At 66.5% G+C, this 56,834-nt stretch carries 50 protein-coding genes (2 of these 50 running past the window's edge); 17 read left to right on the top strand and 33 right to left on the bottom strand.

Features of this window, described 5'->3' with window-relative positions; translation table 11 throughout:
* From recC to HGB41_RS02605, 4 genes are all read right to left on the bottom strand, one after another.
* Window positions 1–1,823: the 5' portion of an exodeoxyribonuclease V subunit gamma gene (recC, locus tag HGB41_RS02590; protein WP_171080788.1), read on the bottom strand. Its footprint begins 1,564 nt before the window's first position; only the first 1,823 of its 3,387 coding nucleotides appear in the window; its start codon is at window positions 1,821–1,823; the stop codon falls past the left edge of the window.
* A gap of 93 nt (window positions 1,824–1,916) precedes the next feature.
* Window positions 1,917–2,111, bottom strand: coding sequence for an Hpt domain-containing protein (locus tag HGB41_RS02595; RefSeq protein ID WP_171080790.1), 195 nt, complete (start codon window positions 2,109–2,111; stop codon window positions 1,917–1,919).
* Entirely contained in the window at window positions 2,078–2,902 is an 825-nt protein-coding gene (locus tag HGB41_RS02600; RefSeq protein ID WP_171080792.1) for a PAS domain-containing protein, read from the bottom strand. The genes HGB41_RS02595 and HGB41_RS02600 overlap by 34 nt, the downstream gene beginning before the upstream one ends.
* 47 nt (window positions 2,903–2,949) lie before the next feature.
* Complete coding sequence (locus HGB41_RS02605) at window positions 2,950–3,693, bottom strand: CHASE domain-containing protein (protein ID WP_171080795.1); 744 nt, start codon at window positions 3,691–3,693, stop codon at window positions 2,950–2,952.
* A gap of 137 nt (window positions 3,694–3,830) precedes the next feature.
* Here HGB41_RS02605 and HGB41_RS02610 point away from each other — a divergent pair, with 137 nt between their 5' ends.
* Window positions 3,831–5,876, top strand: a complete 2,046-nt coding sequence (locus HGB41_RS02610) for a prolyl oligopeptidase family serine peptidase (protein WP_171080797.1) — start codon at window positions 3,831–3,833, stop codon at window positions 5,874–5,876.
* Here HGB41_RS02610 and HGB41_RS02615 read toward each other — a convergent pair.
* Window positions 5,873–6,457 (bottom strand): acyl-homoserine-lactone synthase, encoded by a 585-nt coding sequence (locus HGB41_RS02615; protein WP_171080800.1) that lies wholly within the window; start codon window positions 6,455–6,457, stop codon window positions 5,873–5,875. The genes HGB41_RS02610 and HGB41_RS02615 overlap by 4 nt on opposite strands.
* 157 nt (window positions 6,458–6,614) lie before the next feature.
* Here HGB41_RS02615 and HGB41_RS02620 point away from each other — a divergent pair, with 157 nt between their 5' ends.
* The gene (locus tag HGB41_RS02620) at window positions 6,615–6,887 is read left to right on the top strand and encodes a helix-turn-helix domain-containing protein (RefSeq protein WP_171080802.1); all 273 of its coding nucleotides are present in this window, start codon (window positions 6,615–6,617) and stop codon (window positions 6,885–6,887) included.
* On the opposite strand, the gene HGB41_RS02625 is transcribed toward HGB41_RS02620, so the two are convergent.
* On the bottom strand, window positions 6,862–7,596 hold the full coding sequence (locus HGB41_RS02625; RefSeq protein ID WP_171080804.1) for a helix-turn-helix transcriptional regulator: 735 nt from the start codon (window positions 7,594–7,596) through the stop codon (window positions 6,862–6,864). The two genes, HGB41_RS02620 and HGB41_RS02625, sit on opposite strands and share 26 nt — an antisense overlap.
* Window positions 7,597–7,927: 331 nt before the next feature.
* Between HGB41_RS02625 and HGB41_RS02630 the strand changes: the two genes are divergently transcribed.
* Together HGB41_RS02630 and HGB41_RS02635 are read left to right on the top strand one after the other, a co-directional pair.
* Window positions 7,928–12,829, top strand: a complete 4,902-nt coding sequence (locus HGB41_RS02630; protein ID WP_171080806.1) for a HAMP domain-containing protein — start codon at window positions 7,928–7,930, stop codon at window positions 12,827–12,829.
* Complete coding sequence (locus tag HGB41_RS02635) at window positions 12,829–13,689, top strand: CheR family methyltransferase (protein ID WP_171080808.1); 861 nt, start codon at window positions 12,829–12,831, stop codon at window positions 13,687–13,689. The genes HGB41_RS02630 and HGB41_RS02635 overlap by 1 nt, the downstream gene beginning before the upstream one ends.
* A 144-nt stretch (window positions 13,690–13,833) precedes the next feature.
* Here the strand turns inward: HGB41_RS02635 and HGB41_RS02640 are convergent, their stop codons facing one another.
* Window positions 13,834–14,448 (bottom strand): glutathione S-transferase family protein, encoded by a 615-nt coding sequence (locus tag HGB41_RS02640; protein ID WP_171080810.1) that lies wholly within the window; start codon window positions 14,446–14,448, stop codon window positions 13,834–13,836.
* A 72-nt stretch (window positions 14,449–14,520) separates the two neighbouring features.
* Window positions 14,521–16,071 carry a glycerol-3-phosphate dehydrogenase gene (glpD, locus tag HGB41_RS02645; protein WP_171081905.1) on the bottom strand — a complete coding sequence of 517 codons (1,551 nt, stop codon included), beginning with the start codon at window positions 16,069–16,071 and terminating at the stop codon, window positions 14,521–14,523.
* A gap of 540 nt (window positions 16,072–16,611) precedes the next feature.
* Between glpD and HGB41_RS02650 the strand changes: the two genes are divergently transcribed.
* The gene (locus tag HGB41_RS02650; RefSeq protein ID WP_229422678.1) at window positions 16,612–17,241 is read left to right on the top strand and encodes a phosphohydrolase; all 630 of its coding nucleotides are present in this window, start codon (window positions 16,612–16,614) and stop codon (window positions 17,239–17,241) included.
* A gap of 407 nt (window positions 17,242–17,648) precedes the next feature.
* Here HGB41_RS02650 and HGB41_RS02655 read toward each other — a convergent pair whose 3' ends face one another.
* Both HGB41_RS02655 and HGB41_RS02660 read right to left on the bottom strand, forming a co-directional pair.
* Window positions 17,649–19,748 carry an ATP-dependent helicase gene (locus HGB41_RS02655; RefSeq protein WP_171080812.1) on the bottom strand — a complete coding sequence of 700 codons (2,100 nt, stop codon included), beginning with the start codon at window positions 19,746–19,748 and terminating at the stop codon, window positions 17,649–17,651.
* A 421-nt stretch (window positions 19,749–20,169) separates the two neighbouring features.
* Window positions 20,170–20,406, bottom strand: coding sequence for a hypothetical protein (locus tag HGB41_RS02660; RefSeq protein ID WP_171080814.1), 237 nt, complete (start codon window positions 20,404–20,406; stop codon window positions 20,170–20,172).
* 196 nt (window positions 20,407–20,602) lie between these two features.
* Here HGB41_RS02660 and HGB41_RS02665 point away from each other — a divergent pair, with 196 nt between their 5' ends.
* The 8 genes from HGB41_RS02665 to HGB41_RS02700 all read left to right on the top strand — a co-directional run bounded on the left by HGB41_RS02665 (window position 20,603) and on the right by HGB41_RS02700 (window position 26,705).
* Window positions 20,603–20,779, top strand: coding sequence for a hypothetical protein (locus HGB41_RS02665; RefSeq protein WP_171080816.1), 177 nt, complete (start codon window positions 20,603–20,605; stop codon window positions 20,777–20,779).
* Between the two features lie 123 nt (window positions 20,780–20,902).
* Window positions 20,903–21,514 carry a chromate transporter gene (locus HGB41_RS02670; protein ID WP_171080817.1) on the top strand — a complete coding sequence of 204 codons (612 nt, stop codon included), beginning with the start codon at window positions 20,903–20,905 and terminating at the stop codon, window positions 21,512–21,514.
* Window positions 21,511–22,110 carry a chromate transporter gene (locus tag HGB41_RS02675; RefSeq protein WP_171080819.1) on the top strand — a complete coding sequence of 200 codons (600 nt, stop codon included), beginning with the start codon at window positions 21,511–21,513 and terminating at the stop codon, window positions 22,108–22,110. Before HGB41_RS02670 ends, HGB41_RS02675 begins: the two co-directional genes overlap by 4 nt.
* A gap of 58 nt (window positions 22,111–22,168) precedes the next feature.
* Window positions 22,169–23,011, top strand: a complete 843-nt coding sequence (fghA, locus tag HGB41_RS02680; protein WP_171080821.1) for an S-formylglutathione hydrolase — start codon at window positions 22,169–22,171, stop codon at window positions 23,009–23,011.
* A 208-nt stretch (window positions 23,012–23,219) separates the two neighbouring features.
* Complete coding sequence (locus HGB41_RS02685) at window positions 23,220–23,690, top strand: Hsp20/alpha crystallin family protein (RefSeq protein WP_171080823.1); 471 nt, start codon at window positions 23,220–23,222, stop codon at window positions 23,688–23,690.
* A 129-nt stretch (window positions 23,691–23,819) separates the two neighbouring features.
* Window positions 23,820–24,542 (top strand): phosphoribosyltransferase, encoded by a 723-nt coding sequence (locus HGB41_RS02690; RefSeq protein WP_171080825.1) that lies wholly within the window; start codon window positions 23,820–23,822, stop codon window positions 24,540–24,542.
* Complete coding sequence (locus HGB41_RS02695; RefSeq protein WP_171080827.1) at window positions 24,539–25,351, top strand: hypothetical protein; 813 nt, start codon at window positions 24,539–24,541, stop codon at window positions 25,349–25,351. Before HGB41_RS02690 ends, HGB41_RS02695 begins: the two co-directional genes overlap by 4 nt.
* A gap of 1 nt (window position 25,352) precedes the next feature.
* Window positions 25,353–26,705 (top strand): erythromycin esterase family protein, encoded by a 1,353-nt coding sequence (locus tag HGB41_RS02700; protein WP_171080828.1) that lies wholly within the window; start codon window positions 25,353–25,355, stop codon window positions 26,703–26,705.
* A 201-nt stretch (window positions 26,706–26,906) separates the two neighbouring features.
* Here the strand turns inward: HGB41_RS02700 and HGB41_RS02705 are convergent, their stop codons facing one another.
* Window positions 26,907–28,889: a diguanylate cyclase domain-containing protein gene (locus tag HGB41_RS02705; protein WP_371868427.1), complete on the bottom strand. Its 1,983-nt coding sequence runs from the start codon at window positions 28,887–28,889 to the stop codon at window positions 26,907–26,909.
* A 212-nt stretch (window positions 28,890–29,101) separates the two neighbouring features.
* On the opposite strand from HGB41_RS02705, the gene HGB41_RS02710 reads away from it, so the two are divergent.
* Together HGB41_RS02710 and HGB41_RS02715 are read left to right on the top strand one after the other, a co-directional pair.
* The gene (locus HGB41_RS02710; protein ID WP_171080830.1) at window positions 29,102–29,593 is read left to right on the top strand and encodes a (2Fe-2S)-binding protein; all 492 of its coding nucleotides are present in this window, start codon (window positions 29,102–29,104) and stop codon (window positions 29,591–29,593) included.
* Entirely contained in the window at window positions 29,590–31,836 is a 2,247-nt protein-coding gene (locus HGB41_RS02715) for a xanthine dehydrogenase family protein molybdopterin-binding subunit (protein ID WP_171080832.1), read from the top strand. The genes HGB41_RS02710 and HGB41_RS02715 overlap by 4 nt, the downstream gene beginning before the upstream one ends.
* Before the next feature lie 148 nt (window positions 31,837–31,984).
* Here the strand turns inward: HGB41_RS02715 and HGB41_RS02720 are convergent, their stop codons facing one another.
* The 5 genes from HGB41_RS02720 to HGB41_RS02740 are packed head-to-tail and all read right to left on the bottom strand — an operon-like array spanning window position 31,985 to window position 37,202.
* Window positions 31,985–32,308: a hypothetical protein gene (locus HGB41_RS02720; protein ID WP_171080834.1), complete on the bottom strand. Its 324-nt coding sequence runs from the start codon at window positions 32,306–32,308 to the stop codon at window positions 31,985–31,987.
* A gap of 46 nt (window positions 32,309–32,354) precedes the next feature.
* Window positions 32,355–32,753, bottom strand: coding sequence for a RidA family protein (locus HGB41_RS02725; RefSeq protein WP_171081915.1), 399 nt, complete (start codon window positions 32,751–32,753; stop codon window positions 32,355–32,357).
* On the bottom strand, window positions 32,753–33,934 hold the full coding sequence (locus tag HGB41_RS02730; protein ID WP_171080836.1) for an acyl-CoA dehydrogenase family protein: 1,182 nt from the start codon (window positions 33,932–33,934) through the stop codon (window positions 32,753–32,755). Before HGB41_RS02730 ends, HGB41_RS02725 begins: the two co-directional genes overlap by 1 nt.
* A 3-nt stretch (window positions 33,935–33,937) precedes the next feature.
* Entirely contained in the window at window positions 33,938–34,792 is an 855-nt protein-coding gene (locus tag HGB41_RS02735; protein WP_171080838.1) for an enoyl-CoA hydratase family protein, read from the bottom strand.
* A gap of 25 nt (window positions 34,793–34,817) precedes the next feature.
* Window positions 34,818–37,202: a bifunctional salicylyl-CoA 5-hydroxylase/oxidoreductase gene (locus tag HGB41_RS02740; protein ID WP_171080840.1), complete on the bottom strand. Its 2,385-nt coding sequence runs from the start codon at window positions 37,200–37,202 to the stop codon at window positions 34,818–34,820.
* A 199-nt stretch (window positions 37,203–37,401) separates the two neighbouring features.
* Between HGB41_RS02740 and HGB41_RS02745 the strand changes: the two genes are divergently transcribed.
* Window positions 37,402–39,666: a hybrid sensor histidine kinase/response regulator gene (locus tag HGB41_RS02745; RefSeq protein WP_171080843.1), complete on the top strand. Its 2,265-nt coding sequence runs from the start codon at window positions 37,402–37,404 to the stop codon at window positions 39,664–39,666.
* A 76-nt stretch (window positions 39,667–39,742) separates the two neighbouring features.
* Entirely contained in the window at window positions 39,743–40,984 is a 1,242-nt protein-coding gene (locus tag HGB41_RS02750; RefSeq protein ID WP_171080845.1) for a DNA topoisomerase IB, read from the top strand.
* A 2-nt stretch (window positions 40,985–40,986) separates the two neighbouring features.
* Here the strand turns inward: HGB41_RS02750 and HGB41_RS02755 are convergent, their stop codons facing one another.
* From HGB41_RS02755 to HGB41_RS02835, 17 genes are all read right to left on the bottom strand, one after another.
* Complete coding sequence (locus HGB41_RS02755) at window positions 40,987–41,439, bottom strand: DUF4019 domain-containing protein (RefSeq protein ID WP_171080847.1); 453 nt, start codon at window positions 41,437–41,439, stop codon at window positions 40,987–40,989.
* Window positions 41,440–41,572: 133 nt separating this feature from the next.
* A complete protein-coding gene (locus HGB41_RS02760) occupies window positions 41,573–42,322 on the bottom strand; it encodes a GAF domain-containing protein (protein ID WP_171080848.1) in 750 nt (249 codons plus the stop codon).
* Window positions 42,323–42,900: 578 nt separating this feature from the next.
* Window positions 42,901–44,103: a nicotinate phosphoribosyltransferase gene (pncB, locus tag HGB41_RS02765; RefSeq protein ID WP_171080850.1), complete on the bottom strand. Its 1,203-nt coding sequence runs from the start codon at window positions 44,101–44,103 to the stop codon at window positions 42,901–42,903.
* 8 nt (window positions 44,104–44,111) lie between these two features.
* Entirely contained in the window at window positions 44,112–44,612 is a 501-nt protein-coding gene (locus HGB41_RS02770) for an SET domain-containing protein (RefSeq protein WP_171080852.1), read from the bottom strand.
* A gap of 223 nt (window positions 44,613–44,835) precedes the next feature.
* A complete protein-coding gene (locus HGB41_RS02775) occupies window positions 44,836–46,521 on the bottom strand; it encodes an AMP-binding protein (protein WP_171080854.1) in 1,686 nt (561 codons plus the stop codon).
* Window positions 46,522–46,882: 361 nt separating this feature from the next.
* Window positions 46,883–48,550, bottom strand: coding sequence for a 4Fe-4S binding protein (locus HGB41_RS02780; RefSeq protein ID WP_171080856.1), 1,668 nt, complete (start codon window positions 48,548–48,550; stop codon window positions 46,883–46,885).
* Window positions 48,547–49,074: a DUF3306 domain-containing protein gene (locus tag HGB41_RS02785; protein ID WP_171080858.1), complete on the bottom strand. Its 528-nt coding sequence runs from the start codon at window positions 49,072–49,074 to the stop codon at window positions 48,547–48,549. The genes HGB41_RS02780 and HGB41_RS02785 overlap by 4 nt, the downstream gene beginning before the upstream one ends.
* A 12-nt stretch (window positions 49,075–49,086) precedes the next feature.
* The gene (locus HGB41_RS02790) at window positions 49,087–49,521 is read right to left on the bottom strand and encodes a DUF3305 domain-containing protein (RefSeq protein WP_229422681.1); all 435 of its coding nucleotides are present in this window, start codon (window positions 49,519–49,521) and stop codon (window positions 49,087–49,089) included.
* A 2-nt stretch (window positions 49,522–49,523) separates the two neighbouring features.
* A complete protein-coding gene (locus HGB41_RS02795; protein WP_229422683.1) occupies window positions 49,524–50,195 on the bottom strand; it encodes a hypothetical protein in 672 nt (223 codons plus the stop codon).
* Window positions 50,192–50,644 carry a hypothetical protein gene (locus tag HGB41_RS02800; RefSeq protein WP_171080862.1) on the bottom strand — a complete coding sequence of 151 codons (453 nt, stop codon included), beginning with the start codon at window positions 50,642–50,644 and terminating at the stop codon, window positions 50,192–50,194. Before HGB41_RS02800 ends, HGB41_RS02795 begins: the two co-directional genes overlap by 4 nt.
* An 8-nt stretch (window positions 50,645–50,652) precedes the next feature.
* Entirely contained in the window at window positions 50,653–51,780 is a 1,128-nt protein-coding gene (locus tag HGB41_RS02805; protein ID WP_229422685.1) for a formate dehydrogenase subunit gamma, read from the bottom strand.
* 9 nt (window positions 51,781–51,789) lie between these two features.
* Window positions 51,790–52,035, bottom strand: coding sequence for a hypothetical protein (locus tag HGB41_RS02810; protein ID WP_229422687.1), 246 nt, complete (start codon window positions 52,033–52,035; stop codon window positions 51,790–51,792).
* Complete coding sequence (gene fdh3B, locus HGB41_RS02815) at window positions 52,032–52,715, bottom strand: formate dehydrogenase FDH3 subunit beta (protein ID WP_212760798.1); 684 nt, start codon at window positions 52,713–52,715, stop codon at window positions 52,032–52,034. The genes HGB41_RS02810 and fdh3B overlap by 4 nt, the downstream gene beginning before the upstream one ends.
* A 50-nt stretch (window positions 52,716–52,765) precedes the next feature.
* Window positions 52,766–55,588: a formate dehydrogenase subunit alpha gene (locus HGB41_RS02820; RefSeq protein ID WP_171080864.1), complete on the bottom strand. Its 2,823-nt coding sequence runs from the start codon at window positions 55,586–55,588 to the stop codon at window positions 52,766–52,768.
* A gap of 19 nt (window positions 55,589–55,607) precedes the next feature.
* Window positions 55,608–55,883 carry a formate dehydrogenase gene (locus HGB41_RS02825; RefSeq protein ID WP_171080866.1) on the bottom strand — a complete coding sequence of 92 codons (276 nt, stop codon included), beginning with the start codon at window positions 55,881–55,883 and terminating at the stop codon, window positions 55,608–55,610.
* A gap of 18 nt (window positions 55,884–55,901) precedes the next feature.
* Window positions 55,902–56,594: a TorD/DmsD family molecular chaperone gene (locus tag HGB41_RS02830; RefSeq protein ID WP_371868429.1), complete on the bottom strand. Its 693-nt coding sequence runs from the start codon at window positions 56,592–56,594 to the stop codon at window positions 55,902–55,904.
* Between the two features lie 98 nt (window positions 56,595–56,692).
* Window positions 56,693–56,834 carry the 3' portion of a DUF2474 domain-containing protein gene (locus HGB41_RS02835; RefSeq protein ID WP_171080868.1) on the bottom strand. The gene runs 38 nt beyond the window's last position, so the window shows 142 of its 180 coding nt (coding positions 39–180); its start codon lies off the right edge, out of view; its stop codon occupies window positions 56,693–56,695.

The following is a 56,834-nucleotide window of genomic DNA, read 5'->3' on the forward strand; positions in this document are numbered from 1 at the left end:
AGGCGGTCGGCTTCGATCCCGGCGTGGAAGAAGGCAGCCAGCAGTGCCCGCGCGGCTTCTCCCCATTCATTCGGCGTGCGCGCCTGCACCAGCGCCGCGCGCCAGTCGAGCAGGGTCTCGATGAACTGGGCCAGCGAACCGGCCAGCGCGGCGTCCAGCCCGCCCACTTCCGCATACGGTTCGATGTCGCCGAAGCTGGCGCCGGCCCCGCTGGCGTAACCCAGCAGCATGCGGCGCACGCCAAAGATCCAGGCATTCTGCTCGCCCGCCGAGCCCAGGCCAAGGCCGGCGCGGTGCTCGCGGTCCAGGCCCCAGCGCACGCCCGAGCCTTCGATCCAGCGGCCCAGGATCGGCAGGTCGCCGGACTCCAGGCCGAAGCGCGCGGCCACTGCCGGCACGTCCAGCAGGTCGCGCACTTCGCTCTGGCGGCAGCGCTGCTGCGGAAGGCGCAACAGCCATTCCAGGGCCACCAGCAGCGGATTCACGCTGCGGTCGCGCACGTCGCCGATCTCGAACGGGATATGGCGCGGATCGAGGCGGCGGTGCTGGTCGAACACGGCGTGGATGGCGGCCGAGAAGGTGTCGATGTCCGGCACCATCACCACGATGTCGCGCGGGCGCAGCGTGGGATCTTTCGCGAACCAGGACAGCAGCTGGTCGTGCAGCACCTCGACTTCGCGCTGGACGCTGTGGGTGAGGTGGAATTCGATCGACATATCGTCGAAGGGCGGCACATGCGGATGCTCGGACAGCGGCAGCAGGTCGCGCACCGCCGCCTGCACCTGGGCCAGCAAGGTATGGCCTTCGCCATCGTCGAACAGGTCCACCCGCATATTCTCGTAGCGCGTGCCTTCGCCATTGTCGAATTCGTCGAGCATGCGCACGAAATCGCGCCCCTGGCGACCCCAGCTCGCCAGCAGCGGATGGGTGTGGGCGTGCAGTTCTTCGAGCGGCACTTCGGCCAGGTCGATGCCGGAGCGTGGCTGCTGGCGCCGGCGTGCGGCCTTGAGCAGTTCACGCCCTTCGATGATGTCGCCCCAGTAGAAGCGGCAGGGGTTCGGCACCGCGAACAGCACTTGCGTGTGGCGCGACAGCGCGGCAATCGCCTGCAGGGTCTGGTAAGGCAGGGTCGACATGCCGAACAGGATCACGCGCCGCGGCAGGCGCGAAGCAGGCGCGCGGCCCGCCTCGCTGGCGGCCAGGAATTGCGCATGGATGGCGGCGCGGCCCGTGACGCGCTGTTCGGGCGGCAGGCTGGCATGGATCTCGCGCCACAGGCAGGCCTGCCATTTCTGGTCGGGGGCCAGGGCAAGCGGCTCGCCCACCGCGCGGCGCAGCACGTCGCGCCCGGCTTCCCAGTCTTCGAGCCAGTCGGCGCGGTACACCTGGTAGCCGTCGTAGAGGTCGGCCAGGCGCTCGGCAAGCTGAAGGCGCCGCTCGGGGCAGCCGTCGCCCAGGAATTGCGCCAGCGGGGTGTAGCTGGCGTCCTGCATCAGGCCGGGGAGCAGGCGCATCAGGCGCCAGGTGAGCGGGTCCTTGTCGAAGGGCGCCCGGGTGGGCACACGTTCGCGCCCCAGCATGCAGCGGTAGGCTTCCCACAGGAAGCGCGCCGGCAGTGCCACGCGGGTGGCGGCGCACACGCCCATGTCTTCGGCCATGGCGATTTTCAGCCATTCGGCCACGCCGTTCGACTGCACCAGGATGGTCTCCTGTTCGAGCGGTCCCAGCGGGTGGCGCCGCAGCCAGTCGAACATGGCGCTGCGCAGCAACTCCATCTGGTTGCCGTGCAAAATTAACAAGCCGGGGGTGATCGCGGAGGACATCTGTATGGTTGGGCTGCTCAGGTGGCAAGGATACCCCGTTTGGGGCCTGGGCGGAAGGGCCGCAGGCTGCTGCGGCGCCGCGTCAATACAGGCTCAGCGCCTGTCCTCCGCCCTCAAACCGAGCTGTGCCGTGATGTTGCGCTCGATGCGCACCAGCTTGGCCCGCAGGCGTGCAGAAAGGGCGCGCGCCTGGGCCGGGCGGCCCGACTGGCTTTCCAGTTCCTCGCACACGTCGGCAAAGGCGCCGACCCCGATCACCCGGGCCGAGGACTTGACCTGGTGCGCCACGGCCGCGGCCGCCGGTCGCTCATCCCGATGATGCTGTTCATCGGGGTGCGGATCTCGTGGCTCATGTTCGACAGGAAGTCGCTCTTGGCCTGGTTGGCCGCATCGGCGCGCGCCTTGAGCTCATGCAGCGCGGTGACGTCGGTCGAAATGCACAGCACCGCCGGCGCCGCACCTTCGGAATGCAGGGGCACCCGCACGCTCCACAGCTGGCGGTTGCTGCCGTCGGGCAGCGCCTGTTCGACCTGGCTTGCGCTGCACTGGCCGCTCTCGAGCACCGCGCGGTCGCGCTCCCAGATCTCGTTGGCGCGCACCGCAGGCATGAGCTCGAGGTCGCGCCGGCCGATGACTTCTGGCGCCGGCAGCCCCACCACCGCCGCGCTCTTCGCGTTCACGTAGTGGAAGCGCCGCTCGGCGTCCTTCAGGTAGACGTAGGCGTCCAGGTTGTCCAGCACCGAATCGAGCAGCAGGCGCTGGTCGAGCGCCGCGCGGCGCGAACGGTACAAGTTCAGGAACAGGGCGAAGGCCAGCAGCGTGCCGACGAAACCGGAGGCCAGCGCCAGCAGCGGCAGGTAGCGCTGGTGGCCATCGACCATGGCGTCGCGGGGCGCAGAAAAATGCGCCTTCCAGCGCGTGCCGACGTAGTCGATCTCGAGCAGGGTCGTGAAATGCCCGGCGGGCGTGGGCTTGCCGCGCACGTCCGGTCCCGCCAGCATCCGGTCTTGCAGATGCAGCGCCAGCGGGGCATCCGCCTGTCGCTGCCCGGCCTGGCGCGGCCCGGGTTCGCTATACACGCTGAGCTGCACCTGCTGCCCCTCGGCCTGGCCGAGCGCGCGCCGTATCAGCTTCTCGACCGAAACGCGATGCCGATGCTGCCGAAATAGCGCGTGCGCCGCTCCTCGACCGTGGCCGGCAGCGCGCCGCCCAGGTAGAGCGGCTCGCGCATGCCGAGCACGATGCGCGGCTTCGGGTAATCGATCCGGACCGGATGGCCGGAGGCCGCGATCAGGCCGCTGTCACGTGCCTGTGCGACTGTCGCCGCCACCTTCGGGTTTATCGCGATGTCGACCCCAAGCCTGGTGACGGGCAGGTTCGGCGGTTCGACCCAGGTGATCACTTCATAGGAGGGACGGCGGCCGGGCGGGCTGATGTCGAAGCCGGGATTGCCCGCCGGGTCCACGCTGCGGTCGGTGCGTACGCTGGCGACGAAAGCATCGCGCGCCGCATCCGGCACGTGTGCAATGAAGGAGACTGCTTCGAGCGCCGGGAATTCGCGCGGCAAATCCAGCGTGGCGACATAACGGTGGAAGCGCAAGCGGGTGAGCGGCCCGTCGCCCGCCGTGTGCAGGGCCGCGAGCCCGCGTACCACCCGCGCATACGAAGCGATGGCCGCGGAGACGCGCTCGCGCGCCAGCTGGGCGACACTGTCGAAGCGGCGCCGCGCGTCATCCTCGACCGCCTGGTGCGCGAACTGGTAGAGCAGCAGGCCAACCACGAAGGACAGCACCACCCCGGCCGACCAGGTGGCGGCAAGCGTTGCCCGGCGCGGGCTGGCCGTGAAACTGCGGGTCGACGATGGATGCATGTTCTCCAGGGCCGGCGGATCGGGACGCCCGATATGGCGGGTAGTATAGAGTGGGCATGCCCGCTACATCATCACGCTTATCCACCGCAACGGGCGTATTTACCCTACTCATCCATATTAACAAGACCTTGAAGACCATGCTGCATGATCCCGACGACCCGTTCCGCTGGCTCGAAGACCTCGAGGGCGAGCCTGCCCGCGCCTGGGTCGGCGAACGCAATGCCGCCACCCAAGCCACGCTGGAAGCGCAGCCGGGCTTCGCCGGCCTGCGCACCCGCTTGACGTCCATCCTCGACTCGGTCGGAAAAATCCCCTACGCGGGCTGCCACGGCAAGCTGCTGTACAACTTCTGGCGCGATGCCAGCCACGTGCGCGGCATCTGGCGCCGCGCCACGCTGGAGGAATATCGCAAGCCGGAGCCCGCCTGGGAAACCGTGATCGACCTCGACGCTCTCGCGTTGGCGGAAAGCGAGAACTGGGTCTGGGGTGGCGCCACCTGGATCGAGCCTGGCGCGGCGCGCTGCCTGGTCTCGCTGTCGCGCGGCGGCGGCGATGCGCGCGTGGTGCGCGAGTTCGACCCGATCGCGAAACGCTTCGTCGACGACGGCTTCGTGCTGGCCGAAGCGAAAAGCGACGTCGCCTGGATCGACCACGACACGCTGTTCGTGGGGACCGACTTCGGCCCGGGCTCAATGACCGATTCCGGCTATCCGCGCATCGTCAAGCAGTGGCGGCGCGGCCAGCCCCTGGACGCGGCGCTGACCGTGTTCGAGGCGCAGGCCAGCGACATGTCGGTTTCTAGCTGGCGCGACCAGACGCCCGGCTTCGAGCGCGAATTCGTCCTGCGCCAGGTCGGCTTCTACAGCAGCGAACTGTTCGTGCGCGACGGCGACCGCCTGCGCAAGCTGCCCAAGCCCGACGACGCCAAGGCCTTCGCGGTGCGCAGCCAGGTGGTGGTCGAGCTGCGCTCCGACTGGGAAGTCGATGGCCGCCATTACCCGCAGGGCGCGCTGCTGGCGGCCGATTTCGATACCTTCCTCGACGGGGTGCCGGCCTTCGAAGTGCTGTTCGCGCCGACGCCTTCGACTTCGCTCGACGGCGTCACAGTCACGCGCGATGCCCTGCTCCTGACCCTGCTCGACAAGGTGAAGAACCGGATCGTCGAACTGCACCTTGAAGATGGCGTGTGGCGCCGGCGCGAGCTCGCCCTGCCCTCGATCGGTGCGCTCGAAGCCTGGGCCTATGACGAGGTCGGGTCGAACCTATACTTCCTGGCCGTGACCGGCTTCACCGAACCGACCACGCTCTACCTGATGGAAGCCGGCAAGGAGGAAAGCCATGCGCTGCGCGCGCCCCTGAAAGCCATGCCGGCCTTCTTCGACGCCGCTGGTTTGGCCACCACCCAGTTCGAGGCGCATTCGCCGGACGGAACCCGGGTGCCCTATTTCGTCGTCATGCGGCAGGGCGCGCCGCTGGACGGCGCCAACCCGACGGTCTTGTACGGCTATGGCGGCTTCGAGGTCTCGCTCAAGCCTGCGTATGGCGCCATCAGCGGCGCCGCCTGGCTCGAGGCGGGCGGCGTCTACGTGCTGGCGAATATCCGCGGCGGCGGCGAGTTCGGGCCGCGCTGGCACCAGGCGGCGCTGAAAGAGCACCGCCAGCGCCCTTTCGACGACTTTATCGCCGTCGCCGACGACCTGGTGCGCCGCAAGCTCACCAGCCCGCCGCACCTGGGCATCATGGGCGGCAGCAATGGCGGCCTGCTGGTCGGCGCCGTCCTCACCCAGCGCCCCGAGCTGTTCGGCGCCGTGGTCTGCCAGGTGCCGCTGCTCGACATGCGGCGCTACCACCAGCTGCTGGCCGGGGCCTCCTGGATGGGCGAATACGGCAATCCCGATATTCCTGCAGAATGGGAATGGATCGGCCGCTACTCGCCCTATCACAACCTGCATCCCGGCACCGCCTATCCACCCGTGCTGTTCACCAGCTCGACCCGCGACGACCGGGTCCACCCCGGCCATGCGCGCAAGATGGCGGCGCGCATGCTGGAGCTGGGCCAGGAAGTGCTGTACTGGGAAAACACCGAGGGCGGCCACGCCGGCGCGGCCGACAATGCGCAAACCGCGCGCATGTGGGCGCTGACCTGGACTTATCTCGCGCTCAAGCTGCGACTCGGCCTTTAAGCGACGAGCCGTTTGGCGAACAGTGCATCCCAGGTCGCCTGCACGTCGATGGTCAGCGCCACCGCGGTTTCGACGCCGATGACCTGGGGCGCCCCGATGCGGCTGAGGACCACACCGGCGCGGCGCGTCAGGCGCTCCATCGCCGTTGTCGTTACGGTCACGTAATGGGTCAGGCCGGTCTCGATGCCATAGCGAACAATGGCCTCGAACGACTCCAAGGTCATTTCAGAGAAACCGTAGCGGCTATCCGCGTCGGTCTCGATCGCAAAGCGCGACAGCTCCCAGATGTGCGGGTCGCTGGGCGCTTCGCGGCCCTCGAGCAGCTGCGGGAAGGAATCCTTGAGCATATAAGGGCCTTCGGTCGGCAGCAGGCGCCAGCAGCCGCGCAGCACGCCGCCCGGTTCGCGCATCAGCATATAGCCAGGTTCGAGTGCGTCGTAGCCGTCGATCTCCATGCCCGACAGCACCGGCACTTCCCATCCCAGCCTTCCGCTGAACACCTTGGCGCGCAGCGTGTGCATTTCCCACAGGTCCTTCGATTTGAATTCGCGGCGTGTAGCAATCTTGATCTGCATTGTCATGATGAGCCCCTGTTTGTGGTTGATTAACCCTATGCATTGCGCATACAAGGTTCATGCAAAGCGGGCACGACCGGAACTAGCAACACTGCTAGGTGGCTCTTTCCATCGCCAGTGAAATACTTGCATTTTGCATAGACACCGACGGAAAGGAGACACCATGGGAAGCGAGTTGATGTGCGAAGCACTGGCGGCGGAACTGGAAGCGCAACAGGCCGCGCAGTTGTCAGGAACAAGGCAGTCGGCGCCGCATGAACTGCGGCGACTGCGGATCGCCAAGCGCGAAAGCCAGGAGCGTTTTTGGAGCCGTTTCGGGGTAACACAGTCCAGCGGCAGCCGCTTCGAGACCGGCCTGGCAGTGCCGGCCCCGGTCGCGATCCTGTTGCGCCTTTATGTCAACGGCCGGCTCAGCGACGGTGATCTTCAGGTGTGAGCAGGCCGCAGGAGATCGCCTTGACCACCGCTTGCTGGCGGGTGTTGACGCCGAATTTCTGGCGCACGTTCGCCAGGTGAAAATTCACGGTCGCCTCGGAACAGCTGGTGATCCGGGCGACTTCCCACGACGATTTGCCGGCCATGACCCATTGCAGCACCTCGAGCTCGCGCCGGGTCAGGCGCGGCAGCTCGGGTTCAAGCTTGGCTTCGCGCCAGCGCGCGGACGAGGCGAAGGCATAGTCGCGGATCAGGGACAATGCCGGCAAGGCCTCGGCCACCGAGCGCACGAAAGGCGCGTCGGGACGCGCGTCCGACGCGAAACTGATGATCCCGACTTCGCCCTGGGGGCCGTGGACCGGCAGCGTGACGCCGCTGCGGATGCCGTGGGCGCTGGCTTCCTCGTAGAGCGCACCGGGCGCCCCGCTGCCGAAGGTGGCCGGGGCCCAGATCAGGGGCAGCGTACTCGACAGGCAATGGCCCACCGTCGGATCGACATACGCAAATCCATTGCTGTCGTAGCGGTCCCGCCATTCTGAAGAATAGTTACTTCGAAGAAAGGCATTTTCGAAACGCACGTGTCGCGACGGAACCACACCATACAAGACCTGCTCGAAGCCCTGGTCGCGCGACAAGGCAAACAGGCGTTCCGTCCAATCCTGGTCGGAGGGGGCTTCGAGCAGCTCGATAAGTAGCGCGGTGTCAATCATGGGTCAATGTCGGGACATCGTGTCTTCGATGCTAGATGAGTTAGGCATAGGAAACACTCACCAAATCTAACAAGACCGTAAATAAACCCTTACTTCTGTCGTGTCAATACAACCATTTCATCTCAATCGTGCGCTTCCTTGCTCTTATCTGCGCTACCCTCCGCCGGATTGCCATCCGAAATTTTCTCAGTTGCAAGATTAACCAGCTGGACCACGGGTGAAGCCACTTGACTTGGCATAACACGAGAGTATCTTCTCAGCATTTCATATGTAACAGTCGCAGGCCGAGCCGGCGGCGCCCCACACTTTTACCGAAACAAGGATTTAGTCGATGAACATCATGACCGACATGGGCGAACAGTTGGACGTCAAGCTGTTGCTGGCGACACTGATGGCGCTGAAAAAAGGCGATTTCTCGGTGCGCATGCCCTCGGACTGGACCGGTGTCTCCGGCAAGATCGCCGATACGCTCAACGACATCATCGAGACCAAGCAGAAAATGGTCGAGACGGTCACCGACGTGTCGCGTGTGGTGGGCCGCGAAGGCCACCTGACCCAGCGCGCCGACCTGCCGGGCGTGGTGGGCGGCTGGAGCACGATCATCAGCTCGGTCAACACCCTCATCGACGATCTTGTGCGCCCGACCACCGAAATGGCGCGCGTCATCGGCGCGGTGGCGAAAGGCGACCTGTCCCAGACCATGGCGCTGGAGGTCGACGGCCACCCGCTGAAGGGCCAGTACCTGCGCGCGGCAATGACCGCGAACACCATGGTGGAACAGCTGTCCTCGTTCTCCTCCGAAGTGACGCGCGTGGCGCGCGAGGTGGGTACCGAGGGCAAGCTGGGCGGCCAGGCGCAGGTGAAAGGCGTCGCGGGTACCTGGAAAGACTTGACCGACTCGGTCAACTCGATGGCGGGTAACCTGACCTCGCAGGTGCGTAACATCGCGGAAGTGACTACCGCGGTGGCGAACGGCGACTTGTCCAAGAAAATTACCGTCGACGTGCGCGGCGAGATCCTGCAGCTGAAGGACACCATCAACGTCATGGTGGACCAGCTGCGCTCCTTCGCATCCGAGGTGACCCGAGTCGCCCGTGAGGTGGGTACCGAGGGCAAGCTGGGCGGCCAGGCTTACGTGCCGGGCGTCGGCGGCACCTGGAAAGACTTGACCGACAACGTGAACTTCATGGCGTCGAACCTGACGGGCCAGGTGCGTAACATCGCGGCGGTGACGACCGCGGTGGCGAACGGCGACTTGTCCAAGAAGATTACGGTGGACGTGAAGGGCGAGATTCTCGAGCTGAAGAACACCATTAACGTCATGGTCGACCAGTTGTCATCGTTCGCATCCGAAGTCACGCGCGTGGCGCGTGAAGTCGGTACCGAGGGCAAGCTGGGCGGCCAGGCGCAGGTGAAGGGCGTCGGCGGTACCTGGAAGGACTTGACCGACTCGGTGAACTCGATGGCGGGTAACCTGACCGGCCAGGTGCGTAACATTGCGGACGTGACCACCGCGGTGGCGAACGGCGACTTGTCCAAGAAAATTACCGTGGACGTGAAGGGCGAGATTCTCGAACTGAAGAACACCATCAACGTGATGGTCGACCAGTTGAACTCCTTCGCATCCGAGGTGACGCGCGTGGCGCGTGAAGTGGGTACCGAGGGCCGCCTGGGCGGCCAGGCGAACGTGCCGGGTGTCGCGGGTACCTGGAAAGACTTGACCGACAACGTGAACTTCATGGCGGGTAACCTGACCGGCCAGGTGCGTAACATCGCGGAAGTGACCACCGCGGTGGCAAACGGCGATTTGTCCAAGAAGATTACCGTGGACGTGAAGGGCGAGATTCTCGAGCTGAAGAACACCATTAACGTCATGGTCGACCAGTTGTCCTCGTTCGCATCGGAGGTGACGCGAGTCGCGCGTGAGGTGGGTACCGAAGGTAAGCTGGGCGGCCAGGCCTACGTGCCGGGCGTCGGCGGTACCTGGAAAGACTTGACCGACAACGTGAACTTCATGGCCTCGAACCTGACGGGCCAGGTGCGTAACATCGCGGCGGTGACGACCGCGGTGGCGCGCGGTGACTTGTCCAAGAAAATTACCGTGGACGTGAAGGGCGAGATTCTCGAACTGAAAGACACCATCAACGTCATGGTCGACCAGTTGTCCTCGTTCGCATCCGAGGTGACCCGAGTCGCCCGTGAGGTGGGTACCGAGGGTAAGCTGGGCGGCCAGGCAAACGTGTCCGGTGTTGCGGGTACCTGGAAAGACTTGACCGAGAACGTCAACCAGCTGGCGGCAAACCTGACCAACCAGATGCGCGCGATTGGTGAAGTCGCGACCGCGGTGACCCGTGGTGACTTGTCGCGTTCCATCCAGGTGGAAGCGCGCGGCGAGGTGTCCTACCTGAAGGACAACATCAACGAGATGATCCGTAACCTGAAAGAGACCACGCAGAAGAACGCGCAGCAGGATTGGCTCAAGACCAACCTGGCGCGCTTCACGCGCCTCCTGCAGGGCCAGCGCGACTTGCAGGCGGTGACCAAGCTGATCCTGTCCGAGCTGGCGCCGCTGGTGTCGGCGCACCACGGCGTGTTCTACATGATGGACTCGCAGGAGACCGATGCACGCCTGCGCATGATCGCCTCCTACGGCTACCGTTCCAGCCGCAAGCTGCCGACCTCCTTCCTGCCGGGCGAAGGCCTGGTGGGCCAGTGCGCGCTGGAGAAGACCCGCATCTGGCTGACCGACGTGCCGCGCGATTACATCGTGGTCTCGTCGGGCCTGGGCGCGGCGCCGCCGAACAACATCGTGGTGCTGCCGATCCTGTTCGAACAGCAGGTCAAGGCCGTCATCGAGATCGCTTCGCTCGACCGCTTCACCGAAACCCACCTGTCCTTCCTCGACCAGCTGATGGAATCGATCGGCGTGGTCCTGAACACCATCGAGGCGAACAGCCGTACCGAGTCGCTGCTGACCCAATCGCAGTCGCTGGCGCAAGAGCTGCAACAGACCAACCAGGAACTGGCCGAAAAGGCACGCCTGCTGTCCGAGCAGAACATCGAGGTGGAACGCAAGAACCGCGAGGTGGAGCAGGCCAAGCTGGCGCTGGAAGAAAAAGCGACCCAGCTGGCGCTGTCGTCCAAATATAAATCCGAGTTCCTGGCCAACATGTCTCACGAGCTCCGCACGCCACTGAATTCGCTCCTGATCCTGGCGCAGCAATTGTCGGATAACCCGGACGGCAACCTGTCCGGCCGCCAGGTGGAATTCGCGAAGACCATCCACGGCTCCGGTTCCGACCTGCTGACCCTGATTAACGACATTCTCGACCTGTCGAAGATCGAGTCCGGTACCGTCACGCTGGACGTGTCGGAATACCGCTTCCTCAACCTGCGCAACTACGTGGACCGCACCTTCCGCCACATGGCCGAAGCCAAGCACCTCGGCTTCCAGGTCGACCTGGCGGACAACCTGCCGACCGCCGTGATGACCGACACCACGCGCCTGCAGCAGGTCTTGAAGAACCTGCTGTCGAACGCGTTCAAGTTCACCAGCCACGGCCACGTCGAGCTGACCATCAGCCTGGTCAACAGCGGCTGGACCGCCGACCACCCGAACCTGGTGCATGCCGACGCCGTGCTCGCATTCTCGGTACGCGATACCGGCGTGGGCATCCCGTCCGACAAGCTGCAGCTGATCTTCGAAGCCTTCCAGCAGGCCGACGGCTCCACCGCCCGCAAGTACGGCGGCACCGGCCTTGGCCTGTCGATTTCGCGCGAACTGGCGCGCCTGCTGGGCGGCGAAATCCGGGTCGAATCGATCGTCAACGTCGGCTCCACCTTCACCCTCTACCTGCCGTACAACCGCGCCGGCTTCATCAACTACGAACAGACACGCCAGCCGCAACCGGCACGCCTGGCCCCACCGCCGGCCCCTACCCCGCTGAGCTTGCAGATGTCGGCCCAGCAACGTGCCGAAGTGGCGACCATCGACGCCACCGAGACCGCCTCCCTGGTCGAGTACTCGTCGGTACTGGATGACCGCGGCCTGGTGACCCCGGGCGACCCGTCGGTGCTGATCGTCGAGGACGACGAGCGCTTCGCCAAGGTGCTGCTCGACTTCGCCCGCGAAAAGAACTTCAAGGGCATCGTCACCCAGCGCGGCGACTCGGCACTGTCGCTGGCGCGCGACTACCTGCCGTCGGCCATCCTGCTCGACATCGACCTGCCGGACATCGACGGCTTCACGGTGCTCGACCGCCTCAAGCGCGACCCGAGCACCCGCCACATACCGGTGCACGTGATGTCCTCGCTGCGCGAGCGCGAGCGCGCATTGCGCCAGGGCGCCATCTCTTACCTGAACAAACCTGTCAGCCGTGAGCTGCTGCAGGAAGAATTCAAGCGCATCCAGAAGTTCCTGATGGGCGGCAAGCGTTCGCTGCTGGTGGTGGAAGACGACATGGCCCAGCGCGAGTCGATCGTGGCCCTAATCGGCAACACCGACATCCACATGGTCACCGTGGACACCGGCGCCTCGGCGCTGGAAGCGCTGGAAAGCTCGCACTTCGACTGCATGGTGCTGGACCTGACCCTGCCGGACATCTCGGGCTTCGACCTGTTGGACCGCATCGGCGCCAACGAGCGCCTGCGCGACCTGCCGGTCGTGATCTACACGGCCAAGGAGCTGTCGCGCAAGGAAGTCACGAAGCTCAAGCGCTATGCCAAGACCATCGTCATGAAGGACGCCCGCTCGCCGGAACGCCTGCTCGACGAGACCGCGCTGTTCCTGCACCGTTCGCAGGCCAGCCTGCCGGAAAACCAGCGCCGCATGCTCGAAGAGATCCATGCGCTCGACGGCGGCCTGGCCGGACGCAAAGTGCTGATCGTCGATGACGACCTGCGTAACATTTTTGCGCTGTCCACGCTGCTGGAGCGCCAGCAGATGCAGGTGCTGTTCGCAGAAAACGGCCGCGACGGCATCGAGGTACTGGAAAAGGACCCGACCATCGAGATCGTCCTGATGGACATCATGATGCCGGAGATGGACGGCTACGACACGATGCGGGCAATCCGCCGCATCCCGAAATTCCGTTCGCTGCCGATCATCACCCTGACCGCCAAGGCCATGAAAGGTGACCGCGACAAGTGCATCGCCGCCGGCGCTTCCGACTACATCACCAAGCCGGTCGATGTGGCGCAGCTGCTGTCGATGATGCGGGTCTGGCTGCACTGATGAGCGAGCTGAGCCCCTGGAGTGGGTTTGCGGGTTTTGCCCACCTCCAGGCGACCGAGGAACTCGAGATCGAGCTGCTGCTGGAGGCGCTGTACCAGCGCTTCGGTGTCGACTTCCGTGGCTATGGCCGCACCCGGCTGCGCGAGAAACTGCTGGCCCTCCTGCAGCGGCGCGAGCTGGCGACCATCTCGCGCCTGCAGGAGGGGCTGCTGCACGAAGCCGGCGTGGCGCTCGACCTGGTGCGGGCGCTGGCCGTGCCGCCGGTGGCGCTGTTCGACCAGCCCCTCGAGACCCGCCGGCTGCGCATGGCGCTGGGCGACAGCCTGCGTCCCACCGCGCTGCCTAAGGTGTGGCTGGCCGAGCCGGGCGGCGTGGGCGAGGCCTGGACCCTGGCGATCCTGCTGGCCGAGGAAAAGCTGTACGCGCGCACCGAGGTGTTCGCCACCGTGGCCAGCGACGAGCTGCTGGCCGAAGTGCGCGACGCCACGCTGCCGGCGGCGCAGCTGGAATTGTCGCAGCGCGATTACGAGGAAAGCGGGGGCAGCGGCCGGCTGGCCGATTACTTCGAGGTCTCAGGCGGCGAAGCGCGCCTGCTGGGACGCCTGCGCGAGCGCATCACCTGGACCCAGTACAGCCTGGTGACCGATGCCTCGTTTAATGAGTTCCATGCGATCGTCTGCCGCCGCGTGCTGCCCGACTTCGGCCCGGTGCTGCGCCAGCGCGTGCTGCGCCTGTTCCACGACAGCCTGTCGCTGTTCGGGGTGCTGGGGCTGGACCGGCCGATGGCGCCGACGGATGTGATTGCGGGGGAATACCTGCCGTTGTTCGAGGGCGGCGGGTGGTACAAACGCATCCGGTGATGTCGTAGGGTGGTCGGCTCTGCCGACCGCGCGTTCAAACCGACTCGGCTCCGTCGGGATGCGCTTTTATTTATATACTGATTGAACGCGTGGGCAAGAAACTTGCCCACCCTACGATGTACGACTAATCGTACGACGCCGTCATCACCCCGGGAACCGCTCCACCATCCGGTCCCGCCACGCCTGCAAATTCGCCATCCCCTCCGCCCCCGGCCGGAACCGCATCAGTCCCCGCGCAAACTCCAGCGCGCAAAAGGCCGTGATATCGGCAATCGTGAAGCGCTCCCCCGCCACATACGGCTGCTTGCCCAGTTCTCCATCCAGCCAGCGCGCCGTCGCCCGCATTTTTTTCCCCTGCGCCGCGCCGAACTCGGGAAACTGCGGCTGCTCCAGCACGGCCAGCCCCGGATGCGTATGGCGCACGCACTGGGCAATCTCCAGCATCAGGTGCAGTTCCATGCGCCGGTCGGCCATCTCGATGAAGGCGCGCTCGATAGTGTCGACTCCCATCAAATTCGGTTCCGGATACAGGCCTTCGAGATAAGTGCAGATGGCGCGAGTTTCGCTCAGCGCACGCCCGTCGTCGAGCACCAGCACCGGCACGCGCGCCAGCGGGTTCAGGGCCAGGAAGTCGCCGGCGCGCTGGTCACCGCTGTTCAGATCGACGTCGACCAGCTCGATGCCGTCGATGCCCTTGGCCGCCATGAACAGGGTGACGCGGCGCGGGTTGGGAGCGCGGGGGCTGGTGTACAGGCGCATGGATGTCCTTTGCAGTGGATGGCACAGGCGGCCATGATAGCCGCTTTCGCAGCCACTACAGTGCAAGAAACCTCAGGCCGGTTCGGCCAGCGCCACCGGCCCCGCAGGCCGGTGCTGGGCCGCGATCCAGGCGTCGATACTGTCGGCGCAGCCGGGCGGCAGGTGCAGGCCGAGTTTACTGCGGCGCCACAGGATGTCGGCTGCGCAGGTGGCCCATTCGTGCTTCACCAGGTAGCGCAGCTCGGCGGCGTACAGCCCTGGCGCCACTTCCTCGCCCAGGTCGCCCAGGCAGGCGGCGCCCGCCAGCAGCACCTCGACCCGGGTGCCGTAGGCGCGTGCCCAGCGCAGCGCCAGGCTTGGCGGCAGCCAGTCATGGCGGCGCTCGAGCGCGGAGACCCAGCGGTCGAATTCGAGCACGCCGCGGCTGTCGGGCGTGTTGCCGAACAGGTCGCCACCGGGCAGCAATGCGTCCGCGGTCCATGCGGGCCGTGGCATGCCCAGGACCGGGCCGATCCAGTCCACCGCCTGCTCCGCCAGCTTGCGGTAGGTAGTGATCTTGCCGCCCATGACGGACAGCAGCGGCGCGCCCGCGGTGTCGTGCGAGAGCAGGTAGTCGCGGGTGGCGGCGGCGGCGCTGGCCGCATCGTCCTCGAGCAGCGGGCGCACGCCCGAATAGCTCCACACCACGTCGGAGGGCAGGACCTGGCGCCGGAAATAGCGGTTGGCGAGCTCGCACAGGTAGGCGGTCTCCGGGCCGGAAATCCCGACCTCGTCCGGGTCGCCCTGGAATTCCACGTCGGTGGTGCCGATCAGGGTGAACGCGCCCTCGTAGGGCATGGCGAACACGATGCGGCCGTCCGGGTGCTGGAAGATATAGGCGTAGGTGTGGTCGAACAGGCGTGGCACCACGATATGGCTGCCCTTCACCAGCCGCAGGCGGCGCTTGCTTGCTGCGCCGGTGGCGACGTGGGCAATGCGCGCGGCCCAGGGCCCGGCGGCGTTGACCAGGCAGCGTGCTTTCACCCGCCGGCTGCGTTCCCCCTGCACCAGGGTCGCCATCCAGTGCGCCGGGTGGCGCTCGAAGGCGGTGGCGCGGGTGTGGGTAAGCACGGTGGCGCCGCGCTCCCGGGCGTCGAGCGCGTTGAGCACCACCAGCCGCGCGTCGTCCACCCAGCCGTCCGAATACACGAAACCGCGCGTGAAGGCGGGTTTCAGGGGGCCGCCGGCGCGGTGCCCGACCAGGTCGACCGCTTCCGAGCCGGGCAGGAATTCGCGCGGCGCCAGCCGGTCGTACAGGAACAGGCCGGCGCGGATCAGCCAGGCCGGGCGCTGGCCGGCGTCGTGCGGCATCACGAAGCGCAGCGGACGCATGATATGGGGGGCGCTGCGCAGCAGCAGCTCGCGCTCGGCCAGGGCCTTGCGCACCAGGCCGAACTCGCGGTGCTCGAGGTAGCGCAAACCACCGTGGATCAGCTTGCTCGACGACGACGAGGTATGTGCGCCAAGGTCGTCCTTGTCGCACAGGATCACCCTCAGGCCGCGGCCGGCCGCATCGCGTGCAATGCCCACGCCATTGATGCCGCCGCCTACGACCAGCACATCGCATTCCAACTGCGATTCCAACTGCGCGCAGCCTGGTTGCCCGTTATCGTCCCTGTCGCCATTGTCCACGTCGCCTCCTGTCCGCGGGCCGGGCCCGCCCCAACCGGTCCAGTGTAGGAGCCCGATGGTCGCAGATATTTGTTTACATCAATTATGCGGAGAATGCGGCAGCCTGTGTGCGAAATTGCCACAGCAGCCTGCGAACATCGGGCGCCGCCGGCACTCCAACCGGCATGACCCATGCAGACTTCCTGTTGGTGGGTGGCGGGCTGGCCAGCGCCACGGTCGCCGAGACCCTGCGCCTGGAGGGCGCGCACGGCTCCATCACGATCGTGGCGGCCGAAGACGAGCTGCCCTACCACCGCCCGCCGCTGGCGACCCGTCTGCTGCGCGCGGACGAACCGCCGCCGCTGGTGCTGGTGCTGGGCCAGGGCTTCTACGACGAGCACGGTGGCGCCCACGCCGCGCACCTGACGCGCGCACCTGGCGATCCACGAAGCTGCCCGGGAGCGGCGGACAGATGTGTAGAATCGGGATTCGACCACGACACAGGATGCTGCAATGGTGGAGGATGTGCGCGCCTGGGTGCGCATGCCGTCTGGAAAACGGCTGGACCTGCTGAACCCGACGCCCTTCGACTGGGACGACGCCGACCTGGCGCTGGGCCTGGCGCGCACCTATCGCTGGGGCGGGCATTCGGCCTGGCCGCTGCCCTTGTCGGTCGCCCAGCATTCGATCGCCGTCATGCTGCTGCGCCGGGCGCTGGCCCCGAGGCCGACGCCGATGGAAGAATTGCGCGAGCTGCTGCACGATGCCGAGGAAGGCTTGCTGGGCTTCGATGCCGTGTCGGTCATCAAGCCCTTCCTGGGCGAGGGTTTCCGCGCCCTGACCCAGCGGCTGGAGCAGGTGGTGTTCCTGCGCTACGGCTTGCCGGCCTGGACCGAGAAAGACCACAAGCTGCACAAGCAGGCCGACCGCCTGGCCGCGGCCACCGAGGCCGTGCACGTCACCGGCTGGACGCGCGAGGAAGTCCGGCGCACGCTCAAGATCCGGGCCCACGTGCTGGAACAGGATCCGCTGGCGGCCTATTTCGGGTGCGCGCCGTGGGAACCGTGGCCGCCGGCACTGGCTGCCGAACGTTTTTTGGCCGAACTCGATCGGCTGAAGGCAGCCACCGGGCACGCGGCGTGACCGGCAGGGCTCCGCATGTCCGCTCCCCCTGGGCTGCTGATCGCAACGCTCAACATTGATGAAGATCAATAACTTAAGCTAAATACCTGATTTGCTTGAACATTTTCCAATATCCACAACTTATGTGGATAACTGTGTGGACAACGGCCACTTGACAAGCCGCAAGTCCAGTAACGGTGCGGGTTTCAACAAAATGCCCGTTCTGGAGGCAAAATGAAATCCCCGTTAAATCAATGACTTAGCTATGCACCGCTTTCGTGCAGTACAGGTGTATCAGGCAAATTCCTACAAAAGTTGTTGGCGGGGGATAAGTCCCGGAGCGGAATCGAGTTTGGCCGCTAACATGGGCGCTTCTGCATGCATTTTCGGCCTTGCTCCAGACCTTGGGTCGGCACCTCGTCTCCACCTTATTTCCACACACTCCGCGCCCGGTCGCGCACCATCATCCTCACGGTTTCCGGCACCGGCTTGCGCACCTGCTGGGTATCGGCACTGAGCCAGGTGTGTTCGTCGAAATGCTTGAGCATGGCCGGCGTGATGAAGCGGGTGCGCGCCGCGTAGACGTGGCGGTCTCCCATCTGGGCCTGCTGCTTGATGAAGAAGCGGTTGGGCACCACCAGCTGCAGGTGCTCGCGGGCGCGCGTCATCGCCACATACAGCAGGCGGCGCTCTTCTTCGATATCGTCCTGGTTCCCCGTGCTCATGTCCGAGGGAATGCAGCCGTCCACCACATTCAGCACATGCACCGATTTCCATTCCTGGCCCTTGCTGGAATGGATGGTGGAAAGGATCAGGTAATCCTCGTCCAGCAGCGGCGGGCCGGCGCGGTCGCTGGTGGCCTCGGGCGGGTCGAGCGTGATCTCGGCCAGGAAGCTCTCGCGCGTCGCATGGCCGCCGGCCAGCGCCGCCAGCTGCTCGACGTCGGCGGCGCGCACATGAAAGTCGTCGTGCATGCGCTCGAGGTGCGGCAGATACCAGGCCTTGACCAGTTCGATGTCGGCGGGCCAGCGCAGGCCCGGGGTACGCAGGCGGCGGTACAGCGCGCGGAAGGCTTCCCAGTCGGCGGCGCTCTTGGCGGGCGGCACAAAAGCCTCGATGGCGCTGAGCGGGTCGGCCGCCTCGCCGACGGCATCGAGCAGGCGGGTGGCGGTGGCCGGCCCGATACCCGGGATCAGCTGGGCCACGCGGAAGCCCGCCATGCGCCCGTTCGGGTTCTGGGCGAAGCGCAGCGTCGCCAGCACGTCCTTGATGTGGGCGGCTTCCAGGAATTTCAGCCCGCCGAACTTCACGAAGGGGATGTTCCGGCGCATCAGCTCCAGCTCCAGCGCGGCGCTGTGGCTGGCCGCGCGGAACAGCACCGCCTGCGCCGTGAGGGCGATGCCGGCCTCGCGGTGTTCCAGGATGCGGTTGCAGACCCAGCGCGCCTGTTCGGCTTCGTCCGGGATCAGCACCAGCTGCGGCTTGATGCTGGACGCCTTGTCGGTCCACAGGGTCTTGGCATGGCGCTCGAGCGCGCCGGCGATCATCGCATTCGAGGCATCCAGGATCGGCTGGGTCGAGCGGTAGTTGCGCTCCAGGGTAATGACTTCGGCCGGGCGCGAGAACCCTTTCGGGAAATCGAGGATGTTGCGCACCGTCGCGCCGCGGAATGCATAGATCGACTGGGCGTCGTCGCCGACCACCATCACGCCCTCGCCACCCGGCTTCATGCCGCTGATGATCGAGGCCTGCAGGCGGTTGGTGTCCTGGTATTCGTCCACCAGCACATGGTCGAAGCGGGCGCCGATCTCCGGCCCCAGTTCCGGGTCGCCCGCCATCTCGGACCAGAACAGCAGCAGGTCGTCGTAGTCGAGGACATTCTGCTCCTGCTTGGCGTCGACATAGGCGCCGAACAGGGTCTTGAGCTGTCCTTCCCACTCGCTGCACCACGGGAAGGTCGATTGCAGCACCGCCTCCAGGGGCTCGCGGCTGTTCACCACGCGCGAATAGATCGACAGGCAGGTGCCTTTCAGCGGGAAGCGTTTCTCGGTTTGCGTCAGGCCGATCTCGTGGCGCACCAGGCCCATCAGGTCTTCAGAATCGCCGCGGTCATGGATCGTGAAGGATTCATCCAGGCCGATCCGGCCGGCATATTCGCGCAGCAGGCGCGCCCCGATCGCATGGAAGGTGCCGGACCAGGGCAGCGTGACCTGCGTTTGGGCGCCGTACCCCCCGCCGCCGCCGCGCAGCAGGCGCTGCAGCACGCCGCTGGCGCGCTGGCCCATCTCTCCGGCGGCGCGCCGCGAGAAGGTCAGCAGCAGGATGCGCTGGGGATCGGTGCCGGCCTGGATCAGCCGCGCCACCCGGTGCGCCAGCGTGCTGGTCTTGCCGGAGCCGGCGCCGGCCACCACCAGCAAGGGACGCACCACAGCGGCGCCGATGTCGTGCTCGACCGCCGCACGCTGCTCCGCGTTCAGGCTTGCGAAGGGATCGTCTGTGGTGGCGGGCTGGTCGAGGACGGCGGACATAAGGATGAGGATCTGGAAATGACATACTGTACATTTATCCAGTTATTATGCGCAAGCAGAAAAGCTCGCCACAGTACAAGCCGGCAGGGTTTCCGCGGCAAGGCCCCTTGTGCGGGCCTGATGCAAGACCTGTGAAACCCGCTTTAAGTAGCGGATTCATAAAATGTTTTCCGGATATCCACAAAGTCTGTGAATAACTATGTGGAAAAGCGGGGGCTTGACACGCCAGGAACAGCCCATGATGCGGCTTTCAACAATTTGCCTATTGGGAAGGCATCGCCCATAGCCCCTTGAATCAAGGGCTTAGGCCCAGATGTTGTCCGCGAATCCAGTTCAAGGCGAAAAATAAATTTAGGCAATGAATGTGCATAAGCCGGGCTTGCCTGACCCGGGAATGCCCGCCTGCCCCGCCCTGCGCCGCTCAGGCAGCGGCTTGCCCCTGATGTCCGCGCCGCCTGCCCGGTTCAAGCAGCACGCGCGCGATGACCCGGCCTTCGACGGCGTGCAGCTTGAGGTATTCGAGCGCCGACAGGGTGCCGACCGCGTGCATCAGGGACAGGGCGTCGTCCACGACGTCGCGCTGGTGCAGGTCGCGCCGGGATTCGTTGGTGCCGGCGGCCCCGTCCGACGTGAGGGGTGGGTTACGGTGTGGGTTCATCGTGCGCCTGGCCTTTCTGGCTAAAGAAGGTTTTGCTGCACGGAGTATGGTCGAAGCCGGGACAATGTCAATATCAGATCTGAATCAAACACCAGTATTCATTTTATGCTCGGTGATCCGTACAGGCGCTGCGCTGCGCTGCGCTTTCCATCGGCTGCCTACAATGGCCGCGCCAACCACCAACCTTGAGGATCCCATGAGCACGCATCCCGACCCCGACCTGAATCCCGGCGACGAAGCCGAACCGGGCACCCCAGGCGCCGGCGAAGACGTCTGCGAAGCCTGCGCCGGCAGCGGCAAGCTCTCCGACGGCAAGCCCTGTTCGAACTGCGGCGGCAGCGGCAAGGTGATGCGCGGCATCGGCGGGGGCTGAGCGGCCGGCGATCCGGCGGCCGGCGAACCGGCGGCCGGCGATCCGGCACCGGGCGCTCCGGCGGCCGGCGAACCTGCGGGCCGCGCATGGACAGTGCGGGCGCCACCCGGCGATAATGCCGGGATGACCGCCCCGCCCCCTTCCGCACCGCTTCCCGAAGCAGTCACCGCCGATTCCGCCGAACGACCGCGTCCCCGTTCGCTGGGCGACCTGTTCGTCTCGTTCACGCTGCTGGCCCTGCAGGGTTTCGGCGGCGTGCTGCCGGTCGTGCAACGCGAGATCGTCGAGCGCAAGCGCTGGCTGACGCACGAGGAATTCATCGAGGACTGGGCGGTGGCGCAGATCATGCCCGGGCCAAACGTGGTCAACCTGGCCATGATGATTGGCGCGCGCTGGTTCGGGCTGGCTGGCGCCCTGACCGCGATCGCCGGCATGATCGCGCTGCCGCTGGTCGTGGTCCTGCTGCTCGCGGCCGTGCATGCGCGCTATGCCGACAAGCTGGCGGTGGCGGGGGCGCTGCGCGGCATGGCGGCGGTTTCGGCGGGCATGATCGCCGCCATGGGGCTCAAACTTTCTGGTGCGCTGGTGAAGAACCCGGTGCCACTGCCCTGGTGCATCGCGATTGGCGCCGCCGGGTTCGTGCTGCTGGCCTGGCTGCGGGCGCCGCTGGCCTGGGTACTGCCGGCGCTGGGCGGGCTCGGCTGCGTGCTGGCCTGGCGCGGGCTGCGGGCATGAGCGGGGCGATCGGCTCACAGCTTGCGCCCCAACTGGTGCTCGGCTGGAGCGACTGGCTGGGCCTGTTCGTGCACTACATGATGCTGTCGCTGATGTCGCTCGGCGGCGCGATCTCGACCACGTCCGAGATGCACCGCTACCTGGTCGAGGACAAGGGCTGGCTGAGCCAGGCGCAGTTCAGCGATTCGATCGCCCTGGCCCAGGCAGCACCCGGTCCCAACGTGCTGTTCGTCGCACTGATGGGCTGGCATGTAGGCCTGAACACCGGCAGCCTGCCTGCGGCCTTCGCGGGCGTGGCCGTGACCATGTTCGGCATCATGCTGCCCTCCACCATCTTTACTTACCAGGTCTCGCAGTGGGGACACCGCAACCGCGAGCTGCGCGCGGTGCGCGCCTTCAAGCAGGGCATGGCCCCGCTGGTCATCGCGATGCTGCTGGCGACCAGCTGGCTGCTCGCGACCGCCGGCCCCGACCGCAGCAGCTGGCCGTTGTGGGCATTGGCGGCCGTGAGTTGCCTGGTGATCTGGCGCACCCGCCTGCACCTGCTGTGGATGCTCGCGGCCGGCGCCCTGCTCGGCGCACTCGGATTCGTCTGACTGGCAAGCGCGGACGCCCAAGGGCATACTTGCGGTATCACCCATTCCAGACGACCCCATGCTCAAGCTCCTCAACGAACACGCCTGCTTCGGCGGCCTCCAGCGCTTCTACTCGTTCGACTCCGCGGCCATCGGCCTGCCGATGCGCTTCTCGGTCTACCTGCCGCCCGGCGCCGAGGGAGAGCAGCTACCGGTGCTCTTCTATCTCGCCGGCCTGACCTGCACCGAAGAGACCTTCATGACCAAGGCCGGCGCCCAGCGCGTGGCGGCGGAAGAAGGCCTGATCCTGGTGGCCCCCGACACCAGCCCGCGCGGCGCCGGCATGCCGGGCGAGACCGACAGCTGGGACTTCGGTGCCGGCGCCGGCTTCTATGTCGATGCGACCCAGGAGCCATGGTCGCGCCACTACCGCATGTACAGCCACATCCTGGAATTGCGCGAACTGGTGCTGGCGAACCTGCCGGCGGACCCGGCGCGGGTCGGCATCTTCGGCCACTCGATGGGCGGGCACGGCGCCTTGGCGATGGCGCTGCGCAATCCCGCTCTGTTCCGCTCGGTCTCGGCGTTTGCGCCGATCGCCGCGCCGATGCGCTGCCCCTGGGGCAAGAAGGCTTTTGGCGGCTATCTCGGCGCCGACGAGGCGGCGTGGCGCGCCTACGATGCGACCGAGCTGATGGCCGCCATGCCGACGGCGCCTTTCCCGGGCGGCATCCTTATCGACCAGGGGCTGGCGGACAAGTTCCTGGCCGAGCAGCTCTATCCGGAGGCCTTCGAAGAAGCCTGCGCCCGTGCCGGACAGCCGCTCGAGCTGCGCCGCCATGCGGGTTACGACCACGGCTATTACTTCATCTCGACCTTCATCGAGGACCACCTGCGCTTCCACCGCCGCCAGCTCGGCTGAGCGCGGCTGTCCTGTCCTGGCCGGTCCTGCCGGCCGCGGCTTCCCTCGCGCCTGGCGCGCCCCCGTCGACCGGCCCGGCCTGGGCGGCCCCGCCTGCGCGGCCCCTCCTACGCGCCTCGGCCCGCTTGAAAACGGCTTGCCCCTGCCCTATAAATAAATTGCCGGCAGCGCCCGGCAATCCCATCAATATCCATCCATGGAGGCCATCATGAATCTCATCAGGAGAGGCAACCCTGCGCTCCAGGCCTACCGTCCGAACGCGCTGGAGGACGGCTTCGGGCGCATGGTCGAGAGCATGTTCCAGGACTTTTTTGCGCCGCTGGCAGCCGGCCAGCAATGGGGCAGCGACGGCGCCCTGGCACCCCGCCTTGACGTCAAGGAAACCGAGAAGTCCTTTGAAATCCAGGCTGAACTGCCGGGCGTGGAGAAGGAGGATGTCAAGGTCTCGGTCGACGGCCAGCGCATCACGATCGAGGCGGAATGCCGCAAGGCAAACGAACGCCGCGAGGGCGAAACCGTGGTGTATGCTGAACGCACCGCATCGAAGTTCATGCGCAGCTTTACCCTGCCCACCGAGGTCGACGACACCACGGCGCAGGCACGGCTCGAGAACGGCGTACTGCAGCTGAGCCTGCCGAAAAAGCAGGGGACTGAAGCACGCCGCCTGACCATCCAGTAAGCGACTGGCCGCTGAGCAGGCGCTCGCCGGAGGTGCATGGTCCGCGTCGCGGCGCCCTGCCGCGGCGCGCTGCGATCACGCTCCGGTCACGCTGCGCTTAAGTAGATGTATCGTCCCGTTCGCTGCACCATGTTTGAAACCGAAGGCTATAAAGACCGCATCCATGCCGGCAAGCAGCTGGCGCGCAAGCTGCGCCACCTTGCCGGGCAAGGCGACCCCATCGTGCTGGGCCTGCCGCGCGGCGGCGTCCCGGTCGCTTTCGAAGTCGCCCAGGCGCTTGGTGCCGAACTCGACGTCCTGCTGGTGCGCAAGCTGGGCATGCCCCACCACGAGGAATACGCGATGGGCGCGATTGGCAGCGGCGGGGTGCGCGTGCTGCAGGCCGGCGTGCCCGGGCTGATGGGCGTCACGCAGGAACAGGTCGACCGCGTCACCGAGCGCGAACTGGCCGAACTCGCCCGGCGCGAGCAGCGCTACCGCGGCGCCCGGCCCCTGCCACGGCTGGATGGGCGCTGCGTGATCCTGGTCGATGACGGCATTGCGACCGGGGCCAGCATGCTGGCGGCGGTGCAGGTAGTACGCAAGCACCAGGTCGCGCGCCTGGTCGTGGCGGCGCCGGTAGGCGCGCCCGACACGGTAGCGCGGCTCGAACAGGAGGCAGACGAAGTGGTCTGCCCGCTGGCCCCGCCCCGCTTTCATGCGGTGGGCCAGTATTACCGAAGCTTCGGGCAGACCGAAGACGAGGAAGTGCAGGACTTGCTGGCGCTGGCATGGGCACGTCCCGCACGAAGCGGGCCAGGCCACGGTAGCCAGGATGACGACAACCAGAACAATAGAAAGGAGCAGACATGAAACCTATCCCAACCGAGACCTCGACCGATGTCGGCAACGTGGGCAAATGGCTGGGCGCAGCCGCAGCGGGCGCCCTTCTGATGTACGTGCTCGACCCCGAGCGCGGCCGCGCACGCCGGGCGCGCGCGGTGTCCGTGGTGCGCGACGCGGGCGCCCGTACCGGTGCGACGGTCGACCATGCCCTCCATAACGCCGGCGAACGGCTCGTCGGCCTCAAGGACAGCGCGGCCAGTGCACTGGCGCGCGGCGCCGACCGCCTGCAGGCCGAGGCGGCTCCGCTGCTGGAACGTGCGCAGCACAGCGCGCACGAGGCCGGCAAGCGCCTCGAACACGAAGCAGACCGCGCCCGGGACAGGTTCAACTCCAGCCGCGAACTGGCGTCCGCAGGACACAATACCTACGAAGCGGACCGCCACTATGCCGACCGCAAGCAGGCCGAGCGCAAGCAGTCCGAACGCACATACCGCGACCGCGAGTTGCGCGAAAACCGCGCGCAGAGCAGCAAGGCGCACCATGAGCGCGGCGGCCTGTCGCAAATGCTGCAAGGCATGCTCGACAGCCTGGGCGGCGCGCATGGCTCGAATTCGGCCCTGCTGGGCGGCGGGATGGTCGGACTCCTCGGGCTGGTGCGGCGCAAGCCGGCCGCGCTGCTGGTCGGCCTGGCCGGCGTATACCTGCTCACGCGCGGCGCCGGCACCCAGACCTACAAGGTGGCCCCCTCGGTGCGCAGCCAGGCTGCCACCGACGAAGGCGAATCGGCGCCCTTCGTCCCGGCCAGCACCGAGCAGGGCAAGCACTACCTGCATTGAGATGGCCAGGGTCGACATCGCAAGCGCTACCGACCACGATACGGCCGCGATCCGGGCCGCCGCGCATCCGCTCAGCGGCGCGGCGTCCGACTACGACCCGCTGCTCGATTTCGTCGGCGACGCGCGCTTCGTGCTGCTGGGCGAAGCCACCCACGGCACGGCCGAGTTCTACGACGAGCGCGCGCGCATCACCCGGCGCCTGATCGAAGAAAAAGGCTTCACGGCCGTCGCGGTCGAAGCCGACTGGCCGGACGCCTGGCGCGTCAACCGCTATGTGCGCGCCGAAGGCCAGGATGCCGACGGGCGGGCGGCGCTGTCGGGCTTCGAACGCTTCCCGGCCTGGATGTGGCGGAACACCTCCGTACTGGATTTCGTCGAGTGGTTGCGCCGGCGCAACGACACGACGAGCTCCACGAAGGCCGGGTTCTACGGGCTCGACCTGTACAGCCTGTTCACCTCGATCCAGGAAGTGCTGCGCTACCTCGAGGGAGTCGACCCGGTGGCCGCGCAGGAGACCCGGCGCCGCTACGCCTGCTTCGACCAGTACGGCGAAGACAGCCAGCGATATGGCTATGCGGCCGCGGTGGGCCTGTCGGAATCCTGCCACCAGGGTGTGCAGGCCACGCTGCACGAACTGCAGCAGCGCGCCTTCGACTACATGCAGGCCGACGGCGCCAATGCCGAAGACGCCTATTTCTACGCCCAGCAGAATGCGCGGCTGGTAAAGAACGCCGAAGAGTATTACCGCACCATGTTCAAGGGACGCATCTCGTCCTGGAACCTGCGCGACAGCCACATGGCCGAAACCCTCGATGCGCTGGCGCGCCACCTCTCGCGCGACGGCAAGCCCGCCAGGATCGTGGTGTGGGAGCACAACTCGCATATCGGCGATGCGCGCGCGACGGAAATCGGGCGCCAGGGCGAATTCAATGTCGGCGAACTGGCACGCAAGGCCTATGGCAACGACGCCTGCCTGATCGGCTTCACGACCTACGACGGACGCGTGACCGCGGCCTCGGAATGGGACGGCCCGGCCCTGCACAAGCATGTGCGCCCCGGCATGCCGGGCAGTGTCGAGCACCTGCTGCACGGCGTTGGCATGGAACGCTTCTTCCTGCCGCTGCGCGAACCGGGCGCCGCGCGCGACGTGCTGATGGAAGAACGGCTGGAGCGGGCAATCGGCGTGCTTTACCTGCCGCGTAGCGAGCGCCAGAGCCATTACTTCATGGCGCAACTGGCGCGCCAGTTCGATGCCGTGATCCACATCGACCGCACCCATGCGGTCACGCCGCTGGACGCCACCAGCGGCTGGCATTCGGGAGAGCCGCCCGAGACCTACCCGCAAGGCTTGTGAAGCGTAGCCAGGCCCGCAAGAGCCGCCCGCTACCCGTAGGGTGGGCAAGTTCCTTGCCCACGCGTTCAACCAGCAATGGAATAGTCGCGCGGGCAGCGTTACTCAGGATTGAACGCGTGGGTAGGTAATTTCGGGCAATGCCCGGAATTACGCCCACCCTACGGGTTCACGACGGTGCGTACGGCACGGGTCGATGCCCCTTCACCCCTCGAAAAACGCATACCCATCCCGTCCCTTCCCCTTGGCCGCATACAGCGCGCTGTCCGCCGCCGCCAGCAGCTGCTCCTGGGTCTGGCGCAGCTGCGACAGCGCGACGCCGACGCTGGTCGAGGCTTGCACCAGGCCGGCGCTGGTGCGGAACGGCAGGCGCATGCCCTCCACGATCTTGGCCGCTGTGTGTTCGGCTTCCGCGCGGGTGCCGATTTCTTCCAGGATGACCACGAATTCGTCGCCCGACAGGCGTGCCGCGGTGTCGGTGGCGCGGACCCCGGCGCTCAGGCGCCGCGCGAATTCCTTCAATACCTCGTCGCCCACGCCATGGCCATGGGTGTCGTTGATCTTCTTGAAGTAATCGATGTCGAGATAGGCCAGTGCCAGCGCCTTGCCGCTGCGGCGGGCGCGGTCAAGCGCGTGGTGCAGCGCTTCGCCGAACATGCGGCGGTTGGCGATGCCGGTCAGGGGGTCGACCCGGGCAAGCTGCAGCAGCTGCTCCTCGACCTCCTTCACGTGGGTCATGTCGTGCACCAGCGAATAGATGCCGGCCACGCTGCCGTCGGGCTGCAGGTCGGGGATATAGGTGGCCTGCAGGATGCGTGGCTCGCCGCGCAGCGGGATGCGGATTTCGTGGGTCACGGGGCGGCCGGCAAATGCCTGGTCGAGCTGGGGGTGGATTTCAGCGGCGACTTCCTCGCCCAGCAGCTGCGCCACATGCATCCCGTCCATCTGGGCAGGCTCCACGCCGAACCATTTTTCAAAGGTGGCGTTGCCGAAGCGGAAGCGCTGCTCGCGATCGATATAGGAAATCAGCACCGGCAGGTTGTCGGCAATCAGCCGCAGCCGCTTTTCGCTGGCGGCGCGGCCGCTCTCGGCGCGCTCGCGCTCGGCCATCAGCGCGTGGAAGGCCCGGCCCAGCTCCCCGATCTCGTCCTTGCGGCCATCGCGCAGCACGCCGATGTCGGTGCCGTCGTCGCGGATCGACACCACGCTGTCGCGCAGCACCTGCAGCGGCGCCAGCAGCTGGAACACCAGCACCCAGGCCAGCAGCCCGGCCGCCAGCGCCAGACCGCCGGCGCTGAAGAAGGCGCTGCGGCGCATGGCGATCATGGGCGCGAACGCCTCGCCGACCGGATAGCGTGCAGCCAGGATCCAGCCCGTCGAGCGCAGGCGCTTGTAGGCATAGATCGCATCCACGCCATCCTTGCCGCGCGTCTCCAGCCAGCCTTCGAAACCGTCCAGCGCGCGCTCGGTGCCGCGGTTCACACCCGGCGCGCTGCCGACATGCTGGAACAGGCGCGTCTCGTCCGGATGGTCGATGATCACGCCGTCGGCGGTCATCAGGAACAGATAGCCGGTCTTGCCCGGCTTGAGGGTGCCGATCTGGCGCAGGAAGCCGGAGCGGCGCAGGTCGACGCTGGCCGTGACCACGGCCACCACCTTGCCGGCTGTGTCGATGACGGGCGCACTGAAGATCACGCTGTGTTCGCCGGTCAGCCGGCTGCGGACCGGGCGCGAGATCATGCTCTTGCGCGTGGCCAGCACCTGCTCGAAATAGTCGGTGCCGCGCACATTCAGGACGGTCTGCCCGGGCAGCGGCCGTGCCGACAGGCGCATGTCGCCGCTGGCATCGAACACGACGATATTCAGGTAATCGTCGGCGCCCCACAGCCGCAGCTGCTCGTTGACATACGGGTGCAATGCGGCCCAATCGGTACGCATGCGGGGCGGGATACCCGCCGCCAGCGCCTCGGCCTGCTTCAGCCGCTCACCCATGCGGTCGTCCATGAAGGAAGCGGCGCCCGCCAGCAGCGTGTATTGCTGGTCGCCGATCACTACCTTCATGCCGCGCTCGGCCACCGACAAGGTCGACAGGGTCGCCAAGAGGGTGGCGGCAAACACCAGCACCGCAGCCACGCAGGCAAGGCGCAGTTTGAGGTTGGCGGACGACAGGCGCGAACCAGTGGGCACGATAGTGGGTAACTGATCGGGAGATGACAAAGTATTACATATTCCTTGCCGTCCCGTTACATGATTCCGCCCTGCAACTCAACAATGGCACACCCGCCTGTAGCTCTGCAGTAACGGCCCCTAAGTTGCGCCCAGGATGCTGCCAAAGTCACTGTTGATCCGTGGCATTTTCGATTAGCATGTCGGATTCCCCGCACCTATTGGAAACTGCCATGAGTACATACACGCTGCATATCAACGGCAAGACCCATGGGGTCGACGTCGAGCCGGACACCCCACTGCTGTGGGCGCTGCGCGACACGCTCGGCCTGGTCGGCACCAAATACGGCTGCGGCGTGGGCCAGTGCGGGGCCTGCACCGTCCACATCGACGGCGTGCCGGCACGCTCCTGCCTGATGCCGGTATCAAGCCTGGGCAAGGGAAAGATCACCACCATCGAGGGTTTGGACGCGAAAGCGCAGCACCCATTGCAGCAGGCGTGGCAGGAACTGGACGTGCCGCAGTGCGGCTACTGCCAGTCGGGCCAGATCATGAGCGCCTGCCACCTGCTCAAGCAGCACCCGAAACCGACCGACGCCCAGATCGACGAAGCGATGGCGGGCAACCTGTGTCGCTGCGCCACCTATACCCGCATCCGCGCCGGTATCCACCGCGCTGCCGAAATCACCGTCAACGCTCCCGCCAACGGAAAGGGCAGGAAATGAGCCGCAACATTCCTCTTTCTTCTTCGCGTCGCAACTTCCTGCGTACCAGCGCTGCCGGCAGCGCTTTCATGCTGGGCATGTCCGCGAATGGTGCGCTGGCCGCGCTCGCCAGCGCATCCAACCCGGCCAGCGCCGACTTTGTCCCGAATGCCTTCATCCGCATCGGCCGCGACGGCGGCGTGACCCTGGTCTCGAAGCAGCCGGAAATCGGCCAGGGCATCAAGACCTCGCTGCCGATGGTGATCGCGGAAGAACTCGAGGTCGAGTGGAAGAACGTGCGCATCGTGCAGGGCGACCTGGACACGGCCCTGTACGGGCCGCAAGGCGCCGGCGGCTCGACCTCGACCCCGACCAATTACGAGAACTTCCACCGTTTAGGGGCGACCGCGCGCACGATGCTGGTGCAGGCCGCCGCGAATATCTGGAAAGTGCCGGCAGCCGAGTGCAGCGCCAGCGCCGGCGCCGTCATCCATGGCCCGAGCAAGCGCCGGCTCGGCTACGGCTCGCTGGCGGAAACGGCGTCGAAGCTGCCGGTGCCCGACGCTGCGAACGTGGTGCTGAAAGACCCGTCCACCTTCACCCTGCTGGGCAAGCGCATCGGCGGCGTGGACAATGCCGCCATTATCAAAGGGCAGCCGCTGTTCGGCATCGACGTGCGACTGCCCGGCATGCTGTATGCGGTGTACGCCAAATGCCCGGTCTTCGGCGGCAAGCCGCTCAGCGCCAACCTCGATGCCATCAAGGCCATGCCGGGCGTGAAGGATGCCTTCATCGTCGAGGGCACGCCGAACCTGAACGGGCTGCGCCCGGGCGTGGCGATCGTCGCCACCTCGACCTGGGCCGCAATACGCGCGCGCCGCGCACTCGACGTCAAGTGGGATGAAGGTGAAGGCTCTGATCATAGCTGGGCCGGTTTCAGCGCCCAGGCCCTGGCGGCGTCGAAGAAGCCCGGCACTGCGGTGGTGCGCAAGGATGGCGACGTGCCGGGTGCGCTGGCTGGCGCGGCGAAGGTAGTGGAAGCGGCCTACAGCTACCCCTTCATCTCGCACGCCAGCATGGAGCCTCAGAACTGCACCGCCTGGTTCAAGCCGGAAGACGGCTCGCTGGAATTGTGGGCGCCGACCCAGAACCCGGGCTCCGGGCAGGCGCTGGTGACCACCACCTTCGGCATACCGAAAGAAAAGATCGTCCTGCACATCATTCGCAGCGGCGGCGGCTTCGGGCGCCGCCTGAGCTCGGACTTCATCGTCGAGGCCACCGCCATCGCGCGCAAGGTCGCGGCCCCGGTCAAGCTGACCTGGACCCGCGAGGACGACCTGCAGCACGACCACTTCCGCCCGGGCGGCTTCCACTTCCTGCGCGGCGGCGTCGATGCCGCGGGCAAGCCGGTGGCCTGGCATAACCATTTCGTCAGCTTCGCCAACCGCATCGAGCGCGAGGGCAAGAGCGTGCTGCAGCCGGGCAGCGGCGGTACGCTGTCGGCCGACGAATTCCCGGGCCGCTGGCTGGCCAACTGCCAGCTCGAGCAGACCAACCTGGAATGCCGCATCCCGATGGGACCATGGCGCGCTCCGGGCAGCTGCGTGTTCTCCTGGGTCTTCCACAGCTTCATCGACGAGCTGGCCCATGCGGCCGGCCGCGACCCGCTCGCCTTCCGCCTCGACCTGCTGGGCGACAAGGACCTGGTGCCGGCAACCATCGAGCGTGGCCTGGCCTATGACGTCAAGCGCATGCGCAACGTGCTGCAGGAAGTGGCGCAGCGCGCCGGCTGGGGCAAGAAGCGCTTACCGCGCGGCCAGGGCGCCGGCATCGCCTTCCACTTCAGCCACCGCGGCTATGTGGCCCAGGTGGCCGAAGTGACCGTCTCGCGCGACGGCAAGCTGAAGGTGGACCGGGTGGTGGTGGCGGCCGACGTCGGCGCCCAGATCGTCAACCTGTCGGGCGCCGAGAACCAGGTCGAGGGCTCGGTGATCGACGGGTTGTCGACATTGATGTTCCCGGCGCTGGATATCGAGGGTGGCCGCATCGTGCAGGGCAACTTCCACGATTACGGGCTGCTGCGCATGCCGGATGCGCCGACCAAAATCGAGACCCATTTCATCAAGACCGCGAATCCGGTGACCGGGTTGGGCGAGCCGGCCCTGCCGCCAGTGGCGCCAGCCGTGTGCAATGCGATTTTTGCCGCGACGGGCAAACGGGTGCGTCAGCTGCCGCTCAGCAAGACGGATTTGAGCTGGAGCTGATTGCCGGCTGAGATGTTGTCGAAACCCGTAGGGTGGGCAAGTTCCTTGCCCACGCGGTGATTGTTAGCAGCAAGGTCATCGAGCCCGAGATCGGAGCCGATAACAATCACCGCGTGGGCGGGAGACCCGCCCACCCTACGAAAACCTTTCAGTGGCGGTGTGCCGGATCGTTATCCTTCGCCCCGTGATAATCGAGGATCGACGCCGCATGCTCGAGCTGCTGGTCGGTCCCCGTAATCGTGATCACGCATTTGCCGATCTCCAGCCCCGGCGTATACACGTCCTTGTAGTCCGTCCCGCCCTTCACCTTCGGCGAATCGCCGACCGTGAAATTAGCCTCCGACGGCCCGGCCTCGTCGCCGGTATGGGTGATCTCGATGCCCTCGCGGTCGAAGCCGGCGTCCAGCAAGGCTTGCCGGGCGCGCTCGGCGTCTTCGAAGTTTTCGATTACCCGTACGATCTGCTTGTTCATGGCTGCTCCATCGATCCTGTTGCAGCCACGGTAGCAGAAACGCCGGCTAGACGGCGTCCGGGACCACGGCCGTGACCTCGATCTCCACCCGCGCCCGCTCTTCCATCAGCCCGGCTACCTGCACCGCGCTCATGGCCGGATAATTCCGTCCGATCACTTTGCGGTAGGCTGTGCCGAGCGCCGCGCCGGCATCGAGGTATTCGCGCCGGTCGAGCACATACCAGGTCATCCGCACGATGTGCTCGGGTCCGGCGCCAGCCTCGCGCAGCACGGTCACGATATTTTCCAGCGCCTGGCGCGCCTGGCCGACGAAGTCGTCGGTCTGGAAGCAGCCATCCGCATCCCAGCCGATCATGCCGCTCACGTAGACCTGGCGGCCGGTGGCCGCGACGCCGTTGGCATAGCCTTTCGGGCGCGGCCAGCCAGGGGGTTGCAGGATCTCCATCATTTACCCTCCCCGGCCGGGAGCCCGTATGCCAGCAGCTCGCGCGCGATGATCAAGAGCTGCACTTCACTCGCGCCCTCGTAAATGCGCAGCGCGCGGATCTCGCGGTAAAGCGTCTCGACGGTCTCGCCGCTGACCACGCCCTGGCCGCCGAACATCTGCACCGCCGCGTCGATCACCTGTTGCGCCGTTTCGGTCGCGGTCAGCTTGGCCATCGCCGCCTCTTTCGTCACGCGCTTGCCCCCGTCGCGCATCCACGCGGCCCGGTAGGTCAGCAGCGCCGCAGCGTCGATGCCGGTTGCCATCTGGGCCAGCTTCGCCTGTGTCAGCTGGAAGTCGGCCAGCGTCTTGCCGAACATCGCCCTTTCCTTCGCACGCTTGAGCGCTTCATCCAGCGCGCGGCGGGCAAACCCGAGGCTGGCCGCCGCCACCGAGGTGCGGAACACGTCCAGCGTGGCCATCGCTACCTTGAAGCCCTGCCCTTCTTCGCCGATGCGGTTGGCCAGCGGGACGCGGCAACCGTCGAAGCGCAGGCGAGCCAGCGGGTGCGGGGCGATCACCTCGATGCGCTCGGCGATGGACAAGCCGGGTGCTTCGGCTTCCACGATGAAAGCGGAGATGCCCTTCGAGCCCCGCCCTCCCTCGCCGCCGCCGTCCGCGGTACGGGCGAAGACCACGTAGAAATCGGCGATGCCACCGTTCGAGATCCAGGTCTTTTCGCCATCCAGCACATAGCTGTCGCCTTCCAGCCGCGCGGCGCATGCCATCGCGGCGACGTCTGAACCGGCCAGCGGCTCCGACAGCGCGAAGGCCGCAATCGCATCGCCGCTTGCAACGCGCGGCAGCCAGGCTTCTTGCTGGTCCTTCGACCCGAACAGCGAGATCGCCCCGCTGCCCAGCCCCTGCATGGCGAACGCAAAATCGGCCAGGCCGGCATGGCGCGCCAGCGTTTCCCGGATCAGGCAGATGGCGCGGGTGTCGATCGCACTGCCTGCGCCGCCAATCGCGTGGCGCAGCCAGCCGCCGCGCCCAAGCTGGGCCACCAGCGTGCGGCAGGCGGCATCGACATCGCGGTCGTGCCCATGCTTGACGTGCTCACCGGCCCAGGCGTCGAGTTCGAGCGCAAGCGCGCGGTGGCGCGGCTCAAAGAAAGGCCAGTCGAGGTAATCGCGGTCTGCCATTTTTCAGTCTCCCTCGAAGCCTGGTTGTTCCTTGGCCACGAAGGCGTGGTAGGCGCGGTGGAAGTCGTTGGTCGCCATGCAGATCGCCTGCGCCTGCGCCTCGGCCTCGATCGCCTCGTCCACGCCCATGTTCCACTCCTGCTGCAGCATCTTCTTGGTCATGCCGTGGGCGAAGGTCGGGCCGTTGGCAAGCTGCGCGGCGAAGGCCTGCGCCTCCATCAGCACCTCGCCCGGTTCGCACAGGCGGTTGAAGAAGCCCCAGCGCTCGGCCTCCTCGCCCTTCATTGCGCGTCCGGTATACAGCAGCTCGGCCGCCCTGCCCTGGCCGATCACGCGCGGCAGCAGCGCACAGGCGCCCATGTCGCAGCCGGCCAGGCCGACCCGGGTGAACAAAAACGCCGTCCGGCTGCGCGCGGTGCCGTAGCGGATGTCCGAGGACAGCGCCAGGATCGCACCGGCGCCGGCGCAGACGCCGTCCACGGCCGCCACGATCGGCTGCGGGCAGGCGCGCATGGCCTTGACCAGGTCGCCCGTCATGCGGGTAAAGGCGAGCAGGCCCGGCATGTCGAGTCTGGTGAGCGGCCCGATGATTTCGTGCACGTCGCCGCCGGAGCAGAAATTCTCGCCGGCCCCGGTGATGACCACCGCCTTGACGTCGTCGGCATGGCTCAACGCACGGAACAGGTCGCGCAGCTCGGCATAGGATTCGAAGGTGAGCGGGTTCTTGCGCTCAGGGCGACTCAATGTGATGGTCGCCACCTTGTCCTGCACGGCGTACTGGAAATGGGTCGATTGGTAATCGGTGAGGCTCGCGCGGCTGCCTGGCAGCCGGTGCGATTCACCCGGTAGGTAATGCATACGGTGTACTCCTGAAAAAATCGGTTCAGCCTTCCAGCAGGCGCGCGGCCAGCTGCTGCGGCGACAGGCCGGCATTGGCAGCCTGCACCTGGCGCTCGCGTTCGAGGTTGCGCTCCAGCTGCAGCTTGCCCGGCCGGTACTGGCGCGGCCAGTCAGCGCCCGTGTAGCCGATGCGTGCGGCCTCGTTCAGCGTCCAGGCCGGGTTGGCCAGGTGCGGGCGCGCCACGGCGCACAGGTCGGCGCGGCCGGCCGAGATGATGCCGTTCACGTGGTCGGCTTCGTAGATGGAACCGACCGCGATGGTCGGGATGCCGGCCTCGTTGCGGATACGGTCGGCGAACGGGGTCTGGAACATGCGGCCATACACCGGCTGCTCGTCCTTGCTGACCTGGCCCGACGAGCAGTCGATCATGTCGGCGCCAGCAAGCCTGAACAGGCGCGCCATCGCCACCGCGTCGCTTGGGGTGAGGCCGCCCTCGACCCAGTCGTGGGCCGACACGCGCACACTGATCGGGAGCTCAATCGGCCACACGGCGCGAATGGCGGCGAACACTTCGAGCGGATAGCGGCAGCGGTTCTCCAGGCTGCCCCCATAGGCGTCCTGGCGCCGGTTGGTCAGCGGCGAAATAAAGCTCGACAGCAGGTAGCCATGCGCGCAGTGCAGCTCGATCCAGTCGAAGCCCGCATCGAGCGCCCCTTGGGCGGCGCGCACGAAGCCGGCCTTGATCCGCGCCAGGTCTTCCAGCGTGGCTTCGCGCGCGAGCTGCGACACGCCCTGCAGGTACTGCTGGCTGGAGGCCGAGACCAGCGGCCAATTGCCGGAGTCCAGGGGCAGGTCGATGCCGTCCCACATCGGCCGGGTCGATCCCTTGGCCCCCGCGTGCCCGAGCTGCACCCCGATCTTCGCATCGGTATTGGCGTGAATGAAATCGACGATGCGCTTCCATGCAGCAGTGTGTTCGGGCGCATACAGCCCCGGACAGCCCGGCGTGATGCGGGCGTCAGCCGACACGCAGGTCATCTCGGCCATCACCAGCGCGGCGCCGCCGAGGGCACGCGCGCCCAGGTGGGCAAGGTGGAAGTCGCCCACCGTGCCGTCGACCGCCGAATACTGGGCCATCGGCGAGACGATGATGCGGTTCTTGAGCAGCAGGCCGCGTACTTTATACGGGGTGAACATCGGCGGCACCGGGCTATCCGGCGCCGGCAGGCCGGCCTGGTGCGCCGCGCGCTGCGCGAACCAGCGTTCGAAGCCGCCGACATAGGCCGGGTCGCGCAGGCGCAGGTTTTCGTGCGACAGGCGCTGGCTGCGCGTCAGCAGCGAATAGGCGAACTGCTCGGCCTCCATCGCGGTGTAGCGGGCGACGTTCTCGAACCATTCCATCGAATTGCGCGCCGCGCTCTGGAGCTTGAGCACTTCGATGCGGCGCGCCGCTTCATAGGTCGCCAGCGCACCTGCCAAGCGATCCGACGGGTCGTCCAGGCAGCGCGCCAGCTCGATCGCGTCTTCCAGCGCCAGCTTGGTGCCGGAGCCGATCGAGAAATGGGCGGTATGGGCAGCGTCGCCCATCAGCACGGTCGGCACGCGGCGCCCGTCGATGCTGTTCCAGTGGATCCAGTGGCGGCAGGCGATGCGCGGGAAGCGGATCCACATGGCGGAGCCGCGCAGGTGGGCGGCGTTTGCCATCAAGGGGTGGCCGTCGAGGTAGCGTGCGAACAGGCGCTCGCAGAAAGCCAGGGCGTCGGGCTGGTCCATCGCTTCGAGTCCGGCGGCCTGCCAGGTTTCCTCAGGCGTCTCGATGATGAAGGTGGAAGTGTCGCCGTCGTACTGGTAGGCGTGGGCCTGGAACCAGCCATGTTCGGTTTCTTCGAAGGCAAAGGTGAAGGCGTCGAATTTCTTGCGCGTGCCGAGCCAGACGAAGCGGCAGTGGCGGCGCTCGACTTCGGGCTGGAACACGTCGGCATGGCGGTTGCGGATGGCGCTGTTGACACCGTCGCAGGCGACCACCAGGTCGGCGCCGAACTGGCGCGCCAGGGCCTCGTCGTCACCCACCTCGGTATCGAATTCGAGCCGCACCCCGAGCTGGGCGCAGCGTTCCTGCAACAAATTCAGCAGGCGCCGGCGGCCGATGCCGCAGAAGCCATGCCCGCCCGAACTGACGCTCCGTCCCCGAAAATGAACGTCGATCGCATCCCAGTGGTTGAACGACTGCAGGATGGCGCGGGCGCTTTCCTCGTCGGCGCCTGCCAGGTGGCCGAGCGTCTGGTCGGAAAACACGACGCCCCAGCCGAAGGTATCGCTGGCGCGGTTGCGCTCGACGACGGTGACCGCATAGTCCGGATGGCGCTTCTTCATGAGCAGTCCGAAGTAGAGGCCGGCCGGGCCACCACCCACGCACACGATGTTCATTCCCGCTCCCATTCTGGTGTTGCGCGTATATTACATGGGCACATGCTTTAAGTGTCAACTAAAGCTGTCGCCTCGACACCCGATAATTGTGGGGCAAACCCGTCAGCCGCGCCTCGTCACGCCCGCGTTTTAGTACAATAGGGAAACTTATGCACCGAACTTGTGCTTTCGGCACCCGCCCCACCTCCAGAGAACTTGAATGAGCATACTGCTTCCGCGCTTCCGCCTGAACAGCCTCCGCAGCCGCCTGATGCTGCTGGTTGCGCTGGCGATCACGCCGATCGCCGTCATGACGGTGCTGGGCGGGGTGCGCGAGCGGGAAACGGCGATCCGCGCCTCCCAGGAGAACCTGCAGCGCCTGACCGGGCTGGCGGCCGCCAACGAGGCGCAGTCGATCGAACGCGCGCGACAGATCCTGGTCGACCTGGTCAGCGTGCCGGACCTGATGGGCGATGCCGCCGGCTGCAACGCCCTGCTGGCCGATGTCCTGGACCGCAACGAGGGCTATGTGAATTTCGGCCTCATCCAGCTCAATGGGGACGTCACCTGCAGCGCGGTGCCGATGCTGCACCCGGTGAACCTGGGCGACCGCCGCCACTTCAAGCGCGCCATCGCCGAGCGCCGCTTCATCGCCGGCGACTACATCTTCGGGCGGGTCATCCGCAAGCACACCATCAACCTCACCTATCCGGTGATCGACCGCGCTGGCCGCGTCGTGGCCGTGGTGTTCGCCGCCATGGACCTGGCCGGGCTGGATACGTTTGTGAGCGACATCAACCTGCCGCCCGGCTCGATCCTGGAAACTGCCGATGCGGTCGGCGCCATCATTTCGCGCCGCCCCGACCCGGAGCGCTGGTTCGGCCAGAAGGTGAGCCCGGCCCTGCTGGCGGCCATGCGCGCCCCCGACCACAAGGCGATCGTGCTACGCGGCGAGGAAGGCATCGAGCGCCTGCATGCGTTCGCGCCCGTCGGCGGCCCCGGGCTATCCGAGTACACGGTGACGATCGGCGTGCCGACGGAAACCATCACCGAAGCCGCGCGCGAGTCGCAATGGGTGAATCTTCTCGGCCTGGGCGTGACCACCATGCTGGCCCTGCTGGCGGCCTGGCTGGCCGGCGACATCCTGATCGTGCAGCGCGTGCGCAAGCTGATGGACACCGCGCGCCGCATCGCCGCCGGCGACCTGGAGGCGCGTTCCGGCATCGCCTATGGCCGCGAAGAGATCGGCCGCCTCGGCGCCGCCCTCGACGAGATGGCCGCCACGCTGCAAAAGAAGGAAGCGGCGCGCAGCCAGGCCGAACGCGAGCTGCGCGCGGCCGACCAGCGCAAAGACGAATTCCTGGCCATGCTGGCCCACGAGCTGCGCAACCCGCTGGCGCCGATCAGCACCGGGGCCCACCTGCTCAAGCTGCTGCACTCGGATAACGCCCAGATCACCCAGACCTGCGCCATCATCGCGCGCCAGGTCGAGCACATGACCAGCCTGGTGGACGACCTGCTGGACGTCTCGCGCGTGACGCGCGGCCTTGTCTCGCTGTCGACCCAGGTGCTCGACCTGCGCCAGGTGGTGGACGACGCGGCCGAGCAGATCCGGCCCCTGATCACCGCGCGCCGCCACAAGGTGGTGCTGGACCTGCCGCCCGGCCCTGCCAACGTCAAGGGCGACCACAAGCGGCTGGTGCAGGTGGTGGCCAACCTGCTCAACAACGCAACCAAGTACACCCCTGAAGGCGGCCATATCGGGCTGCAGCTGCGGGACGCCGGCGACGACTACGTATTGAGCGTGAGCGACGACGGCATCGGCATGGAAGCTTCGCTGGTCGAGCGTGTGTTCGACCTGTTCACCCAGGCCGAGCGCACGCCCGACCGCTCGCAGGGCGGGCTGGGACTGGGCCTGGCGCTGGCCAAGAGCCTGGTCGAGCTGCACGGCGGCAGCGTCAGCGCCGCCAGCGCGGGTCCCGGCAAAGGCAGCACGTTTACCGTGCGACTGCCGCGCTTTGCACAGCATGCCGCCCACCTGGTTGAATCGTCGATCGATGCCGCGGTGCGCCAGGCCGCCTCGGTCAGTACGCCGCTGCGTGTGCTGGTGGTGGACGACAACCTCGATGCCGCCCACACCCTGAACCTGTTCCTGGCGGCCGCCGGGCACCGCATCGAGGTCGCCTACAATGCGTTCGACGCGCTCGCGGTGGCCAAGGTGTTCGCGCCCCAGGTCTGCCTGCTCGACATCGGCCTGCCCGACATGGACGGCAACGAACTGGCGCGCCGCCTGCGCCGCCTGCCCCAGACCGCCGGCGCGATGCTGGTGGCGGCCACCGGCTACGGGCGCCAGCAGGACCGCGATGCCGCCCGCGAGGCCGGCTTCGACCACTACATGGTCAAGCCGGTCAACACCGTGCAGCTGAGCGAACTGCTGGCGCAGGCCGGTGCGGCCAGCGAGCAGCGCCAGGGCGCACCGCGCTGACAAGGTTAGCTCCCGAACGGTACTCCTGCCCCGTTCGGCGTAGGATCGGGGCGACTACCAGCAAGGAAGCCCCGTCATGCACAGCGAAGACCCAGCAAGCCTCGATAGCCCGCCCAGCGATCCGCCCGCCGCCGCCAGGGCCGCCGGGCTGCGCTACGTCCTGGACGACCGGCCTGGCATCCGGCGCGAAAGTGTTGTCGACGGCGCCGGAGAAGGCTTCCGCTACCTCGACAACAAGGGCGACCCGGTCGACGACGAGGCCACGCTGGCTCGCATCAAGTCGCTGGTGATCCCCCCGGCCTGGCAGGAGATCTGGATTTGCCCGCAGGCCAACGGCCACCTGCAGGCGACGGGGCGCGACGCCAAAGGCCGAAAGCAGTACCGCTACCATCCGAAATGGCGCGCCGCGCGCGACGAGGTGAAATACGAACGCATGCTCAACTTCGGCAACGCGCTGCCGGCCATCCGCAAGGAAGTCGACCGCGCCCTCGGCTTGCCCGGCCTGCCGCGCGAGAAGGTGCTGGCCACCATCGTCTACCTGCTCGAAGCGACCATGATGCGGGTCGGGAACGAAGAGTACGCCCGCACCAACAAGTCCTTCGGCCTGACCACGCTGCGCAACCGCCACGTAAGCGTGGAAGGCAGCGCCGTCGAGTTCCGCTTCCGCGGCAAAAGCGGCGTCTATCACAAGGTGAAGGTGCAGGACCGGCGACTGGCGCGCATCATTGCGCGCGCGCGCGACCTGCCCGGCCAGGAACTGTTCCAGTACGTCGACGACCAGGGCGAGACCCGCAGCATCGATTCGAGCGACGTCAACGACTACCTGCGCGCCATCACCGGCGAGGAATACACGGCCAAGGATTTCCGCACCTGGTCGGGCACCGTGCTGGCCGCGCTGGCCTTGCAGGAGTTCGAGAAATTCGATTCCGAAACCCAGGCCAAGAAAAACATCGTGCGCGCGATCGAGTCGGTCTCCGAAAAGCTCGGTAACACGCCCTCGATCTGCCGCAAGTGCTATGTGCACCCGGCGGTGCTCGACGCCTACCTGGAAGGCACGGTGCTGGAGGTCCTGCGCGAACGCACCGAGCAGCAACTGCAGGAAAACCTGCATGCGCTCCAGCCCGAGGAAGCTGCTGTCGTGGCGATGCTGCAGCAGCGCCTGCGCCACGAACAGGAGGAAGAAAAAATGCGGGAACAAAAGCGCGGGCAGAAGCGGGAAGCGAAGCAGGATGGAACGCGCCCGGCGAAGCCGAAGAAGGCTGGGCGTGCGCCTGCGCAGCCGCGGCGCCAGGGGGCCGCGCCCGGCGTAGGCCTGTAGGCTTACTTCAGGAAGTAGCCCGACACTTTCCAGCTGCCGTCTGCCTGGCGCATCGGCGTGACGGTTTCGATCGCGCCTGCCTTGTTGGCGAACTCGGTCTGGTACTGGACGATCACGTATTCGCCATCAGGCGCGCCGGGGATGCTGCGGGTGTAGGTCGAAGACAGCTGCTTGCGTGATTTGACCTCGCCCAGAGGCTTGCGCATCGAGCCGACCACGCCGTTCCAGTGATCTTGCGGCACCGCGCCGCGCAGCAGGACTGCGCCCTCGGTCCAGGAGTCGGCGAATTTGCCTGCATCGAGCAATGCGAGGAAACCGGATGCGCTCTGGTTGGCGGCAGCGGTGCCGGCAACATCGAGGGTGGTGGCAGCGGCGGGCTGCTGTGCGGCAGCCGGCAAGACGGCGACGGCAAGGCTGGTGGCAAGGATCAGGGCAGGGGCGGCAAAAAATCTCATGGCGGTCCTCGGCGTGAAGTGAAGTCCCCAGCATAGCGGGAAAAACGCGACAGTTGGTCGCGCATTGTCACAGCGCGATGGCGATCCAGTATCAGCAGCGCAGCGACTGCCTGCCAATTCAGCGGAAGCCGGGTCAGGCGACCTTGGCCTGGATCTCCAACGACGCGATGTCGGCGAGGTCGCACAGTGCCTGCAGTTCTGCGGCGCGCAGGCGGCGCGGCTCGCGGTCGATGACGCACAGGGTTCCCATCGGCAAACCGGAACGGTCGCGCAGCGGCACGCCGGCATAGAAACGGATGCGCGGGTCGGCCAGCACCAGCGGATTGTCGCGGAAGCGTTCGTCGGTGGCGGCATCTTCGACCATGAAGGGCGCATCCTGCAGGATGGCGTGGGAGCAGAAGGCCCATTCTCGCGGCGTTTCCTGCGGTTCGAGTCCGACCCGCGCCTTGAACCACTGGCGCCGCGCCGTCAGCAGCGACACCAGTGCGATCGGCGAAGCGGTCACGGTCGCGGCCAGGCGCACGATGCGGTTGAAGCGTTCTTCAGGGGCACTGTCGATCATGCGGGTCGCCGCAAGCGCCGCCAGGCGGCGTGCTTCGTCGGGACCGGTCGGATAGGATTCGTCGCCGGACACCAGGTATTCCGGATCGGTCGGCACCGGCACGGCGGATTCGCCGGACAAGGAGCCCGACAAAGGCCCTGCCCGTTCCAGCATCGCCTCGATCGTGCTCCGGCGCGTGCGACGGTGCCCGCCGGGGGTCTTCCACGACGCGATGGCGCCGCTCTCCATCCATAACTGGACGGTACTGGTCGCTACGCCCAGGATCCGCGCCGCGGCGCTGGTGGTGAGGATCGGGTCTTCTTCGGTGAACTTGCTTAGCATTAGCAATCCTATGTATGACCACAGTATAGCCGATCTGCCGAAATTCCTTGGGATAACGGGATTTTGTTAGAGATTGCGTTCAGATATTGTCAGTTTCGTCAATTCAAATTAACACAGATGAAATAAATTGCTCAAAATCACCTCAATTTGACCAAAAACTTGAATAATCGATTTAAACCTTGTCCAGATTTCGACCGGGAGCCGCGTAAAGTTACTCAAATGCAACGATCGTTCGTGTCCTGTGACTGAACAAGCTGCGTCTTGGCCCGGGAGATAACCCTCGGTAATACATAAATTCCGCACATTCAGTTGCAACAAAGAATCTAACTGTGAGAATCCATGAAGTATTTACCAATAAGCTTGCCATTAAAGCAACTCGATTCATCCTACAGGATTTTTCATGACCTTTTTCCGGCACGCGGGCCTTGCGACGAGGCTGTATTCGCCTAGGGTGCGCAGATTCTGCCCACGCGGTGATTGTTATCGGCTCCGCTCTCGGGCTCGATGATCTTGCCACCAACTATCACCGCGTGGGCAAGGTAATTCAGGCCAATGGCCTGAATTACGAATTGCCCACCCTACGGGTTTCGGCTGTTCTCCGGGTGGTTGAACACCTGGCGCAGGTAGGCCAGGAAGGTCTCGTCCGTACACATCGACTTCCCCGCAGTATCCGCCAGCTTGGCCACCGGCTGCCCGTTGCACTGCACCAGCTTCATGACGATGTTCAGCGCTGGATAAGGCGTATCGTTGGTCAGCTTGGTGCCGATGCCGAAGCCCAGCAGGGTGCGGTCGGCAAAATGCCGGTACAGGTCCAGGGCCTTGGGCACCGTGAGCCCGTCCGAGAACACCAGGCGCTTGGTGCGCGCATCGATGCGCAGGCGGGCGTAATGGGCCAGCGCCTTCTCGCCCCACTCCACCGGGTCGCCAGAATCGTGGCGCAGGCCGTCGAACAGCTTGGCAAAGTACAGGTCGAAATCGGCCAGGAAGGCATCCATCCCGACCACGTCGGTGAGTGCGGTGCCCAGGTCGCCCCGGTATTCCTGGACCCAGTCTTCGAGCGCGGCTTTCTGGAAGTCGCGCAGGCGCACGCCAAAGGCCTGGTAGGCCTGCAGGTATTCGTGGGCCATCGTCCCGATCGGCACCAGGCCGTATTTGCGCGCCAGGTGCACGTTCGAGGTGCCTTTGAAGAATTGGGGCAGCTCGCGCGCCAGCGTCGCCACGACTTCGTCCTGCCACTCCCCTGAAAAACGCCGGCGCACGCCGAAATCGAAGAACTCGAAGGGCGTGGCGCGCTTCGGCTCCTGCTCGAAGGCGCGCAGCTCGTCGATCTTCTGCTGCAGGCGCACCCGTGCCTCGGCAATGGCGGCCTCGCGGTCGAAGCGGCGGAAATACAGCTCGTTGACGATGTAGAGCACGAAGATCTCGAAGCCCATCACGTGCACGATCGGGCCGGCAGCGCGGATGCGCAGGTGCGGGCCGTCGGTACTGACCTCGATGAACTTGCGCTGGAAGCGGAACAGCGTGAGGAAATCGGCGAAGTCGCTCTTGATGAAGCGCAGGCCGCGCAGGTAGTCGACTTCTTCTTCCGTGAACATGAGCGAGCACAGGTGCTCTAACTCGCGCTCGACGTCGTCCTTCAGCTCGGCCAGCGGATAGGCCGGCTGGTTACGGCAGCGGAATTCGTACTCGCCATCGGCGCCAGGGTGGCTGTGCAGCAGTGCCTGCCACATCGTGAACTTGTACAGGTCGGTTTCAAGCAGGCTGCGGACGACCGGGTTCATCGCATTCCTCACGCAGTCGCCGCCGGTTTCTTCGTTCGCTTTTTCGGAGCGAGCATGGTGCCGGTGCAGCCCGGCGTGCCGCAGCGGCAGGCGAACAGTTTTTTCAGCGCCGGTGTGTGGCGTTCGTCGTAGATCAGCGCGTAGTTGTAGTTCAGCTCTTCGCCGGCTTCGATGTCGCGCATGGCGTGGATGTAGACGCGGCCCTCGTGCTCGAAGGCTTCGCAGTTGGGCGAGCAGGCATGGTTGATCCAGCGCGCCGCGTTGCCGCGGCTGCCGCCATCGATCACGCGGCTGTCGGCCAGCGTGAAGTAGAAGGTGTGGTTGATCGGGCCGCCGGCTTTGGCCGCACGATCGGTCGCTTCGTCCCAGGTGATGCGCTCGCCGCGGTATTCGATGATGCGGTCACCGGCGCCGATGGGTTTCAGCGCGAAGACGCCGTTGCCGTGGACGGGGGAGGTGCGGACTTCGTAGGAGAGGTCGGGCTTGGCGGCGGTTGTAGTGGTGGTCATCGATGGTAGTCGGAGCGGTGCGGGGCCACGGGGCGGGGTTGGCGCGTGTTGTGGGAATGATCACTATTATGTCGGTAATGCCGGTGGGGGTGCCGCACACTTCGGTAATAAATGAGTTTGATTAAACACACCGGCTATCGGATGCCCGCGGGCCTTACCGGCACGGGTTGAACGCGTGGGCAGAATCTGCCCACCCTACGGTATTCGACATCGCTATCTTCGGCTATGAGGTGGTGAAGTCTTCTTCGCGGTATTCAGGGCCCTGTTGCGCTGCGCCGTCGTTGCGGGCGGCTTCTTCCTTGCGCAGTTCGACGCGGCGGATCTTGCCGGAGATGGTTTTCGGCAGTTCGCGGAATTCGATGCGGCGGATGCGTTTGTAGGGCGCGAGGCGCTCGCGGGCGAAGGCGAACAGCGATGCGGCGACCTCGCGGCTTGGCGCCACGCCCTGGCGCAGCGTGACGAAGGCCTTTGGCACCGACAGCCGCAACGGGTCGGGACTCGGCACGATCGCAGCTTCGAGCACGTCGTCGTGTTCGATCAGGACGCTCTCGAGCTCGAAGGGGCTGATGCGGTAGTCGGACGACTTGAACACGTCGTCATTGCGGCCGACGTAGAAGTAGTAGCCGTCCGCGTCGACCGTGGCGGTGTCGCCGGTGTGGTAGTGGCCCGCGCGCATGACGTTCGCGGTTTTCTCTTCGTCGCCTTCGTAGCACATCATCAGTCCCAGCGGGGCCGGGTCGAGCTTCAGCGAAATCTCGCCCTCCTGCGCTTCGAGGTCGTCGATGTCGAGCAGCGTGACGCTGTAGCCCGGCAGCGGGCGCCCCATCGAGCCCGGCTTGATCGGCTGGCCCGGCGAATTGCCGATCTGCGCGGTGCTCTCCGACTGGCCGAAGCCGTCGCGGATGCGGATGCCCCAGGCCTTCTCGACCTGCTCGATCACTTCCGGGTTGAGCGGTTCGCCGGCGCCGACCAGCTCGCGCAGCGGCGGCTTCCAGGCGGTTAAATCTTCCTGGATCATCATGCGCCAGACCGTGGGCGGCGCGCACAGCGAGGTCACGCCGCAGCGGGTAATGGTGTCCAGCGCCGCCTTGCTCGAGAAGCGCTCGTAGTTGTAGACGAAGATGGTGGCGCCGGCACTCCAGGGCGCGAAGAAGCAGCTCCAGGCATGCTTGGCCCAGCCGGGCGAGGAGATGTTCCAGTGGACGTCGCCGGGCTGCAGGCCGATCCAGTACATGGTCGACAGGTGGCCCACTGGATAGCTCTGGTGGCTGTGCAGCACCAGCTTGGGCTTGGCCGTGGTGCCGGAGGTGAAGTAGAGCAGCAGCGGATCGGTGGCGCGGGTCTCGCCTTCCGGGTCGAACACGGAGAGCATGTCGTGGCTGTCTTCATAGTCATGCCAGCCGCTTGGTGCGCCGCCGACGGCGATGCGGGTAAAGCTGCCCTGCATCGTCTCGAACTTGTCGGCCTCGGAAGCCTGGGCAATGACGTGCCTGACGCGGCCGCGTTCCAGGCGGTCCTGCAGGTCGGCGCCCGAGACCAGCAGCGTGGTCGGCACCAGCACGGCGCCAAGCTTGATCCCGGCCAGCATGATCTCCCACAGCTCGACCCGGTTCGGCAGCATCAGCAGCACCCGGTCGCCGCGCCGCACCCCGCACTGGCGCAGGTATTCGGCCACCTGGCAGGAACGCGAGGCCATGTCGGCGAACGAGACCTTGCGCTCGGAACCGTCGTCTTCCACGACCCATAACGCAGGTAGCAGGTTGTCCTGCGCCTGTTTGTCGAAGAAGTCGAGCGCCCAGTTGAAGTTATCGAGCTGGGGTGGCTGGTAGCCGCGGTAGGCGGTGTCGTAGTCGAGGCGGTGCTGCTGCAGGAAATCGCGCGCTTGGACGAAGCGCTGGGTTGGCGTCATGGTGTCTCCTGGTCGCTGGTGGGGTGGCAGGGGCAGATTGGGGGATGCCGGGGCCGGTGTCGTGGCTATTCTGCCACCGTTTGGCAGGGTGGGGAAAGGCTTTGGTTTCGTAGGGTGGGCGGCTCCACCGGGAACGGGGATTTGCCCGGGTCGTGTGCGCCGCCCGCGCGTTCAACTAAACCATGCGCCGTCGCGACGTGTGCGCTGGAGGGAAGAAGATCGTCGATGACGGCATGCATTGCCACGATGCCTGCACTGGTTGAACGCGTGGGCGCAAGTCAGTCCATTGGACTGACTTGCCCTGCCCACGCTACGGGCCAACGATATGCATCCCGCCCGGCGGGAGATGCGCCGCAACCCGTCAATCGCGCCGCAGGGTCGTTACCCGCATTTCGTCGCGCGGCTCCATCATGTCGATCACGCGGCAGTCGCCGCACATGCGCAGGCGGTCGAGGTGGCCGGCGAAGGCGGGGTGCGAGCCGAGGCGGCCCAGCATGTTCTCGACCATCTGCAGGGTGCCGAAGGGCTTGTCGCAGCGGATGCAGTGGAAGGGCTGGGTTTCGTTGAGCACCACCGGCTGGTTGCGCGTTTCCATGAAGGACAGGCGCGGCGTGAGCGTAATGGCGTTCTCGGGACAGGTGGTGGCGCACAGGCCGCACTGGACGCAGTTCTTCTCGATGAAGCGCAGCAGCGGGACGCCCTGCCCGTCCTGGAGCGCGCCTGCCGGGCAGGCGCCGACGCAGGACATGCACAGGGTGCAGGCGCTGCGGTTGACTTCGATGGCGCCGAAGGGCGCGCCCGGTGGCAGCGCCACCTGCTCGGGGCGCTGCGGCGCGTGGCGGTGCAGGTGGTCGAGCGCATAGTCGAGGGTGTTGCGCTTGTCGTTTGCCAGGTGGAACACGGCCGGCTCGCTTGGCGCCAGGCCGCGTGGGGCGTGACGCAGGGCCACCGCCAGTTCTTCCGGCGCATCCACCCGCAGCAGTTGCAGGTGCGGTCCGTCGTAGCCGAGCCCGTCCAGCACGGCCTGGGCAATCTCCATCTGCTGGTCGAGGGCGGCGGTGTATTGCGGGGCTTCGTGGCCGGTCATCAGCACCGAGATGCCGGAGGCGCCGTAAGCGATCGCGGCGAACCAGACGTCGATGCCGGTCGAGGCGGTGTGCTGCAGCGCCAGCGGGATCACCCGTCCTGGAATCGCATCGCCCAGTTGGGCCAGCAGCGCCGCGCCGTGTTCCGGGTCGTGCAGCAGCAAGACCGGCGCGCTGCCGCCGGCCTCGCGGTAGGAGCGCAAGGCGGCCTGGATGCGCTTGCCGGTCAGTGCGGCCGGCGGGAAGGCATAGCTGATGGCGCCGGTCGGGCAGACGGTGGAGCAGGCGCCGCAGCCGGCGCACAGGTAGGGGTTGACCTTGATCTTGTCGCCGTCGCCGGCAATGGCCTGGGCCGAGCAGATGTCGATGCAGGCGGTACAGCCCTCCTGTCCGTTACGGCCGTGGGCGCAGATGCGCTCCTTGTACGAGAAATACTTGGGCTTCTCGAAGTCGCCGACCATCTCGAACATGGCCTCGACCGCCTGGGCGCGGGCATCGTCGTCGTAACCGGGCGCGTAATAGCCGTTCGGGCGCTGGTGGCTCGGGATCAGGCGGCTCGGGCTCAGGTCGAGCACGAGGTCGAAACGGCCCTGCTCCACCGGCCGGCCGGGCGCCTGCCAGCGCGCCTCGAAGGAGCCGAGCCAGCCCGCTACGGCGACGGTGCGCGCGACGTGTACCGGATAGGGCCGCACCGGCATGGTGTCCTGGTTGTCGAGCAGCAGCACGGTGACAGGAAGCGCCGCGGCCAGGCGGTCGGCCCAGGGCAGCGCATTCGCGGCGGAACCGACCACGAGCGTGCGCCCGCCGGAGCGGTAATTGACGGTGACCGAGGCCTCGTAGACGGGAATGGCGTCGGCCGCCAGCACGGCGGCGCTGCGCGCCTGCGCGTCGCGTCCATCCTGGACCGGTTCGAGCGGTGGCATATCGGTGAAACGGATGTTCATGCGGTCCCTTGTTCGGTGGTCGGCGGCGCCTCGCCCTCGGCGGATGCCTGTTCTTCTGCGTCCTTGCGCTGGTCGTCCAGCAGCCTGGCCACCAGCCCCTGTGCATGCTGGAGCGATGCCAGCATGACGGGCGTGAGTGGCGACGCCTTGTTATAGTCGCTCATGTACACGTCGAGCCCGTCGATGAGCTTGAAATGCGGGTCGGCGAACAGGGTTTTCAGCGCCAGGCGCTGCACCGACTTGTCGACGCCCTTGCCGACGAAGGCGGAAAAATCGGCGTCCGGCGTCAATCGGGCCGCGTCTTCCATCGTTGGCAGGGGCCGCTCCGGTTGCACGCCGGCGCCTGCCGGATCGGATGCCGCCGGCGCCGCCAGGACGGTGCGGGATGGCCCCGTGGCCGTGGTGGCAGTGGACAAGGGCCGGGCTTGCGGCACCAGGGCCTGCGCCTCCGCGGGCTCCTCGCCGGGGGCCGGGCCGGTCGTTTTCAGTCGCGCCCAGCGCCGGAAGAATCCTTCTTCAGACATCGCTTGCCTCGCTCATCCGTGCTGGCGCCCGCGGCGCGGCTTCGGCTGGTAATGCGCGCGCAGGTAGTCGGCCACCCAGGTATAGATCTCGGCCGGCATGGTCACGCCGTCGGCCGACTCGCCCGAGTCGAACATGCGGGTGCCCTCGACATAGCTCACCGAAGCACGCGCGGGGATGGCCTTGCCGTCTTCCATCCGCCACAGTACGAAGACCTTCGATTCGGGCGCCACGACGTTCTCGTAATAGCCCTCGTTCTCGTCGGTGTACAGCTCGAGCTCGAGGCCGGACACCAGGTAATAGTCGCGCTCCGGGCTTTCGCTCAGCACCTGCAGGCGCGGCAGGTTGCCGCGGTCCGGCACCACGCCGACCGCTGCCCAGGCTTCGTCGGCCCAGCGGTGCTGCAGCGCGCGGCGCTGCATGATGACCGCGATTGGCATGCTGCCCATTTTCATTTCTTGTTCGCCGTCGTTGGGGTTGACTTGTTTTCCACTGCCGGGCCGACGCCTTTCGGCACGGCCTGGGTCTGCCGGGTCTTGACGTCTTCGCTCGGCCGGGCCGTGCCCAGCTTTTCGCTCTTGACCGGCACGTTGGCCGCGTTCAGGGCCTGGCGGCTGAGCGGCGCCGCGCCGGTGGCCGGCACGGCGGCAGCCGTGCCCGGCGCTGCCGTGGAGGGCGCGGCGGCGGGCATGCCCGCCGCCGGCGGCGTGACGCCTGCCGGCACCCGGGCTGCAGCGCCGGCTGCAGCGCCCGCCGCAGCCGTGTTAGGCCCCGGCATGTTCACGGCGACACCGACCGGTGCGCCGGGCGCGGCACCGGGCGCAGTACCGGGTACTGCAGCTGGTGCCGCGGCGACGATGGCGACCGGCGGATTGACCCGCCAGCCCTTCGACGGCGCCTGCGAACGCCAGCGGGTACTGAGTGTATCCATCGTCGTCGTGAGCGCGGCCTTGTCTTTGGCGGCCTTGGCATCCGCCTCGGCCTTCTTGACGGCCGCGGCCTCCTGCTGTGCCGACGTCAGGACCGGTTTCGGCAAGGCCGCCAGGGCTGCCGTGCTGCACGCGAGCATCCCTGCCAGCGCAATGCCGGCCCCGAAGTTACGTGAACTGGGCTTCATCATCATTGGCCTTTCAGCTGTCCGGGGGCGGCCGGCCCCTGGGGCGCCGCGTTGGAGGCGGGCGTGGACTGCACGGTTCCCGGCGCCGGCGCGGCGGGGCTGCCGTTATCACCGGACGGCTTGTTGGTGCCGGCCTGGGCCCCGGTCGGCGCCGTCACGCCCCTGCTCGGGCCCTGCCCGGTTTCGCGCACCGTACCGGCGGTTTCGGCGCCCGACGAGGTGCCGCCCGCACCGCCGGCATGGCCGGGCGTGCCGCCGGCATAGGTGGCGTCGGTCACCGGCTTGGCGGTGGCGGCGATGATGGCGCCGCTGGTTTGTCCCCCGGCGGACACCTGGCCCGGGTATTTGGTCTGATCGATGCCGCCCACGCTCGGGTTGCGGCCGCGGTCGCAGCCGCTAGCCAACAGGACCAGCCCCGCCAGGCCGCAATGGATCAGGATGTTCGATGGTTTCATGTTCGTCCTCAATGTGCCGGGCCCGGCCGCGGTGTCGGGCGCACCAGTGCGCCGCCGTCCGGATGGGGGCCTGGCGCCGACCCGTCTTTCACCCCCTCGTACCAGAGCGCGTGGTGGGCCTTGGCCCATTCTTCGTCGACCGTGCCTTCGCGCATGGCCTTGTAGGCGCCGGGCGTGCCCCAGGTACCGATATAGATATGGCCCATGGCGGCGGCGATGTAGAGGGCGGCGCCGGCCACGTGCAGGACATTCGCGACCTGCAGCACGTAGCGGGTCTGGCCGAAGGTGACGAAATCAAGCACCAGTCCGGTGATCGACATGAGGATGCCGAGCAGGGTGACGCCGAGCCAGAACCAGGCTTTTTCACCCGCATTGAAGAAGCCGGCCGGCACGTGCTTGTGCGAGACCAGTCCCCCGCCCTGCTTCACCCACTGCCAGTCATGGCGGTTGAAGAAATTGCGACGCAGGAAAGTGATGAACATCAGGATCGAGCACAGGATGAACAGCGGCCCGACGAAGTTGTGCAGGTATTTGGAGATGATCGCGAACCACGAGAACAGGTCGTGCCCCATCCACGGCAGCATGATCTTCTTGCCGTACATGATGATGATGCCGGTAATCGCCAGCGCGATGAAGGTATACGCCGTGGCCCAGTGGACATGGCGCTCCCAGGCGGTGAAGCGCTGGATGCGGCGCCCGGAGCCCGGTTCTTCCGCAGCCGGGCCGACCGCCTTGTAGAACACGAAGATCAGGAAGGGTACGACCAGCAGGATGAAGCCGGCGATGGTGGCCAGCGGCCCGTTGCGCAGGTGGCGCCAGGTATTGCCGCCGCGCTGGACGATGACGTTCGCTTCGGTGGCCCCATATTGGCCCAGGAAATGGCGGTCCATGTGCACGCGCCCCGAGGCCGGATTGGCCAGGCCCGGCTCGCGCACCACCGAGTCGCCTTCGATCTGGAGCATGGTCTGCTCTTCGGCGTAGGCCGGCTTGGCGTCCTTGTTGGGCACGCCGGCGAAGGCCGCCGGAAGCGCCAGCAGCGCGGCCAGGGCCAGGGCGATGGCCAGCATCAACGGCGACTTCGGCAGCGCGAACAGCCGGGCCAGGAACGAAGGAATTCGAAGCGGGTTGGCGTGCATCGTCGGCTCCTAGGGATTGGCCCGGTTGTACTCGTTCTGCTTCTGGTTGCGGTTGTTGATGGCTGCGGCCCAGGCCAGCCGGTCGTTATGGAAGCGCACCTGGTAAGGCCTGTTATCAACCTTGCCGGCGTACTGGCCGCGCAGCCATTCGGGATGCTGGTCGACTTCGAGGCAGCCACCCAGCAGCAGCGGCAGCGCGAGCACGCAATACCGCAGCCTGAAACGCGGCAGTTTCATGTCCGGGAGCTTGTTCATTGTGGGAACCCTCCACCGCCGTTCTGGGTATCGCCGGGCACCTGGTTCTTGCGCGGCAGGTCGCCCTTGGCCTGGATCTCGCCGCCGCGTTTCGGTCGCCCGTAGGCGATCTTCCATCCCCACAATTCAGGCCCGTAGCCGCGCGTCTCGACGCGCTGGCGGTAGATGTCGGCAATCAGGTTGGCGTCGCCGGCCAGCAGCGCCTTGGTGCCGCACATCTCGGCGCAGGCCGGCAGCTTGCCCTCGGCGATCCGGTTGCGGCCGTATTTCTTGAACTCGGCCTCGGAGGTGTCGACTTCGGGGCCGCCGGCGCAGTAAGTGCATTTGTCCATCTTGCCGCGGTGGTTGAACAGGCCGCTCTCGGGAAACTGCGGCGCACCGAACGGGCAGGCATAGGAACAGTAGCCGCAGCCAATGCACTGGTCCTTGCTGTGCAGGACGATGCCGTCTTCCGTGTGGTAGATGCAGTTGGTCGGGCACACCGCCATGCAGGGCGCGTCGGTGCAGTGCATGCAGGCGATCGAGACCGAGCGTTCGCCCGGGATGCCGTCGTTGATCGTCACCACGCGGCGGCGGCTGACGCCCCACGGCGTTTCGTTTTCGTTCTTGCATGCGGTCACGCAGCCATTGCAGTCGATGCAACGCTCGGTATCGCAAATGAATTTCATCCTCGCGGCCATGCCACCCTCCTCAGCTTTCTTCTAATGCGTCCAGTAACCGCAGCCGGCGCTTACGCGCGCACCACGCGGCACAGCGATACCTTGGTTTCCTGCATCATCGTCACGGCGTCGTAACCGTAGGTCCAGCCGGTGTTGCAGGCTTCGCCGCGCACGGTCGGGGCGCCGCCCTCGGGATAGTGGCGCTCGAGGTCTTCACCCATCCACCAGCCGCCGAAGTGGAAAGGCATCCAGACCAGGCCGATCGGCACCCGCTCGGTGACCATCGCCATCATCTTCATGCGTGCACCCGTGGGCGTCTCGACCCAGACGTAGTCGCCGATGCGCGCATTGAGCTGGGCCGCATCCTTCGGATTGATCTCGACGAACATGTTTTGCTGGAGCTCTGCCAGCCAGGGATTCGACCGGGTTTCCTCGCCGCCGCCCTCGTATTCCACCAGGCGGCCGGAAGTCATGATCATCGGGAAGTCCTTGGAATAATCCACGGCCTGCACCGATTTATACAGCGTCGGCAAACGCCAGAAATTGGCCTTGTCGTCATAGGTCGGGTAGGCGGCGACCAGGTCGCGGCGCGGCGAGGCCAGCGGCTCGCGGTGGACTGGAACCGGATCGGGGAAGTTCCACACATTGCAGCGTGCGCGGGCATTGCCGAAGGGCGCGCAGCCGTGCGCAATGACGACACGGATGATGCCGCCCGAGGCATCGGTCTTCCAGTTCTTGCCTTCGGCCAGGGCCTGCTCTTGCGGCGTGAGCTCGGCCCACCAGCCCAGTTTTTTCAGGAAGATGTGGTCGAATTCGGGATAGCCGGTATCGAGCTGGCTGTCCTTGTTGGTCGAGCCGTCGGCCGCCAGCAGCGACACGCCGTTGTGCTCGACGCCCCAGTTGGCGCGGAACGGCAAGCCGCCCTCGGCGATCGACTTGCTGGTGTCGTACAGGATCGGCGTGCCGGGGTGCTTCATCTCCGGCGTGCCCCAGCACGGCCACGGCAGGCCGTAGTAGTCGCCCTTGCAGGGTCCGTCGTCGGCGCGCATGGTGGTCGGGTTGAAGGTGTGCTTGTTCTCCATGTGGAGCTTGAGGCGTTCCGGCGAACAGCCCGTATAGCCGATGGTCCAGCACGAGCGGTTGATCTCGCGCAGGATGTCTTCGATCACGGGTTCGTTCTGCACCACCTTGATGTTCTTGCACAGTTCGTTATGGAAGCCGAGCTTCTTGGCGAACAAATACATGATCTCGTGGTCGGTCTTGCACTCGAACAGCGGCATGATGACGCGCTCACGCCACTGGATCGAACGGTTCGACGAGGTGCAGGAGCCCTGGGTCTCGAACTGCGACGCGGCCGGCAGCAAATAGACGCCATCGGTGCGGCCGTGCATCGCCGCCGTCATGCTCGGGTAGGGATCGACCACCACCAGCAGGTCGAGCTTCTGCATCGCCGCCTTCATGTCTGGCAGGCGGACTTGGCTGTTGGGTGCATGTCCCCAGTAAAACACGGCGCGCAGATTGCCCGGTTGGTCGACGAACTGGTTCTGCTCGTTGACCGCGTCGAACCAGCGCGAGACCGTGACGCCGGGCTTTTCCATCAGCTCTTTCGAGGCGAAGCGCGACATGATCCAGTTGTAATCGACGCCCCAGGCAGTGGCGAAATGCTTCCAGGCGCCTTCGGCGATACCGTAATAGCCCGGCAGCGAGTCGGCGTTGGGGCCGACGTCGGTCGCGCCCTGCACGTTGTCATGGCCGCGGTAGATATTGGCGCCGCCGCCCGGCACGCCGATATTGCCCAGCGCCAGCTGCAGGATCGACAGCGCCCGCACGTTGGCGGTGCCGACGTGGTGCTGGGTGATGCCCATGCACCAGACCACCGACGACGGCTTGTTCTTGGCCAGCATCTCGGCCGCCATGCGCACCGAGGATTCCGGCACGCCGGTGACGTCGGACACTTTATCGGGCGTCCATTTCGCTACCTCTTTGCGCACGTCGTCCATGCCGTAGGTGCGGGCGGCGATGTATTCCTTGTCTTCCCAGCCGTTATTGAAGATATGCCACAGGATGCCCCAGACCAGCGGGATGTCGGTACCGGGACGCACCCGCACGAAGTGGTGGGCGAAGCGGGCCGTGCGGGTGAAGCGCGGGTCCACCACGATCATCTTCGCGCCCAGCTCTTTCGCGTGCAGGAAGTGCAGCATCGAGATCGGGTGGGCCTCGGCCGGGTTGGAACCGATGAACATCACGGCCTTGCTGTAGTGCAGGTCGTTGAAGGAATTCGTCATCGCCCCGTAGCCGAAGGTCTGGGCCACGCCCGCGACCGTGGTGGAGTGGCAGATGCGGGCCTGGTGGTCGCAATTGTTCGAGCCCCAGAAGGCCGCCCACTTGCGCAGTAGGTAGGCCTGTTCGTTGTTGTGCTTTGAGCTGCCGATCAGCATCAGCGCATCGGGACCGGCCTGCTGGCGCAGCTGCAGCATCTTGTCGCCGATTTCATTGATGGCCTGGTCCCAGGAAATGCGCTGGTACTTGCCGGCGACCAATTTCATGGGGTAGCGCAGGCGATGTTCGCCGAAGCCGTGCTCGCGCACCGAGGCGCCCTTGGCGCAGTGGGCGCCCATGTTGATCGGCGAATCGAAAGCAGCTTCCTGGCGTACCCAGACGCCGTTGGCCACCACCGCATCGACCGAGCAGCCCACAGAGCAGTGGGTGCAGACGGTGCGCTTGATCTCGGTGGGCACTTTCGCGTCGGCCACCGGGTCGGCGGCCGTCGCCGGCTCGATCACGTTCAGCGGCAACTGGCGCGCCAGTGCGCCGGCGCCGACAGCCACGCCGGCCCCGGCCAGGAAGCGGCGCCGTTTCAATCCGCTGTCGCGGGTGCTCTTCACAAGGGACATGCTGGCTCTCCGGTTGCGCTCACCAGTAGGCGGCGGTCTGGTAGTAACGGCGGATGTGGTCGGTTTCGTGGTAGCCGCGCTTGGCGTCAAGCTCCGGCGCGACCGGCGCGGCGGCCGGCGTTTCGGCGGCAGCGGCGCTGCCCGCGACCACCGCCAGGGCGCCCAGCGGCGCGGCCCTCAGGAAGCTGCGGCGCGCCAGGTCGGGCGCTCCGGCCTCGGGTGCGGTGCCGGCCCTGCCCTCCGCTGCGGCAGCGCCTGCCGGCACCAGTTCGTTCCCTTGCGTTTGCTGTTTCATGCCTGTTGCCTCGTATGGTTAATCCGGGACGGCTGCCCCGACGGCGAAAGCTTCCGCCTCAATGTCGAGGAAAGCCCCGGCCAGCCGCGCGACCAGCCGGTAGTAGTTCGCCCCTTCGGCGGATGCAATATCGGCCACGCAGCGCGCGTACCATGGCGCGACGTGGGTCTCGAAGAACTGCTGCTGGCGCGCCACCGGCTGGCGGGCGATGCCAGGGGCGCCGGCGGCCAGCACGCGCATCGTCTCGCACAGCGACCCAAGGTGGTCTTCGGACTCGCCGACGCCGGGGGCGCGCTGGATGCCCAGCCTGGCCAGGTCGGCGCGCAACTCGGCCAGCGGGGTGTCGTTCATGAAGCCGGACAGGTAGCGCGAACCGTAAGGATTGACCGGCGGGGTGCCGATGCTGATGAACAGTGTGTCGAACTCGTCCAGCACGGCATCGGGGTCCATGACGCCCGAGGCCAGCGTCAGTTGTTCCCAGGCCTGCTCCAGCGCCAGGTCGCCGCCTTCGGCGCAGACCGGGTCGGCCGCGGCCAGCGCATCGAGCAGCGGGCCGTCGGGCGCCGCCAGCAGCAGGCGCGACAGCAGCGCGTACAGGTCGGCGCGCGCCTGGTCTTCACCGGAAAGCGGGAGCGGGATCGCAGTGAACGCAGTAGCGGTCGCCATCGGGACTGCGGGACGGTCGATGGACGGCACGTCGGGAGGGGACACGGTGCTGCACTCCTGTTAGCGAAGGGTTACGAGAAGTGTAGTCCTCACCTGCGGCAGGCCGCGCACGGTTGACCAGCCTGCGCCGCCATGGCGCACGCCTAGCGCATGCCCAGCGCATGCATGATCACGCGGATGACGTAGGCCACTGCCGCCAGCGTAAACACCCCACCGGCCCAGAGCGCCACCATCCAGCCCAGCCGGTGCAGCCATTCGCGCCGGGTCGCCCGGCCCTGTCCACCC

Origin of the sequence: Telluria aromaticivorans, from assembly GCF_013003915.1 — a bacterium.
Lineage (GTDB): Bacteria > Pseudomonadota > Gammaproteobacteria > Burkholderiales > Burkholderiaceae_D > Telluria > Telluria aromaticivorans.

Coding starts and splice junctions, on each gene's coding strand:
- fghA (WP_171080821.1), top strand. CDS start 22,169: ATGCTCAAGCTCCTCAACGAACACGCCTGCTTCGGCGGCCTCCAGCGC.
- HGB41_RS02720 (WP_171080834.1), bottom strand. CDS start 32,308: ATGAACAAGCAGATCGTACGGGTAATCGAAAACTTCGAAGACGCCGAG.
- HGB41_RS02750 (WP_171080845.1), top strand. CDS start 39,743: ATGCACAGCGAAGACCCAGCAAGCCTCGATAGCCCGCCCAGCGATCCG.
- HGB41_RS02630 (WP_171080806.1), top strand. CDS start 7,928: ATGAACATCATGACCGACATGGGCGAACAGTTGGACGTCAAGCTGTTG.
- HGB41_RS02655 (WP_171080812.1), bottom strand. CDS start 19,748: ATGTCCGCCGTCCTCGACCAGCCCGCCACCACAGACGATCCCTTCGCA.
- HGB41_RS02760 (WP_171080848.1), bottom strand. CDS start 42,322: ATGCTAAGCAAGTTCACCGAAGAAGACCCGATCCTCACCACCAGCGCC.
- HGB41_RS02715 (WP_171080832.1), top strand. CDS start 29,590: ATGAGCCGCAACATTCCTCTTTCTTCTTCGCGTCGCAACTTCCTGCGT.
- HGB41_RS02660 (WP_171080814.1), bottom strand. CDS start 20,406: ATGAACCCACACCGTAACCCACCCCTCACGTCGGACGGGGCCGCCGGC.
- HGB41_RS02785 (WP_171080858.1), bottom strand. CDS start 49,074: ATGTCTGAAGAAGGATTCTTCCGGCGCTGGGCGCGACTGAAAACGACC.
- HGB41_RS02690 (WP_171080825.1), top strand. CDS start 23,820: ATGTTTGAAACCGAAGGCTATAAAGACCGCATCCATGCCGGCAAGCAG.
- HGB41_RS02740 (WP_171080840.1), bottom strand. CDS start 37,202: ATGAACATCGTGTGCGTGGGTGGTGGCCCGGCCGGCCTCTACTTCGGA.
- HGB41_RS02820 (WP_171080864.1), bottom strand. CDS start 55,588: ATGTCCCTTGTGAAGAGCACCCGCGACAGCGGATTGAAACGGCGCCGC.
- HGB41_RS02775 (WP_171080854.1), bottom strand. CDS start 46,521: ATGACGCCAACCCAGCGCTTCGTCCAAGCGCGCGATTTCCTGCAGCAG.
- HGB41_RS02650 (WP_229422678.1), top strand. CDS start 16,612: ATGGTGGAGGATGTGCGCGCCTGGGTGCGCATGCCGTCTGGAAAACGG.
- HGB41_RS02770 (WP_171080852.1), bottom strand. CDS start 44,612: ATGACCACCACTACAACCGCCGCCAAGCCCGACCTCTCCTACGAAGTC.
- HGB41_RS02640 (WP_171080810.1), bottom strand. CDS start 14,448: ATGCGCCTGTACACCAGCCCCCGCGCTCCCAACCCGCGCCGCGTCACC.
- HGB41_RS02685 (WP_171080823.1), top strand. CDS start 23,220: ATGAATCTCATCAGGAGAGGCAACCCTGCGCTCCAGGCCTACCGTCCG.
- HGB41_RS02805 (WP_229422685.1), bottom strand. CDS start 51,780: ATGCACGCCAACCCGCTTCGAATTCCTTCGTTCCTGGCCCGGCTGTTC.
- HGB41_RS02695 (WP_171080827.1), top strand. CDS start 24,539: ATGAAACCTATCCCAACCGAGACCTCGACCGATGTCGGCAACGTGGGC.
- HGB41_RS02700 (WP_171080828.1), top strand. CDS start 25,353: ATGGCCAGGGTCGACATCGCAAGCGCTACCGACCACGATACGGCCGCG.
- HGB41_RS02780 (WP_171080856.1), bottom strand. CDS start 48,550: ATGAACATCCGTTTCACCGATATGCCACCGCTCGAACCGGTCCAGGAT.
- HGB41_RS02610 (WP_171080797.1), top strand. CDS start 3,831: ATGCTGCATGATCCCGACGACCCGTTCCGCTGGCTCGAAGACCTCGAG.
- HGB41_RS02615 (WP_171080800.1), bottom strand. CDS start 6,457: ATGACAATGCAGATCAAGATTGCTACACGCCGCGAATTCAAATCGAAG.
- HGB41_RS02665 (WP_171080816.1), top strand. CDS start 20,603: ATGAGCACGCATCCCGACCCCGACCTGAATCCCGGCGACGAAGCCGAA.
- HGB41_RS02725 (WP_171081915.1), bottom strand. CDS start 32,753: ATGGAGATCCTGCAACCCCCTGGCTGGCCGCGCCCGAAAGGCTATGCC.
- HGB41_RS02730 (WP_171080836.1), bottom strand. CDS start 33,934: ATGGCAGACCGCGATTACCTCGACTGGCCTTTCTTTGAGCCGCGCCAC.
- pncB (WP_171080850.1), bottom strand. CDS start 44,103: ATGAACCCGGTCGTCCGCAGCCTGCTTGAAACCGACCTGTACAAGTTC.
- HGB41_RS02625 (WP_171080804.1), bottom strand. CDS start 7,596: ATGATTGACACCGCGCTACTTATCGAGCTGCTCGAAGCCCCCTCCGAC.
- fdh3B (WP_212760798.1), bottom strand. CDS start 52,715: ATGGCCGCGAGGATGAAATTCATTTGCGATACCGAGCGTTGCATCGAC.
- HGB41_RS02755 (WP_171080847.1), bottom strand. CDS start 41,439: ATGAGATTTTTTGCCGCCCCTGCCCTGATCCTTGCCACCAGCCTTGCC.
- HGB41_RS02670 (WP_171080817.1), top strand. CDS start 20,903: ATGACCGCCCCGCCCCCTTCCGCACCGCTTCCCGAAGCAGTCACCGCC.
- HGB41_RS02735 (WP_171080838.1), bottom strand. CDS start 34,792: ATGCATTACCTACCGGGTGAATCGCACCGGCTGCCAGGCAGCCGCGCG.
- HGB41_RS02620 (WP_171080802.1), top strand. CDS start 6,615: ATGGGAAGCGAGTTGATGTGCGAAGCACTGGCGGCGGAACTGGAAGCG.
- HGB41_RS02745 (WP_171080843.1), top strand. CDS start 37,402: ATGAGCATACTGCTTCCGCGCTTCCGCCTGAACAGCCTCCGCAGCCGC.
- HGB41_RS02605 (WP_171080795.1), bottom strand. CDS start 3,693: ATGCATCCATCGTCGACCCGCAGTTTCACGGCCAGCCCGCGCCGGGCA.
- HGB41_RS02635 (WP_171080808.1), top strand. CDS start 12,829: ATGAGCGAGCTGAGCCCCTGGAGTGGGTTTGCGGGTTTTGCCCACCTC.
- HGB41_RS02790 (WP_229422681.1), bottom strand. CDS start 49,521: ATGGGCAGCATGCCAATCGCGGTCATCATGCAGCGCCGCGCGCTGCAG.
- HGB41_RS02675 (WP_171080819.1), top strand. CDS start 21,511: ATGAGCGGGGCGATCGGCTCACAGCTTGCGCCCCAACTGGTGCTCGGC.
- HGB41_RS02795 (WP_229422683.1), bottom strand. CDS start 50,195: ATGATGATGAAGCCCAGTTCACGTAACTTCGGGGCCGGCATTGCGCTG.
- HGB41_RS02710 (WP_171080830.1), top strand. CDS start 29,102: ATGAGTACATACACGCTGCATATCAACGGCAAGACCCATGGGGTCGAC.
- HGB41_RS02825 (WP_171080866.1), bottom strand. CDS start 55,883: ATGAAACAGCAAACGCAAGGGAACGAACTGGTGCCGGCAGGCGCTGCC.
- HGB41_RS02810 (WP_229422687.1), bottom strand. CDS start 52,035: ATGAACAAGCTCCCGGACATGAAACTGCCGCGTTTCAGGCTGCGGTAT.
- HGB41_RS02800 (WP_171080862.1), bottom strand. CDS start 50,644: ATGAAACCATCGAACATCCTGATCCATTGCGGCCTGGCGGGGCTGGTC.